The organism is Sphingomonas sp. 37zxx (assembly GCF_000786205.1).
Lineage (GTDB): Bacteria > Pseudomonadota > Alphaproteobacteria > Sphingomonadales > Sphingomonadaceae > Sphingomonas.
Genome location: NZ_JROH01000018.1, coordinates 1 through 55,946, shown reverse-complemented (window position 1 = coordinate 55,946; position 55,946 = coordinate 1). Strand labels below are relative to the sequence as shown.

Here is a 55,946-nt window from a genome sequence, read left to right as displayed (position 1 = left end):
ACTGCCACTTGCCTGTGCATCGGTCGGGCGGAACAGCGACAGCGGCCCGGTCGAGGGACCGACCAGGCCAAGGCTGCCCTTGCTGTCGAGGTTCGACGCCGCCGATTTCGACGCTGCCGTCCGCTCGACCAGCACGATCGTCAGCGGATCGCCCCGCCGGCGCGCACGCTGCCCTTCATACAGCGCGGCATAGCCATCGGCGGGCTGGAAAATCGAACCATTGGCCGGTTCGGCCACCGCGAGTGGCTCGGGCAACGTCGCGGTGAAGTCCTCGGGCGGTGCTTTCTGGCCAAACAGCTGCGCGTTGGCAGGCGATGCACCGATGCCGGCGATCGCGAGCATGGCAGCGCCGATCGCAAAGCGCACTCCCCTCCCGCCTGCGGGAGGGGCTGGGGGAGGGCATGTCGCCAGACCGCGACGAGTGCAGGAAATGCCCTCCCCTAGCCCCTCCCGCAAGCGGAAGGGGGACCGCGGTGCCGCCTGCATCTCAGAGGTTCTGATTGACATATTGCAGCATCTCGTCGGTGGCGCTGATCATCTTGGAATTGACCTCATAGGCGCGCTGGGTCTCGATCATGTCGACCAGCTCCTCGACCACGTTGACGTTCGATCCCTCGAGCATCCCCTGGCGGATCTGGCCGCGCCCATCCAATCCGGCGACGCCCAGATTGGCGACCCCGCTGGCGGCGGTTTCGATCAGGTAATTGTCGCCCGTCGCCTGCAACCCGGCCGAATTGGGAAAACCGGCGACCTGCAACTGGCCGATCTGGCTCGCCTCGGTCTGGCCCTGGATCGTTGCGCTGACGATGCCGTCGGCACCGATGGTCACCGACGTCGCCCCTTCGGGAATCGTGATGCCCGGCATCACCTGATAGCCTTCGCTGGTCACCAGCAAACCTTCGGGCGAGCGCGCGAAATTGCCCGCGCGGGTATAGCCAAGCTGGCCGCCCGGCAGCGTGATCTGGAAAAACCCGTCGCCGTCGAGCGCCACGTCGAGCGAATTGCCCGTCGTCTGCAACGATCCTTGCGTGTTGATCCGCGCGGTGCCCTGCACCCGCACGCCGGTGCCCACCGCCAGCCCGGTGGCGTAATTGGTTTCCGCCGTGCTCGCCGAGCCGGCGGCGGTCACCACCTGATAGGCAAGCGTTTCGAACGCCGCGCGATCGCGCTTGAACCCGGTGGTGTTGACGTTGGCCAGGTTGTTCGAAATCACCCGCATCCGCGTATCCTGGGCGTCGAGCCCGGTCCGCGCGATATGCATTGCCGCACTGCCCATGATATTGCTCCCTTAACCCTGAATTCGCATCAACGATGCGCTCGATTCGTCCATTTTCTTGGCCTCCTTCAACAGGTTGGCCTGCACTTCATAGGATCGCTGCAGCTCGATCATGTCGACCAGCGCCTCGGTCAGATTGACGTTCGACTGTTCGAGCGATCCGCCCACCACCTTGGCTTCCATGTCTTGCGGCAGCACGCCGCCGCCTTTGACATGCAGCAGATTGTCCAGGCCTTTCACCGTTTGAGACCCCTGGGTGCTCACCAGCTTCAGCCGGTCGATCACCTGCGGCGCGCTGCCGGGTTCGGCCCCGCGCGGGGTGATCGACACCGAACCATCGTCGGCGATCATGATCCGGTCGTGCGGCGGCACCGTGATCGGCGTGCCGCCCGCGCCCAGCACCGGAAAGCCGTCGCCCGTCTCAAGCAGCCCCGACGGCGCGACATTCAGGTCGCCGCGCCGGGTATAAGCCTCGCTGCCGTCGGTGGCCTGCACCCCGATCCAGGCATCGGTGGTCACCGCCACGTCGAGCGGTCGTCCGGTCGAAATGATCGTGCCCGCCCGCCGATCGGCGTCGGTGACTTCCTCGGCAGAGGGCTGGCGCGAATCGAACCCGCCATCGCCCTTCAGCATCAGCCGCTCGAACGTCACCCGGTCCTGGCGATAGCCGATGGTCGACGCATTCGCGATATTGTTCGCGATCGATGCTTGCGCCGACATCTGGCTCTTGAGCCCCGACATCGCGGTGTAGACCAGACGATCCATCGGCTAGCGACCTCAGCTACGGATATTGACGATGGTCTGCGAAATCTGGCTCGATGTATCGAGCGCCTTCGCATTCGCCTGGAAATTGCGCTGTGCCGCGATCAGCGCGACCAGTTCTTCGGTGATGTCGACATTCGATCCTTCGATGATGCCCGACATCAGCCCGCCCAGGCCGTTTTGATTGGCCTCGCCCAGCACCAGATCGCCCGCCATGCCGGTCGTGGCCCAGGTGCCGTTGCCAAGCTGGCGCAAGCCCGATGGGTTCGCGAAATTGGCGATGGCCACTTTGCCCAGCGCCTTGTTGTCACCGTTCGAGAAGGTGGCGAACACCATGCCCTCGGCATCGACCGCGACCGATTCGAGCTGGCCGATCGCCGCGCCGTCCTGGCTGCGGCTTTCCACCACGAACGGCGCGGCGGTCAGCTTGGTGCCGGCTCCGAAACCAAGCGCGATCTGCTGTTCCGACGTGCCGCCCGATGGGGTGAAGGCATCGAACATCGTCGGCGCGGTCGGCGTCGTCAGCGCGCCGGCACTGTCGAACGTCAGCGTCACCGCATCGGCACCGCCGGCGGTCAGCAATTGATCCCCGACAAAGCTGTAGACCGCCCATTCGGACGTCGGGTCGGCGACCGTCGGCGCGGTCTGGCGCACCATATAGCTGGTCATCGTCAGCGGCGCGCCATTGCCGTCATACACCGTCGTCTGGGTCGACTGGTTGTAGCTTGCCGGGTTGAAGCGATCGAAAGTCGTAACCGATGGGATGTTCGCCCCCGAATTGAGGTTCACGGTCAGCGCCACATTGCCCGTCGGCGTCGGGGTGCCGCTGGTCTGCGGCAGGCGCAGGCTGATCAGGCTGTCGATCCCGGCGGCCACCACCGCGCCCGATCCGTCGACCGGATAGACCTGAAGCTTGCTGCCGTTCGAATCGACGACGTAGCGTTCGCGGTCGATCAACATGCCGCCGTTACGGGTGAAGTTCACCTTCGACCCATCGGCATCGGGCTTCACCGCGAAGAAACCGTCACCCGAAATCGCCAGGTCGAGCGTCGATCCGGTCTGCACCAGCGTACCCTGGCCGAATTGCTGGCGGATCGCCTTGGTGACGACGCCCGATCCCACCACGCTGGTCGGGTTCGCCGACACGCTCGAGGCAATGACATCGGCGAATTCGGTACGGCTTTTCTTGAAACCGTCGGTCGCGACGTTCGCCAGATTGTGCGAAATCGTCGACATTTCCTTTTGGCTGGCCTGCAGCCCGCTCAGCGATGTGTAAAAGGACATGGAAATTGCTCCTGTGCTTGGATTTCAGCCGATCGAACGGATGGCGGAGGATTTGACCTGGCCGATGCCCGGCAGCGAGAGGACCGGCTCGCCATCGACCAGGCTGACCGAGCTGACCGGTGCCCAGACCAGCGTTTTGGTGCTCACGATCGTGTCGCCGTTGCGCGCGGTGGGGACGATGGTGAACGGCCCGTCCCCGGCGGCAGCACCGGTTTCGGTCTTGCCGTCCCAGTCGAAGGTGACCGTGCCCGCTTTTTGCGCACCCAGGTCTAGCGTGCGAAGCGTGGTGCCATCGGCGGCCTTGATCGAAACCGACAATTCGCTGGTGTCGCCTGCCAGCTCGATCCCGCCCTGCAATCCGCCGGTGGTGCGGGCATAGGCGACATTCCCCTCGGCCAGCACGGTGCGGCCCACCAGCGCGGCGGCCTCGGTCATCCCCGATGCGCCCAGCTTGTCGGCAATCGACTGCAACGTCGACGACATTTCGGTGATCCCCGCCAGCGACGAGAATTGCGCCATCTGCGCGACCATCGCGGTGTTATCGACCGGCTCGAACGGGTCCTGATTCTTGAGCTGCGCGGTCATCAGCGTCAGGAAATCATTCTGGTCGAGCGTCTGCTGCTCGGCGCGCGTGGTCAGTTTCGGCTCGGTCGCGCCGCCGCTGCGCTTGATGCCCAGACCGGCGAGCGTTGCGTCAAAGCTGCTGGCCATGATCAGCGCCCCAGCCGCAGTGTTTCGGTGATCAGCGACTTGGCGGTCTGCATCACCTCGACATTGTTCTGGTACGTGCGCGCCGCCTCCATCATGTCGACCAGCTCGCGCGTTTCCTGGACCGCGCTTTCATAGACATTGCCCTGCGCATCGGCGAGCGGATTGCCCGGATCATAGCGCTTGATCGGCTCCTCACCGGCGGTGACGACGCTTTCGACATCGACCGTCGCCAGGTTCGACGCGGTGTCGAAATGGGTGCGGAACACCGGCTTCATCGTGCGATACGCCGCCTCGGGCGTGGTCGCGACCGCGCCGGCATTGGCAAGGTTCGATGCGGTGGTGTTCATCCGCACCAACTGCGCCGACATCGCGCGCCCGCTGACTTGAAAGATGTTCATCGGATTGGAACCGGTCATGCTCATTCGCCCTTCAGCGCGCGGGTGATGGTGGAGATGCGCCCGTTCAGGAACGCCAGCGTCGTCTGATAGGCGACGGCGTTTTCGGCAAAGGCGGTCTGCTCGGTCGAAAGCTCGACGGTGTTGCCATCCATCGAAGGCTGACTGGGCACGCGATATTTGGTCGCCGCGCCGATCGCCCGCTCGGTCGATCCGCCGGGCATCGCAATGCCTTTCAGTGCCGCCTGGAAATCAATGTCCTTGGCCTTGAACCCGGGGGTCGAGGCGTTGGCGATGTTCGACGCCAGAATGCCCATGCGCTGCGACCGCACCGACAATGCCCGTCCGTGTACGCCGAAGAGCCCTTCATTCGCCATCTGCCGGTTCCTTGTCCCAGGTCATGCGGACGGATAGCAGCAAGGGGCGTGCCAGTTTTTGCATCAACCCCCCGTGCCGAGCCGGTCGAGGCCAAGGCGGGCAAAGCGCAGCGCGAAGGGTGCTCCAGCAACCGGCAAAGCCTTGCCGCCCCCGGCAACACGCTGCCCGCACCGGCAAACGCCGATTTCGGCACGGTCCTTGCTGTACCCGGCGCATGACCGACGCCCTCACCCCCTTCCTCGACCCGCTCGCCGCCGGCATCGTCGTCGGCGGGACGCTGGCCGCCTGCATCCTGCGCTTTTCGCTCGCCAATCTGGCGCGCGCGGTCGCCGCGCTGCGGGCATTGCCGCGCGCCGAACATGACGCCGCGCCAGAGCTGGCGCAGGTCGCCGCGCTTGGCCGGATCGCGCGCAAACACGGGGTGATGGCGCTCGATCGTTCGGTGATCGACGATCCCGATGTCGCGATGGCGATCGCCCGCATCGTCGATGGTGCCGGCCCCGATGACGTCGCCGCCGCGATCGTCTACGCCCGCGAAGCGCGGATCGAACGACACCTGACCGCAGCGCAAGTCTGGGCGAGCATCGCCGAAGCCGCGCCCGCCTGTGGCCTGGTCGGCACGCTGATCGGGCTGGTGCAGATGTTCAGCGCGATGCAGGATCCGGCAACGATCGGCCAGGCGATGGCGGTGGCGCTGCTGGCGACGCTTTATGGCGCGCTGATCGCCAATCTGGTCGCCGCGCCGATTGCCGGACGGCTGCGCCGGCTCGCACGCGCCGAGGCCTTTCAGCGCGCGCGCCTCGAAGCGCCGCTGGTGGCGCTGGCGACCCGCGAAATGCCCCGCCATCGGGAAATAGCCGCGTGAGTAGCGGCACCGCCCGGTTCGATGCGATGACGGCGGATCGCCCGCTGTGGCTGATTACCCTGGCGGATCTGTCGCTGTTGCTGGTCGGGTTTTTCGTCCTGCTACAAACCGACATGATCGATCGCCAGGCACTGGCCACCGCGATCCGTGCGGGGTTTGACGCGCCCGATGCAATGCCGGCACCGATTGCGCTCGACCGCGCGGTCGTGCGCGGATTTGCCGTCGGGCAGGCCGCGCTGCCCGCCACGATCGCCCCCGCGCTTCGCTGGGCCGCCAGCGCCGCGCGCGATCCGCGTACCCGCCTGCTGGTGACCGGCCATGTCGATGGATCGCGCGCCGATCGTGATCCCTTGGCCGACAATGCCGCCTTGCTGGCCAGCGATCGCGCGCGCGCGGTGGCGGCGGCATTGGTGCGCGCCGGTGTCGTCGGCCGCGACCGTATCATGATCTCGACCGATCCTGCCGCCAGCGGTCGCCAGGTAACGCTGGCGGTCGGCTTTGCCGGCAACGCAGACGCCGACCGGCAAAATAATGCCGCCCGGCAACCCATGCTTGCCGCCCCTTCGAACCGGAGCCAGCAATGATCCGCCTGCTTATCCCCGCGCTGCTGATCGCAGCACCAGCCACAGCGCAGCAGCGCAGCTTCCAAAGCACCGCGCTGCTCGACAAGGCGGTCGAACAATTCACCGGCACCGCGACCGGCAGCAAAGGCGGCGCGGTGGCGGCGATCGACCAGCGGCTGAAGCTTGCGCCCTGTGCCTTGCCGCAATTCGAATGGCGAAGCCCCGCGCGCGACGCCGTCGTCATCCGCTGCATGGCCCCCGTCTGGCGCATCTTCGTGCCCGTGCTCGCCGAGCCAAAGGCCGTCGCCCCGATCGCCGCCACCGCGCGCGCCGCGGTCGCCCCCGCGCCCAAGCCCGAGATCATCGTCAAACGCGGCGATCCGGTGATGGTCGAGGCCGGCTCCCCCGGTTTTTCGATCACCCGCGACGGCATCGCGATGGGCGATGCTTCGGCGGGCAGCCGGCTGATGGTGAAGGTCGATCCCAAAAAGCCGCCGATCCAGGCGGTAGCGGTCGAGGCGGGCCGAGTGACGCTCCCCGGCTGGGCGGAATAATTTTTTCTAAAGCTTTTCGCGAAGGCGTCGTTACTTCCCATGTCGGCTGCAATCAGGATGTGCGGACATGGTGGACTCAATCGGCCCAAAGCCAATCGCAACGAACGACGTGCAGCGCATCGCTGCGGTCGGCGCGGCGGCGCGCGCCAACGATGTACAGACCGGCCCCGACCCCAAACCGGCGGACGCCCAGGCGGGATCGCTGTCGGCAACGATCAGCGACCTTGCGAGCAAGCCGCCGATCGACGCCGAACGGATCGCCCGCATCCGCCGCGCGGTGAAGGACGGCACCTTCCCGATTTCACCTGCCACGATCGCCGACCGCATGCTGGCCCTGAAGCTGAACTGGAAGCCCAATGACCCGGCATGACGCATTGGTGCAGGTGATCGAATGCCTGCACGCCGAAATCACCGCGCTCAAGGCGAACGACACCGCCGGCCTCGAACGCGCAACCGCCGAGAAGCTCGCCGCGATCGAAGCGGTGGCGTGCCGCCAGGACGAGGCGATGACGCCCGAGCTTCGCGCACTGGCCGAAGAAGCGCATCGGCTGAACGAAGCCGCGCGAATCTATGTCAATCTGATGGCGGCAAATGTCCGCCGGCAATTGCAGGTTCTTGCCGGCAATGGCACCGCGCCCTATCGCGCAGCGCCGACGCTTGCCTATGGCTAAAGCGCGCGGAAACCGGCGCGGCTTGGGCTAACACGCACCCTTGCTTCACCTTCTGGCACGCTCTTTGCTGATCACCCCCGTAAACCGGGGGCATCACCAGACCAATGCGCGCACCACCTGCCGTTCCTACCGTCACCGCAGCAACCGGCACGCATGGCGCGATCGCCAAGGCGAGTGCCAAGACCGGCGTTGATTTCAACTATCTGCTGGGTCAGGCGCAGGTCGAAAGCGGCATGCGGACCAACGCCCGCGCCCGCACCTCCAGCGCGACCGGCCTGTATCAGTTCATCGAACAAAGCTGGCTGGGCGTGGTCAAGCGCCACGGTGCCGAACACGGCATGGGCTGGGCGGCAAACAGCATCGAGCAGACCGCCGGCGGCCGCTATGTCGTCAGCGACACCGCGACTCGAAGTGCCATCCTGTCGCTGCGAACCGACGCCAACGCCGCATCGCTGATGGCCGCCGAACACGCATCGGATAACAAGGCGGCGATCGAGGGCAGCCTTGGCCGCGAAGCCAATGGCACCGACCTGTACATGGCGCATTTCCTGGGGCTGGGCGGCGCCAAGAAGTTCCTCGCCGCAATGGAGGCAGTGCCCGATCGCGGCGCGGCGGCCATGTTCCCGGCGGCGGCGCGCGCGAACCGCTCGATCTTCTATGCGCCCGATGGCAGCCAACGCTCGCTCGGCGACATTTATCAGCGGTTCGCGGGCAAGCTCGATCGCGGCGCGCAGGTGGCGGGCGCGACCGGCACCGCATCGGGCAATTTCTTCGCGGATGCACAAGCGCCCGCCTTTCCCGCCCCCTTTGCCGGCATCGACGTGATCCTGGGCAATGAGGCAAGTGGCGGCGACGATCGCTGGCTGCAGACGACGATGGCCAATCTTAACGTCGTGCGCGCCGCCGACCGCGCCGATCCGGCCCGCGCGGCAACGCTGCGACCCACCCCCGAAACCGCGCGGCTCGCCTATCTGATGCTCGCGAATCTGGGGGCATGATGAACGCAAGCATGTTCTCGGCGGCCAATCTCGGCTCGCTCACCCGATCGACCGCGCTGCCCGGCGCGATCCTGCTGCTCGTCGTGCTGATGGTGGTGCCGATCCCGGCCTTCCTGCTCGATGTGTTCTTCATCCTCAACATCATGATCAGCCTTGCGGTGCTGATGGTCGCGCTCAACGCGCAAAAGCCGCTCGATTTCTCGGCCTTCCCCACGGTGCTGCTGTTCGCCACGCTGTTCCGCCTCGGCCTCAACGTCGCCTCGACCCGCGTGGTGCTGGTGCACGGGCATGAGGGCGAGGCAGCGGCTGGCCATGTGATCGAGGCGTTCGGCAGCTTCCTGATCGGCGGCGATTATGTCGTCGGGCTGTTGGTGTTTTCGATCCTGCTGATCATCAACATGATCGTCGTGACCAAGGGCGCTGGCCGCGTCTCCGAGGTATCGGCGCGCTTCACCCTAGATGCCCTGCCCGGCAAGCAGATGGCGATCGACGCCGATCTGAACGCCGGGCTGATCACCCCCGACGAAGCCCGTGCGCGCCGGATCGAAGTGTCGACCGAGGCCGATTTCTATGGCGCGATGGATGGTTCGTCGAAATTCGTGAAGGGCGATGCGGTCGCGGGGCTGTTGATCCTGGCGATCAACATCGTCGGCGGGCTGATCCTGGGCATGGTCAGCCATAATATGGCGGTGGGCGAAGCGGCGCAGACCTATATCCTGCTGGCGATCGGCGACGCGCTGGTGGCGCAGGTGCCAGCACTGATGCTGTCGATCGCCGCCGCCGCGATCGTCACCCGCGTTAAATCGAGCCAGGATCTGTCGGGCCAGATCGGCGCGCAGTTCGCGTCACACCGCACCTGGACCCCGGTGGCGGGCATCCTGGGGCTGCTCGCCTTCCTGCCCGGCATGCCGACGCTGCTGATCCTCGCTGCCGCCGGCGCTGCGGGCTATGGCGCGTATCGCCTGCGCGCGATCGCCAACCGCCCGCCGCCAGCCGAACCGCTGCCGCCGCCCGCCGACCTGTCGCGCATCGGCTGGGACGAAGTGACCGAGAATATGCAGGTGATGCTCGACATCGGCTATGGGCTGGTGCCGCTGGTCGACGAGCGCAAGGGCGCGCCGTTGATGAGCCGGATCACCGGGGTGCGCCGCCAGCTTTCCAAGGATCTGGGCTTCGTCGTGCCGCAAGTGCGCGTGCGCGACGACATCAACCTTGCGCCCTTCACCTATCGCATCGTCATCGGCGGCGTGATCGTCGGCGAAGACAGCGTGTCGCCCGACGAGATGCTGGCGCTCAACACCGGCCAGGGCTTTGGCCGACTGACCGGCAAGGCGGCGAAAGACCCCACCTTCGGCCTCGACGCCACCTGGATCGCGCCGGGCGACGCCGATGCCGCCACCGGTGCCGGCTATCTGGTGGTCGATCCGGGCACGGTGATGGCGACGCACCTCAACCATCTGCTGTTGCAGAACGCCACCGACCTGCTGGGGCCGGATGAAGTGCAGTCGTTGCTCGACGGGCTGAAGGACAAGGCCGGCGCATTGGTCGCCGCGCTGTGCCCCGCGCCGTTGCCGCTCACCACGCTGACGCAGATCCTGCGCGGGCTGCTGGCGGAAAACATCCCGCTCAAGGAATTCCGCCGAATCGCCGCCGCCATCGCGGTCGCGGCGCAGCGCACACACGACGCCGACGAGCTGATCGAGGCGATCCGCCCCGAGCTGGGCGCGCTCATCATCCAGAAACTATGCGGCGTGCGCGAACCGCTGCGCGTCATGACGCTGGAGGGTCATTTGGAAGCATTGCTTGGCCAGGCGGTCCGCTCGGACCCGTCGCGCCGCCACACGATCGAACCCGATCTTGGCCGCCGTATCGTCGATGCACTGCAACAGGCGGCGCAACCGTTGCTGAACGAGGCAAAGCCGTTTGCATTGGTGGTCCAGCCCTCGATCCGGATCGCGGTTCGCAAACTGGTGAAGACCTGCCTGCCCGACACCCCGGTAATGAGCTTCTTTGAAGTGCCCGAGGACAAATCGGTCGAAGTCGTCGCGGTGATCGGCGCCCCCGAGGCGCTGGCGGCATGAAGCTGATGGCGCAACCATTGGTCTATACCCCCACCACCCCCGCGCGCGATGTCGAGGCGCTGGTGCGCGAACATCTGCCGCTGGTGCGGCGGCTTGCCTGGCATGTTCATGGCAGCATGTCGGCGCTGGTCGAGGTCGAGGATCTGATCCAGGTCGGCATGGTCGCATTGGTCGAGGCGGCGAACAGCTTCGAGGATCGCGGCGCGGTCACCTTCCGCCAATATGCCATCACTCGCCTGCGCGGCAGCATGATCGACGAACTGCGCCGCCAGGCAACGCTGACGCGCGGGGCGATGAAGCGCCGCCGCGCCTATACCGATGCGCTGGCCGCGCTAACGCACGAGCTTGGCCACCGCCCCGACGATCTGCTGATCGCGCAGCGGCTGGGCGTGAGCGTGGAAAAGCTTCGCCTCGAATATTCCGCCGCCGAACCGCTTCGGTTCGATTCGATCGACGATGTGTATACCGACGAGGGGCCGTGGTTCATGGACGATGGCCCCGACGCTTTCGCGCAACTGGCCGAAGGCGATCTGCGCGCGGCGCTGGTGGCGGCGATCGCCGCGCTGCCGGTGCGCGAGGCGCAGGTGGTGCAGCTTTATTATGTCGAGGAACTCAACCTCGAAGAGATCGGCCAGGTAATGGGCGTCGGCGCGGCGCGCATCTGCCAGATCAAGGCCAGCGCCCATGCGCGGCTGAAGAAGGCGCTGGCGAACGCGGTCTGAACCGCGACGATTTTACGCTGGACCACCCTTTTTTCGTCATTCCCGCGCAGGCGGGAATCCAGAACCACCGCACTGGCATATGGGTTCCCGCCTTCGCGGGAATGACGACAAGCAAGGCGTCCTAACACGCTAGATTTTCGCGTCCCCCCCCCCCTGGCCCGACCGGGAACATCCCAAAACATGAAAAACCCCGGTGACGGCGGAACCGTCACCGGGGTTTCGCGCGCACGCTCCGCTGGGAGGTAGAGCGGCTGCCCCGACACTGCCTTAACTGGGGGGTGGCAGTGCCGGGGTTTCCTGATGCAATCGCTTACCGCAGCAGCGACAGGACGCCTTCCTGGCTCTGATTGGCCTGCGCCAGCATCGCGGTCGACGCCTGGCTCAGGATCTGCGCCTTGGCGAGCGCGGTCGTTTCGGCCGAGAAATCGGCGTCTTCGATTCGGCTGCGTGCGTCGGTCAGGTTGGTCATGTTGGTGGTCAGCGTGTTGACCACCGATTCGAGCCGGCTCTGGCCTGCGCCGAGCGATGCGCGAGTCTCGTTGACTGCCTGCAACGCGGTATCGAGCGTTTCCAGCGCGGCCTGGGCGCTCGCGGCATCGCTGACGTCCACACCGCCGGTAACGACCGTCGCGCTGCTTTCGGGAACATAAAAGGTGTCGCCGACTGCCAGTGTCTTTTCGGTGCCGATGTCGGCGGTGGTGACGGCTGCACCTTCCATCTCTGCGGCATAGGCAACATCTTCGGCGGTGACCCGGCGGGTCGTGCCGATCAATGCGTCGCCAGCGACCAGCGCGGTCGAAAGACCCGCAGCTGCCGAAGCTGATGCCTCGGTGCCGCTGACCGTGACCAGGTTCAGTGCGCTGATGCTCAGCGTGATCTGGTCGTTTCTGCCGGCACCGACCTGGATTTCGATGTTGTTGTCGGCGGTCGCGCTGAACAGTTCGACGCCGTTGAATTCCGATGCCGAAATGTTGATCAGCTGCTTCTTCAGCTCGTTGACTTCGATCTGCATATTGTCGCGATCGCCGTCCTGATAGGTGCCAGATGCCGACTGGACTGCCAGCTCGCGTACCCGCTGCAGAATGTTCGATGCTTCGTTCAGCGCACCGTCGGCGGTCTGGGCCAGCGCCATGCCGTCATTGGCGTTGCGCACCGCCTGGTTCATGCCGCGGATCTGCGAGGTCATCGACGTTGCGATGGCGAGGCCGGCGGCGTCGTCCTTGGCCGAGTTGATTCGCTTGCCGGTCGACAGGCGCTCCATGCTCGCGGTCAGCGAGGTATTGGCAGTCCGCGAGGCATTGGCGGCGCGCAGGGCGCCGATATTGGTTCCGATAACCGTCATGTCCGTGTCTCCATTTCCCGTACCGCCCACCTATCCCCCCACAAGCGGGAGCCGAGCAGTCACAGCAAGAAACGGCTGCCGATGGCCGGGCTTAAGGGAAAAAAATGCCCCGCACTTGCCGATCGGCCTTCTACGCGCGCGCGTGTAGTTGCTCGCGCGGCCACACGGGCAAAAGAAGCGGAAAAATCTTGCCGCGGCGGCAATATTTTACGCGGCGTTAACCAGCGTGTGTGTACGTATGATTCTCAGAACGGGGGATTTTTATGCGTTCGATCTATCCTTCAGCCGCAGCGATGCGGCTGCACTATCCACTCGTCTCGACCTTGCGGGCTCAGGGTCTCGCAGTAGCTACCACCGAACGCGAACGCCCCCTCCCGGGTGACCATTTTGTGATCCTGGCCGATGAGGCAGCGCCGGTCGCTGCCCGCACCCTGATCCTGGGCGGCAAGCCCGGCACGATCACCCCCTTTATCGACGGTCACTCGGCGCGGATCGGCTTCGATCCCGACGATGCGGCGATCGCGGCAGGCTTTGCCAGCGCGCTGCTTCGCGGTCCCGAAGCACCCGTCGCCGCCGATCCCGAGAGCCTGGCGTTGCTGACGCTGGCGCAGCGAGTCGCCAAATCGGACATTACCGTGCTCATCAACGGCCCCACCGGCACCGGCAAGGAAGTGCTTGCGCGCACCATCCATCGCGCCTCGCCGCGCGCATCGGGGCCGTTCATCGCGATCAACTGCGCCGCACTCCCTGAATCGATGCTCGAAGCGATGCTCTTTGGTCACCAAAAGGGTTCGTTCACCGGTGCGTCATCGGGCGGCCAGGGTTTCTTTCGCGCCGCCAATGGCGGCACGCTGCTGCTCGACGAAGTCGCCGAAATGCCGATCGGGCTGCAAGCCAAATTGCTGCGGGCATTACAGGAGCGCGAAGTGGTGCCGATCGGCGCGACCCAAGCCGAGCCGATCGACGTGCGGATCATCGCCTGCGCCAACCGTGATCTGCACGCCGAAGTACAGGCGGGCCGTTTTCGCGCCGATCTTTACTACCGGCTCAGCGTCTTTCCGCTCACCACCCGCGCGCTGGCGCAGCGGCCCGACGATGTGCCGGCGCTTGCGACCGCGATGATCGTCCGCCATGCCGCCGGTCACAGCAGCATGCCCTGGCTGTCGCGCGATGCGCTGGCGATGCTCGAGGCGCATGACTGGCCGGGCAATGTCCGCGAGCTGGAAAATGTGATCCAGCGCGCATTGCTGTTGTGCCACGGCAAGACGATCACGCCCGCCGACATCATCTTCGACCGGCCAACGCAGCAACGCGCATCGAACGACAGCCCCGCGCGGCTCAGCAACATCGTCCAGATGAGCGAGTTCCAGGCGATCCGCGACACGCTGGCGGCGTGCAACGGCAGCCGGATCGAAACCGCGCGCCGGCTTGGCATTTCCGAACGCACGCTTCGCTATCGCCTGGCCAAGGCGCGCGAACAGGGTGACGATATCGGTCGTCACCAGGATTGGAAGGCGACCGCATGAGCGTCAACGGCATCGGCGGCAGCGGCAGCGGCGCGATGAGTGTCGACCGGATCATGGCGATGCGTGCCCAAATCCTGGAGAAAAACCAGGCGCTGTCACGCGCCAATCAGGAGGTTGCGGTCCCCGCGACCGAACCGCCCAAACCCACCGGCTTCAGCTCGACGCTCGAAGACATGCTGGGGCAGGTCAATCAGGCGCAATCACAGGCGGGGAAATTGTCCGCCGCCTATGAACGCGGCGAAACCGTCGACATCGCCAAGGTCATGCTGGCGCGCCAGCAAGCCTCGGTCGGGTTCGAGGCAACGCTGCAGGTCCGCAACAAATTGCTGTCCGCGTACAAGGACATCATGAGCATGCCGGTGTAATCGCAGATGGAAAACGCCCTTACCCCGCTCGCCCCCGCCCGCCTCGCCGCGCCGCTCGCCCAGGCGCGAGGATTCCTCGCCCAACCCGCGATCCGCAAAAGCCTGCCGCTGGTGTTGCTGATCGGCCTGATCGCCTCGGCGGCGCTTGCCTGGATGATGCTGGCGACACCGCCGCAGCGGGTGTTGTTCACCCAGCTTGCCGACAACGACAAATCGGCGGTCAGTGACGCACTCGCCGCCGCCAGCATCCGCACCCGTTTCGACCAATCGGGCGCGCTGACGGTGGGCGAGGATGATTATCACCGTGCACGCATGCTGCTGGCAGGACAGGACCTGCCAAAGGCAGCTCCCGGCGGCTATGCCATCCTCGACGAACTGCCGATGGGCGTCAGCCGCGCGGTAGAGGGCGAACGCCTGCGTCAGGCGCGCGAAAGCGAGCTGGCGCGCTCGATCGGCGAGATTGATGCGGTCGCCGATGCCCGCGTCCATCTGGCGATGCCCGAATCCTCGGTCTTCGTGCGAGACAATGCCCAGCCTTCGGCATCGGTGATCGTCCGGCTCGAACCCGGTCGCACATTGTCTGACGCGCAGGTGCGCTCGATCGTCAACCTGGTCGCCTCGTCGGTCGGCGGGATGAAGCCCGACAGCGTCACGATCGTCGATCAAATGGGTGCCTTGCTCAGCCGCGACGATGACGAACGCGGCACCAGCGTCGGCGATGCGCGGATCGATTATCAGCGCCGAGTCGAGGACAAGTTCCGCCTCCAGCTCAACAAGCTGCTGACCCCGCTGGTGGGGGCGGGCAATTTCAGCGCCGAAGTCCAGGCCGATGTCGATCTCGACGAAGCGCAGGCAACGCGCGAACGCTATGACAAGGAAGGCGTGATCCGCGCCGAACAGGGCAATTGGGTTGGGCCGAACGGCACCCCCGGCGCGCCCGGCGGCATCCCCGGGGCGCTGTCGAACACCCCGCCCGCCGCTGCATCGCTTACCAACCCCAATGATCCCGCGACTCAGCCGGGTGCCGCCAACACCACCGCACCCGCCAAGGCGAGCGAAGAGTTCGCGCGCACCTATGACCTGGGCAAGGAAGTGTCGGTCACCCGCACCGCGCCCGGCGGGATCAAGCGGCTGTCGGTCGCGGTGCTGCTGCGCGATCCCGAAGGCAAGGCACGCACCCCGGCGGAAATCCGTCAGATCACCGATCTGGTTCGCGCCGCAGTCGGCTACAACGCCGAGCGCGCCGATCAGGTGACGGTGGTCAGCCGCGCCTTTTCGCCCGCGGTCACCGATGCGGCCCCGGTCGCCTGGTATGACGCGGCATGGGTGCCGATGGTCGCGCGCAACGCCACCGCATTAGTGATCGCTTTGCTGGTGCTGTTCGTCGGCGTCCGCCCGCTGGTGAAATCACTGGCCAAGAAGCGCGAGGAAGCTCCCGCGACCGAACGATCGCCGCTGCCCCTGCCCAGCGCCGGCGGTTCGGCGGTCGAACAGGTGACCGAGGGTCAAACCCCGGTCAGCATCGACATGCTTCAGAATGCGCGCGGCTATGACGACCGGGTCGGTCTGGTGCGCGGCTTCACCCGCGACAATCCGGCGCGCGCGGCACTGGCGGTGCGCGACATGATCCGGGCCGACCCATCGTGATCGAACCCGCCGTTCGCCACTATAGCGGGGTCGAGCGCGCCGCCGTGCTGATGATGCTGGTGGGCGAGGAAGAGGCCGCCGCGATCCTGCAAAAGCTCGATCCCGAGGAAGTCCGCCAATTGGGCAAGGCGATGTTCGCGGTCGCCGATGTCAGCGAGATCGAGGTCGAGCATGTCCTCGACGATTTCATCGATCGCGCCCGTGAACGCACCGCGATCGGCTTCGACCCGCGCCCACGTATCGAGGGCATGATGAATCGGGCGCTCGGCCCCGACAAGGCCGATAGCGTGCTCGCGCGGATCACCCCGCCCGAGGCGGCTTGCGCGATCGACCTGCTCGACTGGCTCGACGCGGGCGAAATCGCGGCGCTGATCGAAAGCGAACATCCGCAGATCGCCGCCGTGCTGATCGCCAATCTTGATCCGCTGGTCGCGGCGCAGGTGCTCGAACTGCTGCCCGAGGCGATTCAGCCGCAGATCCTGCACCGGGTCGCGCGGCTGGGACCGATCACGCCCGAAGCGATCGAAACGCTCAAGGCGGCGCTATCGTCGCGGATCGGCCAGTCGTCGTCCACCGCCGGGCTGCAACTGGGCGGCACCAAGGACGCGGCCAAGATCCTGTCGAGCGGGCGCAAGACCACCGAAACCCGCGTTATGCCGAAGATTGCCAAGATCGACCGCGAAACCGCGCGCGCGATCGAAGAGGCGATGTTCGTCTTCGACAATCTGCTCGACCTCGACGACAAGAATCTGGGCATCCTGATCCGCAACATCGACAGCGATCTGCTGGTGCGCTCGCTCAAGGGCGTCGACGAACCCGCGCGTAACCGCTTCCTTGGCTGCATGTCGGCGCGCGCCGCCGACGGAATCCGCGACGAAATGGAAGCGCGCGGCCCGATGCGCCTTTCCGAAGTGCTCGACGCGCAAAAGGCGGTCATCGCGATCGCCCGCCAATTGGGCAAGGACGGCACGATCATGATGGGCGGGGGCGAGGACGATTATGTCTGACTTTACAGCGGGCTTTTCCAGCCGTCATGTCCATGCCGGCGAAGCGCTGCGCCGCGCCTTCGCCGCGCCTGAGGGTTTTGCCCCGGTCGATCCGGGCGCGCGGGTCGCCGACAAACCCGCGCCCAACCAGCCACGCCATTTCGAACCCGCCGATCGCGCCGCCAAGCCGACTCAGGGCTGGGACATGTTCGATCCCGAAATCGACCAGCCGATGGCCGCCCCCGCGCCGCAACCCTTTGTCGATCCGATCGCGGTGGCGCATGACAAGGGCTATGCCGAGGGGCTGGCGGCGGCGCGCGCCGAGATCGAGGCAGCCACCGCCCGCGACCGCGCCTTGGTCGATGCGCTGGGCCGCGGGCTTGCCGATGCCGCGCATTTCGATCGCGAACGCTTCGCACAGCAATTACGCCAGACGGTGCTGCACCTGGTTACCCGGCTGGTGGGAGAGATCGGCGTCTCGCCCGAGCGGCTGGCCGGGCGGATCGACGCCGCAGTCGATCTGCTGGCCGATGCCGCCGAATCCTCGCTGGTTCGGCTGCACCCCGATGATGTCCGGCTGATCGAGGGCCGATTGCCCGACATGGTGTTCGCCGCCGGCGATCCCAGCATCGCGCGCGGCAGCTTCATCATCGAATCGGCGTCCACCATCGTCGAGGATGGCCCCGAACAATGGATCGAACAGCTAACCGCCGCGATCGATCGCGTGCCGCTCCCTGCGCAATGCTGAGGCGGCCAATGCTGATCCACCCATGCTGAACACCTTCGCGCATGACTATCTCGAACGACTGGCAGCGCCCGTCTTCGTCGCCAAACCGCGCGTGTCGGGTCGGCTTGCCTCGTTCGACGGACTGTCGATGGAGGCGGTTGGCCTGTCGCTGCCGGTGGGCACCGTCTGCGCGGTCGGCACCGGCAAGGGCGCGGTCGAGGCCGAGGTAATCGGCTTTCGCAACGGGCGCACCTTGCTTATGAACCTGGGCGGGCCTGCCCCGCTGCTGCCCAACGCCCCCGTCCGCCCGATCGGCCGCCAGGAACAATCGGGCGCGGGCGAGGCCGAAGTCGGCGCGGCGCTGCTTGGCCGGGTGATCGACGGCGCGGGCAAGCCGATCGACGGGCTTGGGCCCATTCGCGGCGCGCACTACTGGCCGCTGGGCGGCAAGCTGCAAAGCCCGCTCGATCGCGGCCGGGTGCGCGAGCCGATGGACGTCGGCGTGCGCGCGATCAACGGGCTGCTCACCATCGGCCAGGGCCAGCGGGTCGGCATCATGGCGGGGTCGGGGGTCGGCAAATCGGTGCTGCTGGGCATGATCGTGCGCGCGGCGCAGGCCGATGTCGCCGTCGTCGGGCTGATCGGCGAACGCAGCCGCGAAGTATCGGACTTTCTGGAAACCAATATCCACGGGGCCGCGCGCCAGCGTTCGGTGGTGGTGGCGGTGCCCGCCAATCATTCGCCGGTGCTGCGGATCCGGGGCGCGCTGCGCGCCACCGCGATCGCCGAAGCGTTTCGCGACGAGGGCAAGCGCGTGCTGCTGATCATGGATTCGCTCACCCGCGTCGCGCATGCCGGGCGCGAAATCGGGCTGGCGCTGGGCGAGCCGGCTTCGGCGCGCGGCTATCCCCCCAGCGCGATCGCGATGCTGCCCGGCTTGATCGAGCGCGCGGGCACCTGCGTCCATTCGGGCGGGTCGATCACCGCCATCTATACCGTGCTTGCCGATGGCGATGACGGCAACGACCCCGTCGTCGATTCGGCACGCTCGATCCTCGACGGGCATATCGTGCTCAGCCGTGCGCTGGCCGAACGCGGCATCTATCCAGCGATCGACGTCGGCCCCTCGGTCAGCCGGGTGATGACCGATATCGCGGGCAAGCAGCACGTCCACGCCGCGCGGGTGCTGCGCCGGCATCTGGCGACCTATGAGGAAAATCGCGATCTGGTGCTGATGGGTGCCTATCGCGCCGGGGCCGATCCGGCGATCGACGCCGCCATCGCGGCACATGGCGCGGTGCTGGAATATATCCGCCAGGACGCCGATTCGATCGTCTCGCTTGATGCCGCGATCGAGGAGCTGGTCGGCGTGTTCGGCGATGGCTGAACGCTCGGCCAAGAAGCTCGATCGGTTGTTGCGCGTCCGCACGCTGCAATTGGGGCTGGTGCGCGCCGATGAAGCCCGCGCGGCGGAAAAGGTGGCAAGCGAAACCGCGCTGCGCGACCGGATCGAACAGCTTGCCGCCGAAGTAGCCCCCGCACCATCACCGACGCCCGCCGCCGCGCTTTCGCTGATGGCGGGCGCGCAATATCGCGATCGGCTGCACCAATCGGCCTTCACCGCCGAACGCCGCGTCAGCGTCGCGCAAGACAGCCTGGGCCAGGCGCGCGACGCCAGCCGCGAGGCGCGCCGCGACCAAAATGCAGTCGAAAAATTGATCGAGCGGGCCAATACGCTTGCGGTGCTGAAAGCCCTGCGCGCGCTCGAAACGCTGCCGGCAAGCGCGCCTCGTAAACGGCACGATCCTTGCTGATCGCGTAAGCGATGCAGCCGATGACCAACCTCCTCCATTCGAGCCTGCTGGCAGTCCTGGCCTCGCCGACGCCGCCGCGTGCCGACTCAGCGCAGCCGCTGCCCGACAGCGGCACGCGCTTTGCCGCGACGCTGGCAGGATTGCAGCCCGTCGCCGAGCTGCCCGCCCCTGAAGCCAGGCTGTCGATCGCCGCGCCGGTCGAGGCACCGATCACCCCACTCTTGCGGCCACCCTTTGCCGCCACCGGCAAAACCCTGCCGCCCGCCGCTGCCGTCGTACTTGCCGCCACCGCCCCGATCGCGCCGGCGATGCTGGTTGAAGCCGAAGCCGCCGAAGCGCCGCCAGTTCCACAGCCGGTCAAACCCACCGTAACGCCACCCCCGACGCGGCCAACGCCGATCATCGACAAGCCACTCGCCAGACGTCAGCCCGGCTCCGAGCAATCCGCATCGGAGCCAACCGATCAGCCGCCCGAAACGACCAGCGATACCGACGCAGGCGAAGCGGAGCCGACCGCCCCCGCCCCCGCCCCAATCGACACCACAGTCGCGCCAATCCAGCTCGCCCCCACCGACAATCCCTTGCCGCTGCCCACTTCCCCCCCGCCCACGTTGTCCGGGCCTTTGCTCGTTGCTTCGCCGGCAACGTCCGAACCCAACCCAGCGCAGCCCATCATCGCAGCCGCACCGGCTCAGCCCCGACGCATGCCGCAACAAGCTGTCGCCGCGCCCGCCGCCGATCCGCCAGCCATGCCTCGCGCTCCGGAGCCTCCTTTCGAGCAGCCCGTGCTCCCCGCCCGCCAACAGGCCGCACCCACCCCCGCCGCAGGCACGGCTGACACGCCGCATCTCGCCAGCCAGCCCATCGACACCACCCAAGTCCTGCGCGCCCGCAGCAATGTCGCGTTTCCGGCAAGCCAGGCTACCCCGACCGCCGAAACCCCCGATCGGGCACTACCGGCGATCGAGCCCGCACCGCTTGGCACCGCACCGATCGAGCGTAGCGCCGCACTGGAGGCGCCGGCTCCCCTCGCACCCGTCGCCACCAATGATCCAGCATGGATGGACGCGATGATCGAGCGGATCGAGACGCTGCGCGACACCGCCGGCGCGCGCGAAACCCGCATCCGCCTCACCCCCGACGCGCTCGGCACCGTCGAGGTGACGATTCGCGAAACCGCCGATGGCGTGCAGGTGCAGCTTACCGCCGACACCCCCGCCGCGCGCACGCTGCTGGCCGAAGCTGCGCCGCGCCTGACCGAAATGGCCGACGCGCGCGGGCTAAAGCTTGGCCAGCTCGACGCCGGCACCGGCCAGTCGGGCGACCAGCGCGCCCCGCCCGAGCCCCAGCGCGCCCGCCCCAATCGCACCGCCAGTAGCGAGCAAGCCGCTGAAGCCGATGAACGAATAGCATGAGCAGGAATATTGGATCATGAGCGACAAGACAGACGAAGCGCCAGCCAAGAAGAAAGGCGGCATCGGCAAGTTGATCGGCATCGGCGTCGCCCTGGTGGCGCTGGTCGGCGGCGGCGTCGGCGCGGGGCTATATGCCAGCGCCTCTGGCATGCTGGGCGGCGGTGAGCCCAAGGCCGAAGGGCCGCGCCTGGTTCCCAAGGACGAAGAGAAGCGCGCGCAGAAGAAGGAAGGCGAAGGCGCGGCGGGCGGCGAGGCCCCGCCCAAGGGCGAAGGCGGCGATCGCTATGCGTCGAACTATTACGCGCTCGAAAAGGAGTTCACCTCGAACCTGTCGGGCAGCGTCCATTTCGTCCAGATCGGGCTCGCCGTGTCCACGCCCTATGACGACAGCGTCATCGAAGCGCTCAAGACGCACGAAATCGCGGTGCGATCGGCGGTCCTGATGGCGCTGGGAGAAACCGACGAGGAGCAGGTCTTCACGACCGAAGGCAAGCGCGCGCTGCAAAAGCGTCTGGCCAAGGCGATCAACGCCACCTTGCAGGAAAAAGAAGGCTTTGGCGGCATCGGTAACGTCTACTTTACCAATTTCGTTGTTCAGTGAGACATGGTTAACGGCCCATCAGGAAATGCAGCGTCCGACCGGCGCGAACGTCCCCGGCAGGATGCGGCGCACACCGCCGCGCTGGGGATCGCAAACCTGAATCCGTTCGGCGACCTGCACACGCTCCAGCATCTGTCGGCGCGAATGGCGCGCAGCATGCGTGGGGTGTTCGAGCCGGTGCTTCGCCGCGCGATCCGCACCTGGGCCGAGCCATTGTCGGTCGAACGCTTCGCCGATTATTGCGCCGAACGGCCCAAGGGGCTCACCGTCTGGCTGCCGATGGCGATCCAGTCGCCCACTGCCAAGCCTGCCGCCGGGCAGGCGCTGATGGTGATGGACGCCAAATTCGCGCTGGAGCTGCTCGATCTGTTCTTTGGCGGGTCGGGCGATGCGCCGCATCCGATGCCAAGCGAATTGTCCCCCGCTGCCGAAGCGATGATCACGCGGATCGGCACCCTGATCGCCGAACCGCTCGCCGCCGCGTGGGAGCCGGTGGCGCGCCTTTCGTTCGCGCCGGGACATCCTGAAACCAGCTGTGCGATGCTCGCCAATCTCGACGATGACGACGCGATGATCGTCACCCGCTTCGGCATCGCTGCGGGCAATGACAAGCCGGTGTTCGTCGATCTGGTCTATCCGGTCGCCGCGCTCAAGCCGATCGGCCCCTCGCTCAATGCCAAGGTGCATGGCCGCACCGCCGAGCCCGAACCGGAATGGCGCAACGGCCTCACCCGCGCGGCGATGGCGGTGAAGTTTCCCGTCCGTTCGGTGCTGGCCGAACCCACCATCTCGCTTGGCCGGCTGCTCGAACTAAAGGAAGGCGATGTCATCCCGATCAGCTTTGGCCAGCATGTGCCGGTGATGATCGGCACGCATCGCCTGGGCACCGGCATCGTCGGATCGGCCAATGGCCATGCCGCGATTTGCCTGCACGCGATCGAACGACTCGATGAAGAGGATTATCCATGAACGACATGACCGGCGCATTCCCGGTCGACTCCGCAGTCGCCGCCAATTTCCGGCTGCTGCAGGACGTCGACGTGAAGCTGACCGTCGAGATCGGCTCGACCAACCTGACGCTGCGCGAATTGCTGGCGCTGGGCGAATCGAGCGTGATCGAGCTTGATCGCCAGTCGAACGAATTGCTCGACGTGTTCGTCAACGGCACGCTGATCGGCCGCGGCGAAGTGGTGACGGTGGGCGAACGCTTCGGCGTGCGGATGACCGAACTGGTGAGCCCCGAGAAGCGCGTCCGCTGAGATGATGTGGTCCTATATCCTCAAGCTGGCGGTACTGCTGCCCTTGGTATGCGGGCTGCTGATCGGGTGCCTGTTCCTGTGGCGCCGGCTCGAAGCGCGGCTGCCGGGCAACCAGGGCGACCGGCTGCTGAAGGTGCGTGAGACGATGATGCTGTCGCCGGGGCTCAAGCTGGCGGTGATTGATTTTGAAGGCCGGCGACTGTTGGTATCCGTGGGTCGCGGCGGGGTGACCTTGCTCGACAAGGCAGCCGAATGATGCGCGCATCGATGCGGCTACCTGCCCTCACCCCGTTCGCACTGCGCTTGTCGAAGCACGGCTCTTCTTTCGCCGGTCGAGAAGAAAAACGGCACTTCGACAAGCGCAGTGCGAACGGAGTGAGGGTCGTATGCCAAATACTGGCGGTAGTTGCGCTGGTGTTGCTGGTGTTGCTCCTCGCCGATCCGGCAATCGCGCAGACCGTCGCCCCGCCCGGCGCGCCTGCCGTCCCGAATGCCGGCGATGCCATCGACCGCGCGCTGGGCGACCTTGGCGGAGGGGGCGAGGCACCGCTGGCGCTGTCGCTGCAAGTCCTCATCATCATGGGGCTGTTGTCGATCCTGCCCAGCATCCTGCTGATGATGACCAGCTTCACCCGGATCATCATCGTGCTCGCGGTGTTGCGTCAGGCGCTGGGGCTGCAACAGACGCCGCCCAATCAGGTGCTCATCGGCCTGAGCCTGTTCCTCAGCTTCTTCATCATGGCCCCGACGATCAGCCAGATTAATACCCAGGCGATTCAGCCCTATGCCGCCGGGCAAATCGGCGCGACGCAAGTGATCGAGATCGGCGGACAGTCGCTCCACGCCTTCATGCTCAAACAGACGCGCAAGAAGGACATCACGATGTTCTCCGACATCGCCAAGACCGGCCCCTATGCCACGCCGCAGGACGTACCCTTTTCGGTGCTGCTCCCCGCCTTCGTCACCAGCGAGCTCAAGACCGCGTTCCAGATCGGCTTCCTGATCTTCCTGCCGTTCATCATCATCGATCTGGTGGTGGCGACGGTGCTGATGAGCCTTGGCATGATGATGCTGTCGCCGACGATCATCTCGCTGCCGTTCAAGCTGCTGTTGTTCGTGCTGGTCGATGGCTGGGCGCTGACGATGGGATCGCTCGCCAATAGTTTCGTGAGTTAGGGGGGTGCGCGCCTGATGGACGCCGATTATTTCCTCACCGTCGCGCGCCAGGCGATGTGGATCCTCGCGCTGGCGTCGGCCCCGATCCTGTTGCCCGCGTTGCTGTCGGGCCTGATCCTGGGGATGATCCAGGCCGCGACGTCGATCCAGGAACAGACCTTGTCATTCGTGCCCAAGCTGATCGTCGTGGCGATCAGCCTGGTGATCTTCGGCGGCATGATCCTGACGTTGATCGGTGATTTCACGATCAGTATTTTCGAGCGGATCCCGGATCTGGTGCGGTGAGGGGTGCTTTTTCTTGCTCCCCTCCCGCTCGCGGGAGGGGCTGGGGGAGGGCCTGTTCGAACAGAAGCCGAACCTTTGTCGACACACCCTCCCCTAACCCCTCCCGCACGCGGGAGGGGGACTTTTTGCCATGCTAGGACTCGGCCTCTCGATCGAACCCGCATTGTGGACGCTCATCTTCACGATGGTGCGCGTCGGCGCGGCATTTGTCGCCGCGCCAGTGTTCAGCGCGGTTTCGGTGCCGGTGACGGTGCGGATCACGCTGGCGGGCGCGATCGGCATCCTGGCGATGAACACCAATGCGATCATCGCGCCCGAACAAGTCTTTGCGTTCGAAACCTTCCTGTCGATCGCCGCCGAAGCGCTGGTCGGCCTCGCGCTTGGCTTCATCCTGCAAATCGCCTTCGCCGCGCCATTGCTGGCGAGCGAGGTCATCGGCACGTCGATGGGGATCGGCTTTGCCGCTGCGATCAATCCGCAATCGGGCACCTCGACCCCGGCGCTGGGCAATTTCCTGTCGATCCTGCTGACCTTGCTGTTCCTGTCGGTCGACGGGCATCTCGTGCTGGTCGAGCTGGTGGTGCGAAGCTACGAAGTGCTGCCGCCGGGCGCGGCATGGCTCAGCGTCGCGGCGCTTCGCAACATCGCGTTTTTCGGCGGCTATGCGTTTCTGGCCGGGTTCCTGCTGGCGTTGCCCGTCGGCTTCCTGCTGCTGTGCCTCAATCTGATCGTCGGCATGCTGTCGCGCTCGTCGCCCTCGCTCAACCTGTTCGCGGTCGGGCTGCCCGCCAGCCTGCTCGCGGGCGTCATCGCGCTGTTCGTCGCGATGCCGGCGATGGGCGATTACATGCTGGTGATCATTGACGAAGCGCTGACCGCCGCCCGCACGCTGGTGCTGGGCTGATGGCGGAGAATGGCGGCGAAAAGACCGAAGCACCAACCCAGAAGCGCAAGCAAAAGGCGATCGACGACGGCGACATCCTCAAATCGCGCGAGTTCGGTACTGCTATCGTCGTGCTGCTGGGGTGTAGCTGGCTGGTGCTGCTGGGGCCGGCGGTGCTGGGTGCATGCCGCGAAGTGATGGCGGCGGGCTTCCGCTTCGGGCGCGCCGATGTCGAGGATTTCCAGCCCTTCCGCCCGATCGGCGAAGCGCTGTGGACGCTGGCCCCCAGTGTCGGCGGGCTGCTGATGCTCACCTTCGTCGCGTCGATCCTCAGCCAGGCGGGGCTGGGCTCGATCGCCTTCAACGGCAAATTGCTCGCGCCCAAGGGATCGCGGATCAATCCGGGTGCGGGCCTGAAGCGCATCTTTGGCGCACAGGGCTGGATCGAGCTTGGCAAGTCGCTGCTCAAGGTCGTGCTGCTCGGCAGCATCGGCTGGTGGCTGCTCGCCGGCACCGCTGAATCGACGCTCGGCTATGTCTCGTCAGACCTGCAACAGGCGCTGGGCGGTCTTGGCGAACAGCTCACCTTGCTGCTGCTGTGGATGTCGGCAGGGCTGGTCGCGATCGCGGGCATCGACGTGCCGATCGTCGCGTTTCGCCGCATGCAAAAGCTGAAGATGAGCAAGCAGGAGGTGAAGGACGAGCATAAGGAAACCGAAGGCTCGCCCGAGGCCAAGGGCGCGCAGCGGCAGCGGCAGCGCGAAATGGCCAAGCGCGGCTTCCGCAAGGCGATGGGCGAGGCGCATGTCGTGCTGACCAACCCCACCCATTTCGCGGTCGCGCTGCGCTATGAACAGGGGCGCGATCAGGTGCCGGTGGTGGTGGCCAAGGGGCGCGGCGCGACCGCGCTGGCGATCCGCGAGCTGGCGGGCGACATGGCGGTGCCGGTGCTCGAATATCCGACCCTCGCGCGCGCCGTTTATTACACCAGCCGCGAGGGGCAGGAGGTGCGCGACGATCTGTATCTCGCGATCGCGACCGTCCTTGCCTTCGTCTTTGGGGTGAACGCCAAGGCGGGCGGCATCCAGCCGCCGGTGATGGTGCCGCCGGGCGCGCGCTTCGACGAAAACGGCAACGCTTCGCCGCAATCGGCTTAAGAAAGGCCGCGCGCGGTCGATCCTGATCAAGACAACCGCCGGGGAATAGTTGCGCGATGGCCATCGAATCGATTGCAAAGACACTCGGCACCGGATCGGGCATCGACATCGGCGCGCTGGTCACCAGCCTGGTCGACGCGCAATTCGCCAACAAGACCGCGACGCTCGACCAGCGCGACAAGGCATTGGCAGCTCAGGTCTCAGCGGCAGCCGAACTGAAAAGCGCGATTTCGGGCTTTTCCTCGGCACTCGCCACCCTGTCGCGTAGCGGCACCCTGTCGACCCAGCCGTCAAGCTCGGACACCTCGGTGCTTCGGGCATCGGCGCTTTCGGGGGCGACGCCCACCAATATCGACACCGCGATCGAGGTGCGCCAGATCGCCTCGGCACAGGCATCGAACAGCGCACCCCAACCCGACCGCACCGCCGCGATCGGCACCGGCACGCTGACCCTTACCTTCGGCAGCGCAACCGTCGCCGATGGCGCTATGACCAGCTTTACCCCAGGTGCCGGCGCGGCCATCGCCATCACGATCGATGCCGCCAATTCAAGCCTCGACGGTATCGCCGCCGCGATCAACGCCAGCAATGCCGGCGTCACCGCCAGCATCCTGAGCGACAGCGCGGGATCGCGGCTGATCCTGAAAGGTGCGACCGGCGATAGCCAGGCATTCACCCTGACCGCCGACACCCCCGAACTGGCGGCCCTCGATGTCGGTATGGGCAAGACCGGCACCGCGATCGGCACTGCCGCGCGCGACGCCATCGTCGCGGTCGATGGCGTAACGCTGCGCCGCGCCAGCAATTCGATCAGCAACATCATTCCGGGGGTTCGGCTCGATCTCGTTTCGGCAAGGCCCGGCGCGGCGGTCACGCTGGGCAGCACCCCGCCCACCGCCGCGCTGACCCAGGCGGTCGAGGATTTCGTCGCGACCTATAACGAGCTGCAAAACATCCTGCGCAGCGCGACCGACCCGATGGGCGGGCCGCTGCGATCGGATAATGCGGCCACGGCGCTGCAACGCTCGCTGCGTGAATTGGTGACGGCCCCCTTGGTGACCGGCGGTCCCGCCGGATCGCCGACCACCTTGGCGCAGATCGGCGTCGCCACCCAGCGCGACGGCAGCCTGCGGATCGATGCCGCCACCCTCGCTCGCACGATGACGAGCGACCCGGCAGCGATCGAGGCGGTGTTCGCCAGCGGCAAGGGGCTGCCCGCCGCATTGGCGGCGGTCGCCACCACCGCGACCAATCGCACCACCGGCCTGGGGGCCAGCGAAAGCCGCTATTCGGCACAACAGGCCGATCTTGCCGACCAGCGGGTCGACATCGCCGATGCCAGCGAACAGCTCCGCACCCGGATGACCCAGCAATTCGCCAGCATGGATTCAAAGGTGGCGGCATATAAATCGCAGCAGGATTTCCTGACCCAGCAGATCGACGCCTGGAACGCGCAGCGTTCGTAATGGCCCGCTACGCAACCGCCTTCGCCGGCGATCCCGCCGCGACCTATCGCACGATCGATCTGGCCAGCCGCACCGGCGGGGCCGATCCGCATCAACTGGTCGAATTACTCTACGAAGAACTGGTGCGCTCGCTCAATATCGCCGCCTGGGCAACCGAACGCTGTGATTTCAAGCTGAAGGGCGATCGGGTGACTCGCGCCACCGCGATCCTGTTCGCGCTGGAAAACGGCCTTGATTTCGAGCGCGGCGGCGATGTGTCGCGAACGCTGGCGACGCTGTATCGCGGCATCCGCCAACAGGTGGTCAACGCCAGCATCGGCGATGACCCCGCCCCTTTCCGCACCGCCGCCGGCGATCTCGCCGAAATTGCCGGTGCCTGGCGAAGCCTGCGCGCCGGCTGATCGACTTGGTGCAGCAAGCGAAACGTCGGCATGGCGCAGGCGCGCCGCATGCGGTAGCGGGTGAGTGATGCAGCCGTTCCACATCGTCGCCATCGGCGGCACTCTCCGCGCCGAATCGGGCACCAGCCGCGCACTAGCCGCCGCACTCGCACATGCCGAGCGCGCGGGCGCACGCACGACGTTGCTGACGGGTGCCGCGATCGACTTCCCCAATTTCGATCCCGATCAGGCGCTCTCCAACGACGCGATCGTCCGGTTTCTCGACGTGGTGCGAACCGCCGATGCGCTGGTGATCGGGTCGCCTGGCTATCACGGATCGCTGTCGGGGCTGGTGAAGAACGCGCTCGATCATATCGAGCTGCTGCGCGGCGATTCGCGCGTCTATCTCGATTCGATGCCGGTCGGGATCGTCGCGGTGGCGGCGGGATGGCAGGCGGCGGTATCGACGCTGCAGACGCTGCGGACGATCATCCACGCCTTGCGGGGTTGGCCGACGCCGATGGGGGTCGCAATCAATTCGGCAGCGCCCGGCAATCCGCTTGCCGATGCCGATTCGCAGCTTGCGGTGATGATGCAGCAGATCGACACGTTCCTGCGGCGGTGAGCCGGGGCGGGTCGTAGGGTAGCTTACCGCCCGCGCATCGCCAGATCGACCGACAGTCCCTCGCTCGGATCGACGGGCGGCGCGGCACACGCGATGCGGATCGCATCGGCGCGCGCGCGATCGAGGATCGCTGGCGGCACGCCGGGGCGGTGATAGACCCGATCGGCCTGCGCCAGCATCCGCGCCGCGCGCAGCGTCAGCGCGTCGGGCTCGGCTGACACCAGATCGATCCGCACCAGCCTTGGCAAGCGGGCACCGCGCTCGTTCGCCAGCCAGCGATTGACGCTGCCGCTATCGATCTGGCCAAAGGGATCGAGCGCCCCGCCCTCGCCCAGCGCGTCCGAAATCGCGTTGCGGCGGGCGCGGCCATCGGGGAAGCGTTCGCGCATCGCCCCGCGCGCGGCGGCAAGCGCGCTCGCCAGCGGGCCGAGCGCTTGCGGCAACAACCCCTCCAGCCGCTGGCGCAGCGCCGCCGCCAGCCCAGCCGACGCGCCGCCGGTCGCCACCGCGATCAATACCGGCGAACGATCGACGATCGCGGGCAGCGTGAAATCGCACAGTTCAGGCCGGTCGACGACATTGACCAGCTTGCCCGCCGCCTTGAGTTCGGCGGCGATCCGCGCGGCTTCATCACCATCGTCGAGCGCGACGATCGCAAGGCGCGCGGTGTCGCTTTCAGGCACGGGAACAGCGCCCGCACGTTCGAGCAGGCGGCGCTTGGCATCGGCAGCCTCGCCCTCGCCGATCAGGATGACAGGCTTACCGTCGAGGCGGACGATGATCGGCAGGCCGGTTTCGCGCATGGCTTAACCGCGTGCCCCCTGCCCCGTCACAGCCACTCGGGAATCCGCTCGGCCGCCAGGATCGCCTGCGGCGTCACCCGCTCCGAAACCACGGCAAAGCGCGCGCCGTCGACCAGCACTTCGGGCACTTTCGCCCGGCTGTTATAAGTGCTCGCCATCGTCGCGCCATAGGCACCAGCGGTGCGGAACACCGCCAGATCGCCGCCCGCAACGGTTTCGATGTCGCGCCCCATCGCAAAGGTGTCGCCGCTTTCGCACACCGGCCCGGCGATGTTGGCGGTCATGCGCCCGCCGGTCGGGCGCACCGCGACGAAATCATGATAGGCGTCGTATAATGCGGGGCGCGCGAGATCGTTCATTGCGGCATCGACGATGACATAAGGATGGCCGCTCGACGGCTTCACCCATATGACGCGCGTCAGCAGCACCCCGGCATTGCCGGTGATCACCCGGCCCGGCTCGAACATCAAGGTGACGTCCCAGCCGGCGGTGGCACGCGCCACCATCGCGCCGAACGCCGCCGGCTCGGGCAGCGTCTCGCCGGGGCGATAGGGCACGCCAAGGCCGCCGCCCAGATCGACATGGCTGATCGCATGGCCCGCCGCGCGCAGTTCGGCCACCAACTCCCCGACCCGGTTGAATGCCCGTTCCAGCGGCGCGAGATCGGCAAGCTGGCTGCCGATATGCACCGCAACGCCGCGCAGGTTGAGGCCCGGCTCCTTGGCCAGCCGATCGAACATCGCCGGTGCCTGGTCGATCGCCACGCCGAACTTGTTCTCGGCGCGCCCGGTCGAAATCTTGGCGTGAGTCCCGGCATCGACATCGGGATTGACCCGCAATGTCGCCGGTGCCCGCTGCCCGCGCGCGGCGGCAAGGCCCCCGAGTACGCGGCCTTCTTCCTCCAGCTCCAGATTGAACTGGCCGATGCCGGCATCCAGCCCGGCGACCAGCTCGTCGCGAGTCTTGCCCACGCCCGAAAACACGATGTCGCCCGGCGCGATGCCCGCCGCCAGCGCCCGCGCCATCTCGCCGCCCGAGACCACATCGGCACCATAGCCCTGCGCCGCCAATATCTTCAGCACCGCCAGATTGGGGTTGGCCTTCACCGCAAAGGCGACATGCGTCCGCCCCGCCGGCGCAACCGCGTCGCGAAACACCTGGGCATGCCGCTCGAGCGTGGCGCGCGAATAGATATAGACGGGCGTGCCGACCGCTTCGGCGATCGCCTCGACGCTGACGTCCTCGACGTGCAGCACACCTTGCTTATGCGTGAAATGGTCCATCGGTTCAGCGCGGGGGCAGCGCGAAGGGATCGTTCGGCCGCTCTTGAGAAGTGGTGAGAAGCTCGTCGCTGCGCGCGGGGCGTTGCTGCGAGGTCGAGGTCACAAGTTGTTCGGCGGTCGGCTGCGATTGCGCGCCATAGGGCGCAACCGGCAGCGTCTTGCCCGGCGCGGGTTCAAGCCGCCCGCGCGCGCCGCATGCCGACAATGCCAGCAGCGCGACGGGGATCAAAAGGAAGCGGATCATGCTCGCTTCTCGCGCAACGCCCGGCCTGCGGCAATGGCTTCGCGCACGCGATCCGGCGCGGTGCCGCCAAAACTGCGACGGCTGGCGACCGAGGCGTCGATGCTCAGCACGTCGAACACGCGCGCGTCGACCCGCTGGTCGATCGCGGTCAGCTCGGCCAGCGGCATCGCCTCCAGCTTGCAGCCAAGCGCCTCGGCACGCGCCACCGCGCGGCCGGTGACGTGATGCGCCTCGCGGAACGGCAACCCCGCCTCGCGCACCAGCCAGTCGGCAAGATCGGTGGCGGTGGCAAAGCCGGCATCGGCAACCGCGCGCATGCGATCGGTGCAGAAGGTCGCGCTTTCGATCATCCCGGTCATCGCCGCGATCGACAGGCCCAGCAGGTCGTGCGCCTCGAACACCGGCGGCTTGTCGTCCTGCATGTCCTTTGAATAGGCCAGCGGCAGCCCCTTCATCGTCACCATCAGCGCCATCTGACAGCCCAGGATCCGCCCCGAATGGCCGCGCACCAGCTCGGCGGCATCGGGGTTGCGTTTTTGCGGCATGATCGAGCTGCCGGTCGACCATTGGTCCGACAGCGCGACGAAACCGAATGGCTGCGACGCCCACAGCACGAATTCCTCGGCCAGCCGGCTGAGGTGCAGCGCGCATTGCGCCGCGCTCGCCAGATAATCGATCGCGAAATCGCGGTCGCTGACCGAATCGAGCGAATTGTCAGTGGGGCCGTCGAAGCCAAGCGCAGCGGCGGTGGCGTCGCGATCGATCGGGAAGCCGGTCCCGGCCAGCGCCGCCGCACCCAGGGGGCAGCGGTTCATCCGCGCGCGCGCATCGGCAAAGCGGCTGGCATCGCGCGCGATCATCGCGTGATACGCCATCAGGTGATGGCCAAGCGTCACCGGCTGCGCCGATTGCAAATGGGTGAAGCCCGGCATCACATCGCCGGCATGTTCCTCGGCACGGGCAAGCAATGCGTCCTGCATCGCGCTCAATGCGCCCAGCACCTCGTCGATCGAATCGCGCACCCACAGCCGGAAATCGGTCGCGACCTGATCGTTGCGGCTGCGCGCAGTGTGCAGCCGTCCGGCGGCGGCACCGATCTTGTCGGTCAGCCGCGCTTCGGTCTGCATATGAATGTCTTCGAGCACCAGATCGTCGGCGGGACCGTCCTGCTCATAATCGGCGGCTACCGAATCGAGCCCGGCAAGGATCGCGGCGACATCATCGGCGGCGACGATGCCCTGCGCGCCCAGCATCGCGGCATGCGCTTTCGACGCAGCGATGTCCTGACGCCACATTCGCTTGTCGAACGGGATCGAAGCGTTAATCTCACGCATCACCGCTGACGGGCCTTCGGCAAAGCGCCCGCCCCACATCTGATTGGAACTGTCCGTGCGTCCAACTATCGCGCTTCTCCTTGGCCTGGGCCTGCTCGCTGGCGGCTGCGATAGGCAAGACGGCGAAGCGGAGCAAGCAAACAGCGCCGCTGCCGCCAACACCGTCGCCGCCGCTCCTGCCGCCGCCCCTGCGATGGCGGGTGCCGACGAAGCGATCGGCATGCTCGATCGCAGCCACAAGGGCGAAGCAGCGCCCGATTTCGCCTTTGCCGATGCCAAGGGGGTCAAGACCACGCTTGCCGCGTTCGCGGGGAAACCCGTGCTGCTGAACCTGTGGGCGACCTGGTGTGCCCCTTGCGTCAAGGAAATGCCGACGCTCGACGCGCTGGCGCAGCGCGAGGGCGATGCGCTGAAGGTGCTGACGATCAGCCAGGATCTCGACGGGCCGACCAAGGTGGTGCCCTATTTCGAAAAGGCCGGATTCAAGGCGATCGAGGCCTGGACCGACCCCGATCTTCGCTTCTCGGTCGGGCTGGGTGCCAATTTGCCTACGACGATCCTCTATGATGCGGCGGGCAAGGAAGTGTGGCGGATGACCGGCAGCATGGACTGGTCGAACAGCGCCGTGAAACAACTGATTGCGGAAGCTGGCGCGGCCTAAGACACCGTGGCGGCAACAGCCGGCACCGCCGATCGCATGAGCGACACGCTGGCCGTATTGCGCGACGCAGCAAAAAGCGTAACAAAGGATCGAAATCGGAACGTTACCGTAAAATAATTGGTTGTTTGGCTGATTTATCGCGGCTTCATCCTCGCCAGGCGGGGGCGAGGCAGTCACCCTTTCCTTTCGTGCGAGACCTGCCGTTGCATCGTAAAATCGCATGCCTCGTTCCCGTGCTTTGCCTGCTTGCCGCCTGCGGGGGCGGTGCCGACGATGCCGCCGCAAAGGCCAAGGGCAAGGGCACGCCCGAAGTCGGCGTGGTCACATTGCAGGCCGAACAGGTGCCGCTGACCACCGAACTCGCCGGTCGTGCCGCCGCGTTCGAGACTTCGGACGTTCGCCCTCAGGTTTCTGGGGTGATCAAGGCGCGATTGTTCACCGAAGGCAGCATCGTCCGCCAGGGGCAGACGCTCTACCGGGTCGATCCCAGCATCTATCAGGCGGCGGTGGCCGAGGCCGAGGCGAACCTTGCCAGCGCCCAGGCCAATCTGACCGCGCAATCGGCACGCGCCGACCGCTTCCGCCCGCTCGCCGAGATCGAAGCGGTGTCGAAACAGGAATATACCGACGCACAGGCCGCCGCGCGGCAGGCAGCGGCAGTGGTGCAGCAACAGCGCGCCTTGCTCGAAACCGCCCGGATCAACCTGCGCTTCACCGATGTGCCGGCACCGATCACCGGCCGGATCGGCCGCAGCATCGCCACCACCGGCGCGCTGGTGACCGCCAACCAGGCCGAGGCGCTGACGATGATTCAGCGGCTCGATCCGATCTTCGTCGATATTCAGCAATCGAGCGCCGACCTGCTCGCGCTTCGCCGCGCGCTGGCGACCGACAACACCATTCCCTCGACCGCCGAAGTCCGCCTCCGGCTCGAGGACGGCAGCGATTATGGCCAGGTCGGCACGCTGCAATTCGCCGAGGCGATGGTCGATCCCGAAACCGGCGCGGTGACGCTGCGCGCGCGCTTCCCCAATCCGCAAGGGTTGCTGCTGCCGGGCATGTATGTCCGCGCGCGCTTCAGCCAGGCTACCGCGCGGCGCGCGATCCTGGTGCCACAGGCGGGCATTTCGCGCGATGCGCGCGGCAATGCGACGGTGATGGTGGTAGGTGCCGATAACAAGGCCGAGCGGCGCAACGTTCGCGCCGAACAGACGGTGGGCGACAAATGGCTGGTCACCGCCGGGGTGGAGGTTGGCGACCGGGTGATCGTCGAAGGGCTGGGCCGAGCGCAGGCTGGCCAGCCGGTACGCCCGGTGCCGGCAGGTTCGCCCGCACAGGTTGGTCCGCAGGGCACAGGCGCCGCCAAGGCCGGGAACTGAACGCGCCATGATCTCGCGGATTTTCATCGATCGCCCGATCTTCGCCTGGGTGATCTCGATCGTCATCATGCTCGCCGGGCTCGGCGGCATCCTGTCGCTGCCGATCGAACAATATCCCGACATCGCCCCGCCCGAGGTGAACATCCGCGCCAATTATCCCGGCGCATCGGCGGAAATCCTCGAATCCTCGGTCACCCAGGTGATCGAACAGCAGATGACCGGCATTGACGGGCTGATCTATTTCTCGTCGCAATCGAGTTCGGCGGGATCGGTCACCGTCACCGTCACCTTCGAAAAGGGCATCGACCCCGACATCGCCCAGGTGCAGGTGCAGAACAAGGTGCAGCAGGCACTACCCCGGCTGCCGCAACAGGTGCAGCAACAGGGCCTGACCGTCACCAAATCGAACGCCGATTTCCTGCTGGTCGTCTCGGTCTATGACGAAACGAACCGCACCACCAACATCGACGTGTCGGACTTTCTGGTGTCCAATCTTCAGGACCGGATCGGCCGCGTTCCGGGCGTCGGCGACGTCAACGTCTTTGGCACCCAATATGCGATGCGGATCTGGCTGAACCCGTTCAGCCTGTCGGGGTTCAACCTGGTTCCAGCCGACGTGATCGCAGCGATCGAGGCCCAGAACACCCAGGTTGCCGCCGGCCAGATCGGCGCGCTGCCGTCGCTGCCCGGGCAAATGCTCAACGCCACCGTCACCGCCAAATCGCGGCTGACATCGCCCGACCAATTCGAACAGATCATCGTCAAGACCCAGACCGACGGGTCCAAAGTGCTGCTGAAGGATGTCGCGCGGGTCGAGCTGGGGTCGGAGAATTACAACACGATCAGCCGGCTGAACGGTCATCCGGGTGCCGGTATCGCGGTGCAGCTGGCCCCCGGTGCCGATGCGCTCGAAACCGCCGAACTGGTGAAGGCAGAGGTCGAACGCCAGTCGGCGAGCTTCCCCGATGGGTATAAATACGCCTATCCCAATGACTCGACGACCTTCATCAAATTGTCGGTCGAAGAGGTGGTCAAGACACTGATCGAGGCGATCGTCCTCGTCGTCATCGTCATGTTCGTGTTCCTGCAAAGTTGGCGCGCGACGCTGATCCCCGCCATCGCGGTGCCGGTGGTGTTGCTCGGCACCTTTGGCGTGCTGGCGATCTTTGGCTTCACCATCAACACGCTCACCCTGTTCGGCCTCGTCCTGTCGATCGGCCTGCTGGTCGACGATGCGATCGTGGTGGTCGAGAATGTCGAGCGCGTGATGGAGGAAAACCCCGAGCTTTCCCCGCGCCAGGCGACGATCCAGTCGATGAGCGAGATTCAGACCGCATTGATCGCAATCGGGCTGGTGCTGTCGGCGGTGTTCGCGCCGATGGCGTTCTTCGGCGGGTCGGTCGGCGAGATTTATCGCCAGTTCTCGATCACCGTCATTTCCTCGATGCTGCTGTCGGTGGTGGTGGCGCTGGTCCTCACCCCCGCGCTGACCTCAACCTTGCTGAAACGCCCAAGCGACCACCACCAGCCCAAGACGCGCATTGGCCGCTTCGGGCGGCGCATGGGCGACAAGTTCAATCGCGGCTTCGACCGGGCATCGGACAAATATCGCAACGGCGTGCGCTGGGTGCTTGGACGCCGGATCATGGCGCTGGTGGTCTATGCCGGCCTTTGCGTCGCGCTGGCGCTGCTGTTCGTCGGTTTGCCCACCAGCTTCCTGCCGACCGAGGATCAGGGCCGCGCGCAGATCCAATATACCCTGCCCCCCGGCGCCACCAGCGAGCGGACGCTGGCGGCGGCGCTGGAGATCGAGAAATATTTCCTCGGGCCGGCGGGGGCCAATGTCGATGTGGTATATACCATCGTCGGATCGGGACCGGGCGGCGCGGGCCAGAATGTCGGGCGCGGTTTCGTCAGCCTTGCCCCCTGGAGCGAGCGCAAGGGCGCCGAAAACGCCGCAGCCGCGATCACCCGGCGCGCGACCCAGGATTTGTCCACCCTGCGTGATGTCGAATTCTTTGCCACCAACCCGCCCCCGGTGCGCGGTCTGGGTCAGGCGGGCGGATTCACGATGCAATTGCTCAACACCGGCGGGCTGGACCGCGAAACCTTCCGCGCGCGCCGTGACGCGCTGCTGACGGCGGCACGCAATGATCCGTTGCTGACGGCAATCCGCCAGAACGAACTCGCCGATGTCCCGACGTTGGAAGTGGTGATCGACCAGGCACGCGCCGGCGCGCTGGGGCTGAACCCCGGCCAAGTCGATGCGACGCTGTCGGCGGCCTGGGGCGGCGTCTATGTCAATGATTTCGTCGATCGCGGGCGGGTGAAGCGCGTATTCGTGCAGGGCGACGCCCCCTATCGCGCGCGGCCCGAGGATCTCACCAACTGGTTCGTTCGCGGGGCCAATAACCAGATGGCCCCCTTCTCGTCCTTCGCCGAAACCCGCTGGTCGACCGCGCCCACCACGCTCGGTCGCTTCCAGGGCCAGCCAAGCTACCAGATCCAGGGCGAGCCCGCTCCCGGCGAAAGCTCGGGCGCGGCGATGGAGCGGATGATGGAGTTTGCCGCCGAGCTGCCCGGCGTCTCGGTCGAATGGTCGGGCCTGTCGTATCAGGAACGGATTTCGGGCGGCCAGGCGCCGCTGTTGTACGGGCTGTCGCTGCTGGTCGTGTTTCTGTGCCTGGCGGCGCTGTACGAAAGCTGGTCGGTGCCGTTTTCGGTGATGCTGGTCATTCCGCTGGGGCTACTGGGGGCGGCGCTGGCGGTGTGGCTGCGCGGGCTGGAAAATGACGTGTATTTCCAGGTCGGCCTGCTCACCACCATGGGGCTGTCGGCCAAGAACGCGATCCTGATCGTCGAATTCGCCGAACAGGCCGAACGCGAGGGGGCATCGCCCGTCGAAGCATCGCTGCAAGCCGCCAAGCTTCGCCTTCGCCCGATCCTGATGACCAGCTTCGCCTTCATCTTCGGCGTGGTGCCGCTGGCGATCTCGACCGGGGCGGGTGCCGCCAGCCGAGTCGCGATCGGTACCGCGGTGATCGGCGGCATGATCGCGGCGACCGTGCTCGCGATCTTCTTCGTGCCGCTATTCTACGTCATGGTGCGAAAGCTGTTCGGCGGCAAAGTGCATGGCCATCCCGAAAGCGTCAGCGAAAAGCACAAGGCCGAAACCCTGAAAACGCCCGAAGGCGACGACGGTCGGGGGCCGGTGACCGCATGAAAACCCGCCTGATCCTGGCTGCGATGCTGTTGCCGGTCGCCGGATGCAGCCTAGAGCCACGCTACGAACGGCCAAGCCCCACCGTGCCGGGTCAATTCCCGGTGGGCGGCCCCTATCCCGCGCTGCCGCCAAGCGGCGCGCAGCCGGTGCGCTACACCGACATCTTCCGCGATCCCCGATTGCAGACGATCATCGGCCGCGCGCTGGCGAACAACCAGAATTTGCAGGTGGCGCTGGCCAATGTCCGCTCGGCACGCGGCCAGTTGCGCATCGGTCGCGTCAATCTGTTGCCTTCGCTCGACGGATCGGGCGGAGCGTCGCTGGCGCGAAACCGGGGCGCGGCGCAGGGCTTTGGCGGCGGCGGCAGCATTACCGAAATCTACAACGCGCAGGTTGGCCTGACCGCGTTCGAGATCGACCTGTTCGGGCGGGTCCGATCGACCGCCAATGCCGCACTCAACGAATATCTCGCGACCGAAGCGGGCGTGCGCGCGGCGCGGCTGACCTTGGTCGCCGAAACCGCCAGCGCCTATTATACGCTCGCCACCGATCGCAGCCTGCTCGCCATCGCCGAGGAAACATTGGTCAGCGCCCAGCGCTCGGTCGACCTCACGCGCGCGCGGCTGCAAGGCGGCATCATCGCGCGCACCGATTTGCGTCAGGCCGAAACCATTCTGCAACAGGCGCGCGCCGATCGCGCCGATCTGACCGCAGTGGTGGCGCAGGATCGCAACGCGCTGCAATTGCTGGTCGGCGCACCGGTGACCGACGCCGAGCTGCCGCAATCGATCGAAACCGCCGACAGCCTGCTCGCCGAACTGCCGGTGGACGTCGATTCGCGCATATTGCTGGCCCGCCCCGATGTGGTGCGCGCCGAATATGTGCTGCGCGCGGCCAATGCCCGGATCGGCGTCGCCCGCGCCCAGTTTTTCCCGGCGATCAGCCTGACCGGCGTAACCGGCTTTGCCAGCAACGCGCTTGGGTCGCTGTTCACCAATCGCGCCTTTACCTATAATGGCGGTGCCGATCTGAACGTGCCGCTGTTCGATGGCGGCTTCAACCGGGGCAATCTCGAAACGACGCAGGCGCAGCGCGACATCGCGATCGCGCAATATCGCCTGGCGATCCAGACCGCGTTTCGCGAAGTGTCCGACGCGCTGGCGCGGCGCGGCGTGGTGGCTGAACAATATGCCGCGCAACTGGCGTTGCAGGAAGCAGCCGCCGACACCTTCCGCCTGTCCGACGCCCGCTATCGCGAGGGGATAGACGGCTTCCTCACCACGCTCGACGCGCAGCGCACGCTATACACCGCGCGCCGCTCGCTCGCCCTCACCCGGCTGGTACGCGCCGACAATCTGGTGACGCTATACCGCACCCTGGGCGGCGCAGACCTGGTGCCAGAGGCATCGATCGCGCCACCCGAACCCCCACGCGGCAGTGAAGCGTTGCGCGGGGCACGCTGACGAGGTCAGGTCGGGTCGCTAGCCCGCGTCCGGATGGTGTCGATCAGCCAGCGCAGGCCGGGATCGTTGGCGCGGGTGACATGATATTGCGCCATCTCGACCAGTTTCGGGATCGCGACCGGCGGCGGCGCGGCGGCGATGGCGAAACTGCGCGCCATCAGCGTGAACAGCCGCCCCTGCATCAGCGTCAGCCAGTTGGTTTCCTGCAACAGCCAGGGCAGCATCGCAAAGCTCGGCACCGTCATCGCCACCCGTCTTTGGATGCCGATCCGGTCGAGATAGGCGTCGCCGAAGCTCGGCAACCGCTCCTCGCCGATCGCGACCAGCACATGATCGTGCGCCAGCATCACCTCGCGCGACGCACCCGCCGCCAATGCCGGGTGCCCGATCCGCCCGACCAGCCGATACTCATCTTCCAGCAGAATGTCCGAAGGCAACGCCTGCGTGGCATAGGGCTCGAGCGTGATGAGCAGGTCGATGCCGCCACTGTCGAGCAATTCGATCCGCCGCTGGCTGGGCAGCAACAATTCGATCCGCACCCCCGGCGCGACTTCGGCCAGGCGGGTGATGATCGGGAACAGCACCGCGGTGGCGATGTAATCGGATGCCATCACGCGGAACGTGCGGCTCGACGTGGCGGGATCGAAATGGCGCGACGTCGCGACCACGCCCTCCATCGTCGCCAGCGCCGCCTGCACTTGCGGCAACAGCGTTTCAGCGAACGGCGTCGGATACATCCGCTTGTTATGCGCGATCAGCAATTCGTCGCCGAAAAAGCTGCGCAACCGCGCCAGCGCATTGCTCATCGCCGGCTGGCTAAGGTTCACCCGCTCGGCCGCGCGCGACACGCTGCGGCTTTCCATGATCGCCTCGAACGCGACCAGCAGGTTCAGGTCGAGGCCTTTGAAACGCACGCGCGGCTCCATTCACATGATGGATCGATATACATCCAATCAATCACTTTTTCAACGCCGCGCACAGGCTCTAGACGCAGCCCCATAGGGTCGGTGCACAGCCGGCATTCATTCAGGGAGCAGGACCGCCATGAGCCGCGTCACCGAAATCCGCTATGTCGGCTATGCCGTCGCCGATCTCGAAGCCGAACAGACATTCTACCGCGACGTTTGGGGGCTCAAGCAAGTCGCCGACCAGGACGGCATGCTCTATTTCGCCGCCGAGGGGCATGCCGAACATCACGTCGTTCGCCTCCGCCAGGCCGAGCAAAAGCGCATCGACGTCATCGCCCTCGCCACCGACAGCCGCAGCGACGTCGAGGCGCTGCACGACAAGGTTGTGGCGGCGGGCTGCACGATCATTTTCGCGCCGCGCGACCTGGCGACGCCGGGCGGCGGCTATGGCTTCCGCTTCTTCTCGAAAGACGGGCTGCCGTTCGAGATTTCGAGCGATGTCGCCCCCGGCACTGCGCGCCAAATGGTGCGCTGGGACGCGGTGCCGCAAAAGATCAGCCACATCGTGCTGCATTCGCCCGACCACAAGGCGATGGTACAGTTCTTCGTCGATGTGCTGGGCCTGCGCGTCAGCGACTGGCTGGGCGACTTCATGTGCTTCCTGCGGTGCAATTCGGCACACCATCGGCTGGCGCTGTTGCCGGGGCCGGCGTGTCTCAACCACGTCGCCTATGACATGCTGACGCTCGACGACATGATGCGCGGGATCAGCCGCCTGCGGAAGATGGGGACCAACATCCTGTGGGGTCCGGGTCGCCACACCGCCGGCGACAATACGTTCAGCTATTTCACCACGCCCAACGGCTTCGCGGTCGAATACACTTCCGAACTCGAACATGTCGATTTCGAAAGCCATGTCGACAAGGTCCATGTGCCCGGCCCCACCGTGATGGACCAATGGGGCATCGGCGTCGGCGGCCCGCAGACGATGCCGCATCCACAGGCCGATGCCGGCCTGTTCACGCCGGTGGAGGCATAAATCATGGCGTTGTTCGAATATTTCCCCAATTACATCTGGAACCTGTCGGTCGCGATCGCGCTCGAAAGCGGCGGAAAGATCGGCGAGATCGTCGATATGTGCCAGCCGATCCGCGATGCCGCCGCGAACGGTGCCGATGCCGGCACGCCGCAGTTCATGGCGCAATGGGTGGCGATGGCCGATCGCCTGATCGACCTGGCGAACGAGGATGACTCAGCCGGCCGCAGCTTTTCCGCGTCGGACAAGCTCGAACGGGCGGCCCTCTATCTGTTCATCGCCGAACGGATGCAGGGGCATGGCCATCCCGGTCGCCACGAAACCTATGCCAAGGCGCGCGCCGCGTTCGACCGTTCGACCGGTCTTGGCGCGATCAACCGCGAGCGGGTCGAAATCCCGCTCGCAACCGGCACGATGCCCGCCCTTTTCACGCGGGCAAAGGGTCCGGGGCAGCACCCGGTGGTCGTCTATTGCAACGGCCTCGATAGCTGCAAGGAGCTGCTCTACTGGTCGCGCCTGCCCGAGGCGCTGGCACGGCGCGGCGTATCGACCCTCAGCGTCGACCAGCCCGGCAGCGGCGAGGCGCTGCGGCTGCAGCACCTGCCCGTCGATCCCCACAGCGAAAGCTGGGCGGGCAAGGCGATCGACTGGCTGGAGACTCAGCCCGATGTCGATCGCACGCGGATCGGCATGACGGGTATCTCGCTCGGCGGCCATTTCGCGCCGCGCGCGGTCGCCTATGAACCCCGCTTCGCCAGCGGTGCCTGCTGGGGTGCCAACCACAATTGGGCCGAGGTGCAGCAAAAGCGGCTGAAACGCGAAGGCGAAAATCCGGTGCCGCATTATTGGGCGCATGTGATGTGGGCGTTCGGTGCCACCGACATGGACGATTTCCTGGCCAAGGCGAACGACATGAACCTGAACGGCCATATGGACGGCGTGAAGGTGCCGTTCCTGGTCACGCATGGTGCCAGGGATCGCCAGATCAGCGTCGATTACGCGCATGATTGCTACGACCAGCTGGTCAATTCGCCGCGCCGCGAGCTGAAGCTGTTCACCGATCGCGAAGGCGGCGTCGAGCATGTCGGGGCCGACAATATGAGCTTTGGCTGCGATTACATCGCCGACTGGTTCGCCGACACGCTGGGCGGGCGTACCGCGTGATGCGGCTGGCGACGCTGAAGCGTGGCGGGCGGGACGGCACGCTGGTTGCGGTCGACGCCGATGGCACGCGGGTCGCGCCGGTCACGGGCTATCCGACGCTACAATCCGCGCTCGACGATTGGGACGCGGCGCAGCCTGCCCTGCGCGCCGCGGTCGCGGCGGCTTCGTCGGGTGAGCGCGTGGCGGCGGACGCCTTCGCCGCGCCGCTGCCGCGCGCGTGGCAGTGGCTCGACGGATCGGCCTTTCCCAATCACGGCGCATTGATGCAGCGGGCGTTCAACCACGCCCCGATCGAAACCACCCTGCCACTGATGTACCAGGGGATGAGCCACCAGTTCATCTCCCCCACCGACGATGTGCCGATGCCGAGCGAAGCCGACGGGATCGATTTCGAGGGCGAGTTCGGCATCATCACCGGCGACGTGCCGATGGGCTGCCCGGCGGATCAGGCGCTGGCGCATATCCGCCTGATCGTGCTGATCAACGACTGGTCGCTTCGCGCGATCGCGCCGGTCGAGATGAAGACCGGGTTCGGCTGGGTCCAGGCCAAGCCCGCATGCAGCGCCGCACCGTTTGCGGTGACGCCCGAAACGCTGGGCGGGGCATGGCGCAATGGCCGTGTCTGCCTGCCGCTGACGGTCGAGGTCGACGGCACCTGGTTCGGCCATCCCAATGGCGCGGCGATGGAATATGGCTTCCACGATCTGATCGCACACGCCGCCCGGTCACGCTCGCTGCCCGCGGGCACGATCATCGGGTCGGGGACGGTGTCCAATCCCGAGCACGACACGGTCGGATCGACCTGCCTGTCCGAACGCCGCGCGATCGAGATGATCGCCGGCGGCACGCCGAAAACCCCGTTCCTGTCGTTCGGTGCCCGAGTCACGATGCGCGCAGGCGAAGGGGATTCGCCGTTCGGGGTGATCGATCAGCGGGTCGTGGCGGGTTAATTCCCGTCCGACACCGTCGTCCCGCCATCGACGACGATCGTCTGCCCCGTCGTGAACCCGCCGGCATCGCTGGCAAGGTATAGCGCGGTGGCGGCGACCTCTTGCGGGGTGCCGGCACGGCGCAGCGGGGTCAGCCCCAGCCGCCGGTCGGCACGCTCGGGGCTCGACAGGATCGCCTCGGCCCAGTCGGTGGCGATCAGCCCCGGCGCGATGGCGTTCGCGCGGACCCCCGATGGTCCCCATTCGACGCTAAGGTTGCGCGCCAACTGCGCGATCCCCGCCTTGGTGATACCATAATGCCCCAGCCGCGCATTGCCGCGCAGCCCGGCGATGCTCGACAACAGCACGATGCTGCCCCGCCCGCGCGCCGCCATGCGCGGGGCGATCGCTGCGGTCAGCCGGATCGGGTGGAGCAGGTTGATCGCGTATAGTTGCTCGCGCTCGGCTTCGCTCACCGCGTGCATCGCTGCGACCGGCCCCGCGATACCCGCGTTACAGACCAGGATGTCGATCCCCCCGCTTCGCTCCTCCGCCGCATCGGCCAGCCGCGCCAGGGCGGCTGCATCGGCCACGTCGGTCGGCAGCGAGATCGCGCCGAGCGAGGCGGCGAGCGCGTCGCATTCGGCGGCGTCGCGATCCGCCAGCACCAGCCGCGCGCCAGCCCCGGCGAACAATCGGGCGATCGCCAGGCCGATCCCGTGCACCGGCCCGGTGACGAGCGCGGTCCGACCGTCGAGCCGAAACCCCGCGAGCGGGTCAGATGTCGGCAAGGGCGGTCTCGACCAGTTGCGCCAGCGTGCCGTCATGCGCAAACCCCAGCGCGTCGGCGCGCGGCGTGGCGAGCGGCGGATAGCTGCCGAACATCCGGCGGGTGGCGGCGTCCTCGGCATGATCGATGCCGCCCACATCGCCATGCCGCGCGAGTTCGGCGATGAGGTCGCCGATCCGCACCCGCAAAGCCGGCAGCGTCACCGCCGCCTGTGCGCTATCGGGGCCAAGCGCCGCAGCGACGAGGTTCGCGGCGCAGGTGCGCGCCGACATCAGCCAGCTGGTCGCGTCGGCGGCGGCCGGCAGGGTGTAGCGCCGCCCCTGGCGCGCGGCATGGAATACGTCGCTCAGGAACGCCGAGCCAAAGCCGTTCCCAGCCGCCGGGCGAGCGACGATGCCCGGCAGCCGCAGCACCATTCCCGCAACCGCCGCGCGCCGAACTGCATCGGCAAAGGCAAGCTCGACCATCGCCTTGTGCGTGCCATAGACGCTCGCCGGACGAACCGGCGTCATGTCGTCGACCGGCTCGGCCAGGGCGTGGCCGAACACCGCGATCGAGCCAGCGATCACCAGCCGCCGCCCCGCCATCCCGTCGATCAGCGCCAGCGGCACGTCTAGGTTGATCGCGCGCGATGCCGCGGCATCCTGCTCCGCCGCGCCACCGGGCAGCGCCGCCAGATGAATGACGACGTCGCTTCGGTCACAGATCGCGCGCAGGAATCCCGCGTCGGTCAGGTCGCCGGTCAGCGTCGGTGCCACTCCTGCCCGGTCGAACGCGCGATCGACCAGCAACAGTGCAACCTCGGGATGCTGGGTCGCCAGCCGCGCCGCCACCGCGCGACCGACAAAGCCCGCCGCGCCGGTGATCGCGACCCGCATCAGCGCTGGAGTTCGGGCTCGAACGCGCCGTCGATCAGGATGAAGGCGATCCGGCAATTGCGGTCGGAGCGGTTCGACCAGCCATGATTGGTGCCGCGCTGGATCACGATGTCGCCGGCGCGAACGGTCGTCTCGCCCTCGTCCATGATCAGCACCAACTCGCCCTCCAGCACAATGCCATAATCGATCGTTTCGGTACGGTGCATCAGCGCGTGGCGCGTGCCGCTGCCGGTGTGCGCCGACGCATCGCCCGCGCCGATCTCGGCGAAATGCAGCCGTGCCTCTTCGGGAGACATGGTGCGGATCTCATCGCTTTCGGGCGGGATGTCGAGCACGCGGATTCGCGTGCCGCCCTTGGGCGGGGCAAGCTTGATGCCGTCCTCATGCGGCTCGCCCGATGCCGCGTCGATCGACACCGGCGTGGCCTGGGTGTTCCAGATTTCGTGGAACATCGGACCCGACGGGCCGCCCACCTGCTGCACGCGCGGTGCCGCGCCATCGTCCTGGATGATCGCCAGGCCGGCGGCGTTATGGCCGGTGACTACGCGGCGGACTGGCTTGGTCATGAACGAACTCCTTGGGGATAGGGGGTGGCGCGCGCCGGGCGCAGCAAGGCGACCCCGGCGGCCAGGGCCGCAGCGGCGGCGAAGAAGATGAAGGTGCCGCTCAACCCGCCGAGCAGCCCGGCCAGCGCGGCGGCGGTGATCGGGGCGACGAATTGCGCCAGGAAGAATGCGCCGGTCCACACCCCCGTCCCGCGACCGCGCGTCTCGGGCGGCAGGCGGCGCAAGACCCAGGCGAGCATCGTCGGCAGCATGATACCATTGCCGATACAGATGACGACCGCAGCCGCGGCGGTCACGTAAAAGCTGGTCGACAGCGCGACCCCGACATAGCCGATCGCCACCAGCGGCAGTCCCAGGCCCAGCAGCCGCTGGCCGGGCCATGCCTTCAACCGCCCGAACGTCATCGACCCCAGCATCACGCCAAGGTTCGCCGCCGCTCCGGCAAGCCCGATCAGCGCGGGCGAAGTCACGCCGGTCGCCTCGATCACCGGACCGAGCTGGACGATGATCGTGTAGAACGACAGCCCGACGCCGAACGTGATCGCGACCAGCCCGGCAATCCCGCGCGTCACCGGCGCGGCGAGCGCAGCCGCCGACCTGGCCTCGATGCGCGAAGGTTCGAACAGGATGAGGGCGGCGGCGAGCGCGACCGGCAGCGCGAGCAGGTACAGCCAGAACGGCCCGCGCGATCCCAGCGCCTCGCCCAGCGCCCCCCCGGCGGCGATCAGCACGATCGCGCTGACACTGGCGGTCGCGATCTGGATCGCCACCCATTTCTCGCGTCTTTCGCCCTCGAAATAATCGCCGACCAGCGCGGTCGCGACGGTCATGATGATCGCCTCGGTCACCCCCAGCAGGATGCGCACGCCCAGGATAGCATACAGGTCCTGCAGCAACAGCGGCAGCAGGCCGAACCCGGCATAGCCGATCAGCGCGCCGATCAGCAGCCGCTTGCGCCCGACCCGGTCGGACATCCAGCCCGCCAGCGGCGAAAACAGCGCAACGCACAGCGCCGGCACGGTCAGCGCCATCGGCACCAGCACCGCCGAGCCGGGCACTGCGGCGAATTCGCGCAGCAGCAGCGGCAGGACCGGCACCAGCGCGATGATCGCCATCGTCGGCATTACGGCGGTCAGCATCAGCACGACACCGTGCCGGGTGGATGCCAGCCCGGGCGTGCAGGCGGCGGAGCGCTGGCCGGTCATATCGGCTTGGCCACCATGTCGAACATCTCGTGCGTCGCCTTGGCATTGTCGACCGGCGGCCCCTTGCCGATCTGGCCCATGCAGATCGCGATGCTCGAGTGCACAATATAGGCGCAGCGGTCGAACCGGCGGTCGCGATAGGCGGTCAGCGCGGCCTCGACGTCGTCGTGCCGGTCGAGTTCGTCGGCAAGCACCAGACTATCCTCGATCGCCATCCCGGCGCCCTGCCCCAGATGCGGGGTGGTCGCGTGGACCGCGTCGCCGAGCAGCGCCACCCGCCCGCGATGCCACGGCCCCTCGATCAGCAGCGCCTCGAGCGGGCGATAGACCACGCCGTCATCGTCGGTGACCTGCTCCGAAAGCTCGCGGATCAGCGGCGCGCAACCCGCCATCTTTTCGCGCATCTTCGCGGCCAGCCCCTCGCGCGGATAGCGCGGATTGTCGGGTTCGGGGGTGGTGACATAGATGTACATCAGCTCGGGCGAGATCGGCACCAGCCCGACGCCGGTCGGGCCGTTATACGCATGCAGCGCATCGAGGTCGGCGGGCCGTGGCAGATTGTAGCGCCACACCGCCTGGCCGGTATATGCCGGACGCGGTGCTTCGGGAAAGATCAGCTCGCGCACTTGCGAATAGACCCCGTCTGCGCCGATCACCAGGTCGAACCGCTCGCGCCGTCCGTTCGACAGCGTCACATCGACGCCGTCGCCATCATCGACGATCTGCGTCGCGGTGACGCCCAGCACCACCTCGGCACCCGCGCCGATGGTGCGATCGCCCAGCAATTTATGCAGCGCGCGGCGGCCGATGCCCATATTGGCCGGATAGCCGTCGACCAGGCGCGGGGTCGGCACGCGCGCCACCCGCATGCCATTGGGCGCATAGATTTCGACCGCGTCAAAGCCGACGCCGGTCGAGACATATTCGTCGATCAGCCCCAGTTGCGCCATCGCGCGGATGACGTTCGACTGCTGGATGATGCCGACGCCATAGACCGACCATTCGGGATCGCGTTCGATGACGGTGACGGCGAATCCGCGCGAACAAAGGCCAATAGCGGCGGTCAAACCACCAATGCCGCCGCCGATGATGAGGATGGATTGTGGACGCATCTATTGGACTTTCACAAAGTGCATGCGGCGGCAGGCCGGCATGCGCCCGGCCCGCCACCTCGCCATCAGAAGTTAAACCCGACGCGAACGCCATAGGTGCGCGGCGGACGTAGCGTGCCGACGGGGAAGTCGAGGATCGGGCGCGTGCCGGCGCGGGCCAGCACTTCCTCGTCGGTGATGTTGTTGATGAACCCGGTCAGGTTCCACCCGCCACGGCTCTCCAGCGTCAGGAACGCATCCGCCATCGCGAAGCCATCCTGCTTCTGGTCCTCGCGGTAATTGGCGTCAAGGAAGCGGCTGCTTTCGATATTACCGCGCGCGCCGGCGATCAGCGACAGGTCGCCGGTCAGTTCGAACGTCCGCTCATAGCCAAGGTTGAGCGCCCAGTTCGGCGAATTGACCGTCGGCTTGCCCGAACAGTCGATGTCGAAGAAGCGCGCGGCATTGACGCCGGGGTTGGCGGCCCGGCTGCCCAGCGTCCGGCACCCGGTGGTTACCGGCGCGCCCGTCGGCGAAAAATTCGACGTTTGCAGGCTGTCATATTTGCCGTTCAGATATTGGACGTTGAGATTGAACAGATCGCTGCGGCTGGGGGCGAACCGCGCCTCGAACTCGGCACCATAGATGCGCGACTTGCCCGCGTTGACGGTGACCGATCCCTGGCCGAACAGCCCGTTGCCGGTGGGGACGCCGCCGATATGGGTGATCTGCTGGTCGCGATAGTCCCAATAAAATGCCTCGACATTCAGCTGCAATTTGTTGCCGAAGAACCGGTTCTTCGCGCCGACGGTGTACGCGGTCAGCGTTTCGGGGTCGAAGGTGTTGTTGGGCGGCTGTGCGACGAAGAAGCCGCCCGATTTGAACCCGGTCGCGACATTGGCATAGACCAGCGACGCCGGCCCGGCATCGAGCTCGACCCCGGCCTTCCAGGTGAACTTCTCGAAGCTCAGATTGCCGGTGAACGGCGCGCTCAGCGGCGGCTCCACCGGGCGCGGCAGGCCGCCCGACGCGGTCGAGGTGAATTGCCGCTTGTCCTCGCCAGTATAGCGTCCGCCGGCGACCAGCCGCAGCGCGCTCGTCACGTCGAACGTCAACTGGCCGAACGCGGCGACGCTTTCGGTGTTGAGCCGCGGCGTGAATCGCGTCGTCGAAATAGTGCCCTGGCGGAAGAAGTTTTCGGTCGCCTGGTTTTCGCCGAAATAGAAACCACCGATGACATATCGCAGCCGCTGCCCCTCGTTCGATGCCAGCCGCACTTCGATCGACGACTGTTCGGCAAGGTCGGAAAAGTCGCCGGCAAAGCCCGGCAGATAGGTGCGGAACTTCACGTCCGAACGACGCCACGCCGGGATGACTGTCAGCGTGCCGAATCCCGTATCGCCGACCACGGTGGCGCTGACGCCGAAGAATTCATTGTCGAGGAACCCGTCGGTCCCGGCCTGCGCCACGCAGCCGCTGGTGATGAAGCCGCCAAGGCCGCCGCAGAAGGGCGGGGCGAACAAGGTGGCGGCATAACTGCTGATCGCAGCGCGCGCGCGCGGGTCGGAAACGCTGACGCGATCCTCCAGCGGCGGAACCGCGAAACTGGCGTTGGGCAGCAGCACCGCGCCGGCACCCTTGCCATGCTGGCGATAATAATCGGCGACCAGCGTGGCCGACCACATCGCCGATGGCTCGATCAACAGCGATGCACGCACCGCCTCGCCCTTGTCGTCGTCATAGCCGTCGGAGATATAGCCATCGCGATCGACGACCTGCGCGGCGACCCGCAGCGCAACGACGTTGCCGATCGGCACGTTCAGCGCCAGGAAACCCTTCTTGCTGTCGTAATTGCCATATTCGAACAGCCCCTCGCCGCTGAATTCGCCCAGGATCGGGGCTTTCGGCAGGACGTTGATCGCGCCGCCGGTGGCGTTGCGGCCATATAAAGTGCCCTGCGGCCCCTTGACCACTTCGACGCGCTGAAGGTCGTAGAACGCCCCCGCCGGCGCGGTCGGCCGGCCGACATAGACACCGTTGAAATTATACGCGACGGCGTTTTCCGAAAAGCTGTTCTGCGAATTGGTACCGACGCCGCGCAGGAAAAAGCTGGTGGTCCCGCCGGTTGGCTGCACCACCAGCGATGGCACCAGCTTGCCGAGATTGGCGGTTTCGGTGATGCCCGACCGGGCCAGATCGTCGCCGGTTACCGCCGATACCGCGACCGCCGCGCGCTGCAGCGATTCCGATCGGCGCTGTGCCGTCACGATGATGTCGGCAAGGCCCGTTTCGGCCTCCGCCTGCTCGCCCGCCTGCGATGAATCTTCTTGCGGGGCTGTGGATGCCTCCTGGGCATGGGCAGTCTGTCCGCCCAAAGCCAAGATTGCGGTGGCCCCCGCCAATAACGCTCGTTTCATGCTTTCCTCCCCATAAACCGCTTCTCCGAGCGCTCTGTGTTATGGAGAGTGACAATTCCTCGACCATAGGCATAACGATTTGTTTTGATGCAAAACCACAAATGGAATTGATGGAATGCGGCTGGATCAGTTTGATTTGAACTTGCTCGTTGCCTTCGACATGCTGCTCGAGGAACGGAGCGTGACGCGGGCGGCGGAGCGGTTGCACCTGACTCAATCGGCGATGAGCGCCGCGCTCAAGCGCCTGCGCGAAGCCTTTGCCGACGACATATTGGTGCAGCACGGCAAGCGGATGTTGCCAACGCCGGGTGCGCTGTCGCTGGCGCCCCAGGTTTCGGCGGCGGTGCTGAACCTGCGCGGTATCCTGGCCAGCGGCATGCGGTTTGACCCATCGCAATCGCGGCGCTGTTTCCGCATCGTCGCGTCGGACTATATCACGTTGGTGCTGATCAGCCCGCTGCTGCGGTCGCTGCAACGCGAAGCGCCGGGTATCCAGGTCGAGATCACCTTGCCGCGATCGGACAATCTGGAACAGTTGGACGATGGCGAGATCGACCTGATCATTTCGCCCGAGCAGTTTCTCGACCCCTACCATCCGCGCGAACTGGTGTTGGAGGAGCGGCATGTCGTCGTCGGATGCGCCACCAATCCCGCGCTGCAAAAGCCGCTGGATGCCGAAACCTTTTACAATAGCGGGCACGTCGTTGTCAGCGTCTCGCGCGATGGCACCTTCATCGATAACTTTTTGCGCGGGATGCCCGAACAGCGCCGGATCGAGGTGATCTGCGCGGCCTTCACGCAGGTGCCCTGGATGCTGCCTGGCACCACCCGCCTGGCGCTGATGCACGAACGGCTGGCCCGCGAACTCGCGCCGCAACTGTCGCTCGTGATACGCCAGCCCCCCTTCGCGTTGCCGATCATGCGCGAGATGATGCAGTTTCACAGCGCCCGCGCCGCCGACCGGGGGCTATCCTGGCTGCGCGAACGGATCATCGCGATGATGAATACCGAGCAGACGGCGCCATCAGCCTGACCGCGCTACCAGCGATTGGGCCGGCATCGAGATCGGGTGTTTTTGGAAGCCGGCAGCGGCTCATAGCTGCTCGCGCGATACGCCGGTGCTCCCTCGGTGGTGACCCAGCGTGGGGTCGGGGCGGTTGCCGCGGCGCGCAACCCCTCACGGCCCGCGACCCGCGCGATTGCGGGGCACTCGATCAAACCGGCAGCGGGATCAGTCGGTCAAGCCCAAGGTTACAGCATAATTTGCAATTTCACTAATGCGAATGAGTTGCAGTGCGAATGATTGTCATTTAGAGAGCTGCCTGAGCTGCGGATCCGTGTCCGCGGTAGCAGGGGCAACAATCTCAATGACATTTACGCCGTGCATTCGGAGGCATATCCGGTTCGGGGGCATTGCCGCCTGCGTGATAGCGCTTTCCTTGCCTTCAAGCGCATTCGCGCAAACTGAAAGTGAAAGCTCGGAGACCCCCGCCGGAGAGATAATTGTCACAGGGACAAAGCGTGGCGATTCGCTGCAGGACACCGCCCAGAGCGTGACCGTACTCCGCGCTGATGATACCACCGGATTTCTCCAAACCTTTGATGCCTTCACCCGCGTTCCAAACGTGACCATCGTGCGCGATGGTATCTTGCCCACAGTCCGAGGTCTTGACGGCAACGGAACGGCGCAAGGCGGCGGGGGCGCGGTGACAGGCTCGAACCCACGGTTCACGTCTTATATTGATGGCGTGGCGCGGACCTACAGCGCTGTGCCTGATGGTTTCGGCGGACTCTGGGACATCAGCCAGATCGAAATCCTGCGCGGCTCTCAGTCGACCACCTTTGGCCAGAACTCGCTGGCAGGGGCGCTGGTGCAGGTCACCAATGACCCGAAGTTTACTAACGAGGCTGCAATTCAGGCCGGCATTCGCAGCGGAGGGACAACCCTGAACGGCGCTGCGATGGTCAATCTTGCGCTCAGTGACAATCTGGCTGTGCGCGTAACCGGCCAGGATGTGCGCGGCAGCAGCTTTGTCGACTTCTCCACCAGTGGAGGAACTGGCCTGACTGCTGAAGACCGTGAGCAATTGTCGGACGAACGGTTCTCAAACTACCGCGCCAAGGTTCTGTTTGCGCCGACGGAACAAACGTCACTGCTCTTTGCGGCCAACCTTGAACGCAGCCGCCGCGCCTATCCCAATGATCAGGTTTCCCTGTCCAATGCGTCATTCTCCCTCAATGGCCCAATCACCTTCGTCGAGAATGAAAACTCCGTTCTTTCGCTGACTTTGAACCATGAATTCAGCCCCAAATGGTCGGTCGAGGCAGTGGTTTCGCGGCAGACGTCGATTTCCGAATTCACGCCGCCATCGGTCGGATCACCGGATCCAGCGCAGTATCTCGACTTCACGTTCGACGTTGAGCAATGGGCCTTCGAGCCCAAGCTCATCTACCGCGATCAGCAAACCCGCACCCGCTTTCTTGCAGGGGCCTATCTGCTGGATCGCCAGCGGACCGATCTGGGCGCTCCCGGCTCTTCCTTTGTGCTTGCAGCAGACGATGAGGTGCGCAGCATTTCGGTCTTTGCCGATGCCACCATCGAGCTTTCGCGCAGTTTTGATCTGTTGGTCGGGGGACGCTATATCGAAGACAGTCAGACCCGTGTTTTCTCGGGATTTGGCGGATTCTTTGGCTTTGACTTCGACCGCACCGACAGGCTGTTTCTGCCCAAACTTGGGATGACACTGCATGTTTCGGACGACGCATCACTCAGCCTGACCGGTTATCGCGGCTACACGGCAGGCGGCGGCGGTGTGAGCTTTGTGACCCGCACACCCTACAGCTTCGATCGCGAAATCTCGGACACAATTGAATTTGCTGCCCGCACTTCCTGGCTGGATGGGCGGCTGATCATCAACGCCAACGCATTCTACAGTGAGTTGGAAGATCAGCAGAACTTTGCGACCGGCCCCGCCGGCCCTAACGATTCGATCATTCTCAATCTCGCGCGTTCTCAATCGGCCGGTCTTGAATTTGATGTCAGTTACGCACTGGCTGACACGGGCCGGATCGGCGCTGCCATCGGTTTGCTTGAGACCGAGATCACCGACTTTGGCAGTGCCGCCAATGATACATTCAATGGAAATGACTTTGCCCAGGCTCCCGGCATGACTGCGAATGTCTATGGCAATATTGAAGTATTGGACGAGTTGACGCTGGGCGGAAATGTCGAATATTCAGCTGCCCGGTTCTCGGCATTCGATAATTTGCCCGAAGATAGGCTTGGCAGCTTCGTGCTGGCAAATGTCAATGCGCGCTATCGCATCAGAGGTATCACGATCGAGGGCTACGTAAACAATCTGTTCGACCGGGTTGTTGATAGCCAGCGTTCCTTCAGCTTTGGTGTACGCAATGTTCGTCGCCCACGTACATTTGGGTTGAACGTGACAGCAGGGTTTTAATCCGATGTTCCCAGAAGGTCGCATAGTGGTGTCGCCGCGCACGGCATTGATCATGCGCTGGATCATGGCAGGCCCGCTGACCCTGATCGCAGCCACCGTGACAATGGCTGCAACCCCGCTGTGGTGGCCCAAAGGCGCTGCTGGGATCGATAATCTGGTGTTCGCGATCCTATTGTTCCCGGCGTTTTGGGGGCTCTATGTGTTCTATTCGCTCATTGACGCCAAAGTGGTTCGAGCACTGATCGTCATTATGGCCGCTATCGCAATCAATATCAGCCTGATCTATCTTAATTTCTGAAGAGGAGGCACGCGATGAGCATGGTTGATAAGGCGACATCCAAACGCTTGCTCTCAGTGCACGGATGGTCCGGCGTTATCCTCGGCCTCTTTCTATATGTGGTGGTGATTACAGGAACCGTGGCGGTGTTGGCGCATGAAATCGGTAGCTGGTCAGTCAGTCGCACCAACGACGCTGCATTCAGCCAACCACTCGATTCCCGCGTCAAGGCCCTCGCCGCTGAAGTTGATCCAAAGTTCCGTGAGGATCTTGCAATCTATCCCAACGCAGCCGGCTCCATGGCGGTGTTCTTCCATACGCACGGAACTAATGCGGCAGGTGAACCTGATGATTTGGGGGTACGGTTCTTGCTGGAGCCCGGGACGTTGCGAGTGCTGCAGCGCGACGAAGGTTACGGGACGGAAATGCCGGGTGACCGGCAAGGCGCGCTCGAAGACTTCATCTCCACCCTGCATATCAGCTTGCATGCGCCCAATCCGATCGGCCTATACCTCACTGGCATCGCTGGGTTTGTGATGTTGTTTGCTGTGGTTTCTGGTCTGATTTTGCACCGGCACCTGATAAAGGATTTGTTTGTCGCGCCGCGCCGTTCAAGTCGCCTGCTCAATCATCGCGACCGTCATATACTCGCCGGGAGCTGGACCCTGCCATTCGGCTTTCTGCTCGCCTTTACCGGGACGTTTTTCAGTTTTGCCGGAGCGATTGGCTTGCCTATCGTAGCGATGGTCGCATTCGGCGGCGATCAGGTAAAGATGATCGAGACACTCGTGGGCGCACCGCCTCCCACTAGCTCTGCCGCAGCCCCCATGGCGAGCCTAGATACGATTTTGGCCGATTCGCGCGCCCGCTTCGGCACTGATCCTGATTTCATCAATGTCGCACATTGGGGGAAATCGGACGCGGTAGCTCAAGTGACTCATGGGCCTATTGGCTCCTCAATTAAACCTACCAACCTGATCTATGACCTGTCCACCGGCGCTTTCGTTAAAGAGAAGCCGGATATCGGTACACGCCCGTCTCTCGGAAGTGCCGTATTTGCTTGGATGGGACCGTTGCACTTCGGCCATTTTGCTGGACTTCTATCTAAAGCTATCTGGATCGCACTGGGTCTAGCCACGTGCTATGTTAGCCTGACGGGTCTGCGCCTTTGGGTCGAGCGCCGCTCCGGCTCCAGCACTTGGCGTTGGCTTCGTGATGTTATTTCTTTGGTCGCATACGGAGTTCCCGTTGCACTCGTGGGCTCAGCGGCAGGGTTCTTGTTGACGTATCCTTTGGGCGACACTGTGAGCGCAACCGCTCGGGGCTTTGTGTCTGGCCTCGTGATCGCAATGATCGTCGGCGCAGTTCAGTTGTGGTGCAACCGAGCTGGTCTTGACATGGCACTCAAATTACTACTCGGGCTCGGGCTCGCCAGCCTGCCACTACTGCGAATAGGTCTTGGTGGAGTGGGCTGGGCTGGCTTGCTCGGCACCGGCGTTGCCATCCCTTTGGTGATCGATCTGGCAATGCTAACCGCTGGAGGCCTTTTTCTCGTGCAACTAGTAATCGGCACTCGGTCATATTTGATGGGCGAGCTAAACACGGAGACCGATGCCGAACTTGAGGCGGCGGAATGACGACCTTGTTCGCATTCGCAATAACCTTTGGGATCAGTATTTCAGGTCTCGTTTATCTAATCGCCATCGATCCAAAGCGCAGGCGTGTTTTTGCTATCAATAGGGCATTGCGCATACCTCCAAGCAAACGTGTTGGATGGCTAGTCGTCATACTCCCGGCTGTAGTGCTCGCTTTGTCGGGTCAAATCAGTGCAATGTTGGCGTGGTTTGGGGCTGTAACAGTGGGTGCCTGGCTGCTTGCGAGCCGTTATCCGCGCTAGTGGTCCGATTCTGACATTTGCTA

Annotated in this window: 58 protein-coding genes (1 of these 58 running past the window's edge); 39 read left to right on the top strand and 19 right to left on the bottom strand. The window is 65.6% G+C overall.

What is annotated here, in order from left to right; translation table 11 throughout:
- The 7 genes from QU44_RS09710 to flgB form a co-directional block, all read right to left on the bottom strand.
- A protein-coding gene (locus tag QU44_RS09710; RefSeq protein ID WP_033921906.1) for a flagellar basal body L-ring protein FlgH crosses the window boundary here: on the bottom strand, positions 1-342 show its 5' portion. The gene continues 312 nt to the left of window position 1, outside the view; 342 of the gene's 654 nt are visible here — the first part of the coding sequence; the start codon lies at positions 340-342; its stop codon lies beyond the left edge, outside the window.
- Positions 343-487: 145 nt separating this feature from the next.
- Positions 488-1,276: a flagellar basal-body rod protein FlgG gene (gene flgG, locus QU44_RS09705; protein ID WP_033921874.1), complete on the bottom strand. Its 789-nt coding sequence runs from the start codon at positions 1,274-1,276 to the stop codon at positions 488-490.
- Between the two features lie 12 nt (positions 1,277-1,288).
- Positions 1,289-2,041, bottom strand: a complete 753-nt coding sequence (flgF, locus tag QU44_RS09700; RefSeq protein ID WP_033921873.1) for a flagellar basal-body rod protein FlgF — start codon at positions 2,039-2,041, stop codon at positions 1,289-1,291.
- A 12-nt stretch (positions 2,042-2,053) separates the two neighbouring features.
- Positions 2,054-3,322, bottom strand: a complete 1,269-nt coding sequence (locus QU44_RS09695; protein ID WP_033921872.1) for a flagellar hook protein FlgE — start codon at positions 3,320-3,322, stop codon at positions 2,054-2,056.
- A 24-nt stretch (positions 3,323-3,346) separates the two neighbouring features.
- Positions 3,347-4,033: a flagellar hook assembly protein FlgD gene (locus tag QU44_RS09690; protein ID WP_033921870.1), complete on the bottom strand. Its 687-nt coding sequence runs from the start codon at positions 4,031-4,033 to the stop codon at positions 3,347-3,349.
- Positions 4,034-4,035: 2 nt separating this feature from the next.
- Complete coding sequence (flgC, locus tag QU44_RS09685; protein WP_033921868.1) at positions 4,036-4,449, bottom strand: flagellar basal body rod protein FlgC; 414 nt, start codon at positions 4,447-4,449, stop codon at positions 4,036-4,038.
- 2 nt (positions 4,450-4,451) lie between these two features.
- Positions 4,452-4,805 (bottom strand): flagellar basal body rod protein FlgB, encoded by a 354-nt coding sequence (flgB, locus tag QU44_RS09680; protein WP_033921867.1) that lies wholly within the window; start codon positions 4,803-4,805, stop codon positions 4,452-4,454.
- A gap of 48 nt (positions 4,806-4,853) precedes the next feature.
- Between flgB and QU44_RS18225 the strand changes: the two genes are divergently transcribed.
- The 9 genes from QU44_RS18225 (at position 4,854) to QU44_RS09640 (ending at position 11,260) form a co-directional block, all read left to right on the top strand.
- Positions 4,854-5,024: a hypothetical protein gene (locus QU44_RS18225; protein ID WP_156141064.1), complete on the top strand. Its 171-nt coding sequence runs from the start codon at positions 4,854-4,856 to the stop codon at positions 5,022-5,024.
- Positions 5,021-5,671: a motility protein A gene (locus tag QU44_RS09675; RefSeq protein ID WP_033921865.1), complete on the top strand. Its 651-nt coding sequence runs from the start codon at positions 5,021-5,023 to the stop codon at positions 5,669-5,671. The genes QU44_RS18225 and QU44_RS09675 overlap by 4 nt, the downstream gene beginning before the upstream one ends.
- A complete protein-coding gene (locus QU44_RS09670) occupies positions 5,668-6,255 on the top strand; it encodes an OmpA family protein (protein ID WP_231621687.1) in 588 nt (195 codons plus the stop codon). Before QU44_RS09675 ends, QU44_RS09670 begins: the two co-directional genes overlap by 4 nt.
- The gene (locus QU44_RS09665; RefSeq protein ID WP_033921864.1) at positions 6,252-6,788 is read left to right on the top strand and encodes a flagella basal body P-ring formation protein FlgA; all 537 of its coding nucleotides are present in this window, start codon (positions 6,252-6,254) and stop codon (positions 6,786-6,788) included. The genes QU44_RS09670 and QU44_RS09665 overlap by 4 nt, the downstream gene beginning before the upstream one ends.
- Before the next feature lie 109 nt (positions 6,789-6,897).
- Positions 6,898-7,158 carry a flagellar biosynthesis anti-sigma factor FlgM gene (gene flgM / locus QU44_RS09660; RefSeq protein WP_197054287.1) on the top strand — a complete coding sequence of 87 codons (261 nt, stop codon included), beginning with the start codon at positions 6,898-6,900 and terminating at the stop codon, positions 7,156-7,158.
- Entirely contained in the window at positions 7,145-7,459 is a 315-nt protein-coding gene (locus QU44_RS09655) for a hypothetical protein (protein ID WP_033921860.1), read from the top strand. The genes flgM and QU44_RS09655 overlap by 14 nt, the downstream gene beginning before the upstream one ends.
- A gap of 104 nt (positions 7,460-7,563) precedes the next feature.
- Positions 7,564-8,457, top strand: coding sequence for a flagellar biosynthesis protein FlgJ (locus tag QU44_RS09650; protein ID WP_052134589.1), 894 nt, complete (start codon positions 7,564-7,566; stop codon positions 8,455-8,457).
- Positions 8,457-10,538 (top strand): flagellar biosynthesis protein FlhA, encoded by a 2,082-nt coding sequence (flhA, locus tag QU44_RS09645; RefSeq protein ID WP_052134586.1) that lies wholly within the window; start codon positions 8,457-8,459, stop codon positions 10,536-10,538. The genes QU44_RS09650 and flhA overlap by 1 nt, the downstream gene beginning before the upstream one ends.
- Positions 10,535-11,260 (top strand): FliA/WhiG family RNA polymerase sigma factor, encoded by a 726-nt coding sequence (locus tag QU44_RS09640; protein WP_033921858.1) that lies wholly within the window; start codon positions 10,535-10,537, stop codon positions 11,258-11,260. Before flhA ends, QU44_RS09640 begins: the two co-directional genes overlap by 4 nt.
- A 310-nt stretch (positions 11,261-11,570) precedes the next feature.
- Here QU44_RS09640 and QU44_RS09635 read toward each other — a convergent pair whose 3' ends face one another.
- Positions 11,571-12,602 (bottom strand): flagellin N-terminal helical domain-containing protein, encoded by a 1,032-nt coding sequence (locus QU44_RS09635; protein WP_033921856.1) that lies wholly within the window; start codon positions 12,600-12,602, stop codon positions 11,571-11,573.
- A 263-nt stretch (positions 12,603-12,865) separates the two neighbouring features.
- Between QU44_RS09635 and QU44_RS09630 the strand changes: the two genes are divergently transcribed.
- From QU44_RS09630 to QU44_RS09540, 19 genes are all read left to right on the top strand, one after another.
- Positions 12,866-14,128 carry a sigma-54 interaction domain-containing protein gene (locus QU44_RS09630; RefSeq protein WP_033921854.1) on the top strand — a complete coding sequence of 421 codons (1,263 nt, stop codon included), beginning with the start codon at positions 12,866-12,868 and terminating at the stop codon, positions 14,126-14,128.
- Positions 14,125-14,493: a flagellar hook-basal body complex protein FliE gene (fliE, locus tag QU44_RS09625; RefSeq protein WP_052134584.1), complete on the top strand. Its 369-nt coding sequence runs from the start codon at positions 14,125-14,127 to the stop codon at positions 14,491-14,493. Before QU44_RS09630 ends, fliE begins: the two co-directional genes overlap by 4 nt.
- A 6-nt stretch (positions 14,494-14,499) precedes the next feature.
- Positions 14,500-16,140: a flagellar basal-body MS-ring/collar protein FliF gene (fliF, locus tag QU44_RS09620; RefSeq protein WP_033921853.1), complete on the top strand. Its 1,641-nt coding sequence runs from the start codon at positions 14,500-14,502 to the stop codon at positions 16,138-16,140.
- Positions 16,140-17,147 (top strand): flagellar motor switch protein FliG, encoded by a 1,008-nt coding sequence (gene fliG, locus QU44_RS09615; protein WP_033921896.1) that lies wholly within the window; start codon positions 16,140-16,142, stop codon positions 17,145-17,147. Before fliF ends, fliG begins: the two co-directional genes overlap by 1 nt.
- Positions 17,140-17,874 (top strand): FliH/SctL family protein, encoded by a 735-nt coding sequence (locus QU44_RS09610; RefSeq protein WP_033921851.1) that lies wholly within the window; start codon positions 17,140-17,142, stop codon positions 17,872-17,874. Before fliG ends, QU44_RS09610 begins: the two co-directional genes overlap by 8 nt.
- Before the next feature lie 22 nt (positions 17,875-17,896).
- Positions 17,897-19,240: a FliI/YscN family ATPase gene (locus QU44_RS09605; protein ID WP_033921850.1), complete on the top strand. Its 1,344-nt coding sequence runs from the start codon at positions 17,897-17,899 to the stop codon at positions 19,238-19,240.
- Complete coding sequence (locus QU44_RS09600; RefSeq protein WP_033921849.1) at positions 19,233-19,667, top strand: hypothetical protein; 435 nt, start codon at positions 19,233-19,235, stop codon at positions 19,665-19,667. The genes QU44_RS09605 and QU44_RS09600 overlap by 8 nt, the downstream gene beginning before the upstream one ends.
- Positions 19,668-19,687: 20 nt before the next feature.
- Complete coding sequence (locus tag QU44_RS09595) at positions 19,688-21,082, top strand: flagellar hook-length control protein FliK (protein ID WP_197054286.1); 1,395 nt, start codon at positions 19,688-19,690, stop codon at positions 21,080-21,082.
- Positions 21,083-21,098: 16 nt separating this feature from the next.
- Positions 21,099-21,683, top strand: coding sequence for a flagellar basal body-associated FliL family protein (locus QU44_RS09590; protein WP_033921846.1), 585 nt, complete (start codon positions 21,099-21,101; stop codon positions 21,681-21,683).
- A 3-nt stretch (positions 21,684-21,686) separates the two neighbouring features.
- Complete coding sequence (locus QU44_RS09585) at positions 21,687-22,652, top strand: flagellar motor switch protein FliM (protein WP_033921845.1); 966 nt, start codon at positions 21,687-21,689, stop codon at positions 22,650-22,652.
- Positions 22,649-22,942 (top strand): flagellar motor switch protein FliN, encoded by a 294-nt coding sequence (gene fliN, locus QU44_RS09580; protein ID WP_033921843.1) that lies wholly within the window; start codon positions 22,649-22,651, stop codon positions 22,940-22,942. Before QU44_RS09585 ends, fliN begins: the two co-directional genes overlap by 4 nt.
- Position 22,943: 1 nt before the next feature.
- Positions 22,944-23,198, top strand: a complete 255-nt coding sequence (locus tag QU44_RS09575; RefSeq protein WP_033921841.1) for a flagellar biosynthetic protein FliO — start codon at positions 22,944-22,946, stop codon at positions 23,196-23,198.
- A gap of 119 nt (positions 23,199-23,317) precedes the next feature.
- Entirely contained in the window at positions 23,318-24,118 is an 801-nt protein-coding gene (gene fliP / locus QU44_RS09570) for a flagellar type III secretion system pore protein FliP (RefSeq protein WP_033921894.1), read from the top strand.
- Positions 24,119-24,133: 15 nt separating this feature from the next.
- Positions 24,134-24,403: a flagellar biosynthesis protein FliQ gene (gene fliQ, locus QU44_RS09565; protein ID WP_033921840.1), complete on the top strand. Its 270-nt coding sequence runs from the start codon at positions 24,134-24,136 to the stop codon at positions 24,401-24,403.
- A gap of 130 nt (positions 24,404-24,533) precedes the next feature.
- Positions 24,534-25,307 (top strand): flagellar biosynthetic protein FliR, encoded by a 774-nt coding sequence (gene fliR / locus QU44_RS09560; RefSeq protein WP_033921838.1) that lies wholly within the window; start codon positions 24,534-24,536, stop codon positions 25,305-25,307.
- Positions 25,307-26,443, top strand: coding sequence for an EscU/YscU/HrcU family type III secretion system export apparatus switch protein (locus QU44_RS09555; protein ID WP_033921836.1), 1,137 nt, complete (start codon positions 25,307-25,309; stop codon positions 26,441-26,443). Before fliR ends, QU44_RS09555 begins: the two co-directional genes overlap by 1 nt.
- 56 nt (positions 26,444-26,499) lie before the next feature.
- Positions 26,500-27,909, top strand: coding sequence for a flagellar filament capping protein FliD (gene fliD, locus QU44_RS09550; protein ID WP_033921835.1), 1,410 nt, complete (start codon positions 26,500-26,502; stop codon positions 27,907-27,909).
- A complete protein-coding gene (locus QU44_RS09545) occupies positions 27,909-28,310 on the top strand; it encodes a flagellar export chaperone FliS (protein ID WP_033921833.1) in 402 nt (133 codons plus the stop codon). Before fliD ends, QU44_RS09545 begins: the two co-directional genes overlap by 1 nt.
- Positions 28,311-28,377: 67 nt before the next feature.
- Positions 28,378-28,914, top strand: coding sequence for an NADPH-dependent FMN reductase (locus QU44_RS09540; protein WP_033921832.1), 537 nt, complete (start codon positions 28,378-28,380; stop codon positions 28,912-28,914).
- A gap of 23 nt (positions 28,915-28,937) precedes the next feature.
- Here QU44_RS09540 and QU44_RS09535 read toward each other — a convergent pair whose 3' ends face one another.
- From QU44_RS09535 to argH, 4 genes are read right to left on the bottom strand one after another with little or no spacing between them, the layout of a single operon-like run.
- Positions 28,938-29,717 (bottom strand): precorrin-2 dehydrogenase/sirohydrochlorin ferrochelatase family protein, encoded by a 780-nt coding sequence (locus QU44_RS09535; RefSeq protein WP_033921829.1) that lies wholly within the window; start codon positions 29,715-29,717, stop codon positions 28,938-28,940.
- A gap of 26 nt (positions 29,718-29,743) precedes the next feature.
- Positions 29,744-31,000: a diaminopimelate decarboxylase gene (lysA, locus tag QU44_RS09530; RefSeq protein WP_033921828.1), complete on the bottom strand. Its 1,257-nt coding sequence runs from the start codon at positions 30,998-31,000 to the stop codon at positions 29,744-29,746.
- A 4-nt stretch (positions 31,001-31,004) separates the two neighbouring features.
- On the bottom strand, positions 31,005-31,244 hold the full coding sequence (locus QU44_RS09525; protein WP_033921826.1) for a hypothetical protein: 240 nt from the start codon (positions 31,242-31,244) through the stop codon (positions 31,005-31,007).
- The gene (argH, locus tag QU44_RS09520; protein WP_033921824.1) at positions 31,241-32,617 is read right to left on the bottom strand and encodes an argininosuccinate lyase; all 1,377 of its coding nucleotides are present in this window, start codon (positions 32,615-32,617) and stop codon (positions 31,241-31,243) included. The genes QU44_RS09525 and argH overlap by 4 nt, the downstream gene beginning before the upstream one ends.
- 16 nt (positions 32,618-32,633) lie before the next feature.
- On the opposite strand from argH, the gene QU44_RS09515 reads away from it, so the two are divergent.
- The 4 genes from QU44_RS09515 to QU44_RS09500 all read left to right on the top strand — a co-directional run bounded on the left by QU44_RS09515 (position 32,634) and on the right by QU44_RS09500 (position 39,304).
- Complete coding sequence (locus QU44_RS09515; RefSeq protein WP_331377451.1) at positions 32,634-33,239, top strand: TlpA family protein disulfide reductase; 606 nt, start codon at positions 32,634-32,636, stop codon at positions 33,237-33,239.
- Positions 33,240-33,472: 233 nt separating this feature from the next.
- Positions 33,473-34,618, top strand: coding sequence for an efflux RND transporter periplasmic adaptor subunit (locus tag QU44_RS09510; RefSeq protein WP_443018084.1), 1,146 nt, complete (start codon positions 33,473-33,475; stop codon positions 34,616-34,618).
- A gap of 7 nt (positions 34,619-34,625) precedes the next feature.
- Entirely contained in the window at positions 34,626-37,841 is a 3,216-nt protein-coding gene (locus QU44_RS09505) for an efflux RND transporter permease subunit (RefSeq protein WP_033921822.1), read from the top strand.
- Positions 37,838-39,304 carry an efflux transporter outer membrane subunit gene (locus tag QU44_RS09500; protein WP_033921821.1) on the top strand — a complete coding sequence of 489 codons (1,467 nt, stop codon included), beginning with the start codon at positions 37,838-37,840 and terminating at the stop codon, positions 39,302-39,304. Before QU44_RS09505 ends, QU44_RS09500 begins: the two co-directional genes overlap by 4 nt.
- A 5-nt stretch (positions 39,305-39,309) precedes the next feature.
- On the opposite strand, the gene QU44_RS09495 is transcribed toward QU44_RS09500, so the two are convergent.
- On the bottom strand, positions 39,310-40,218 hold the full coding sequence (locus tag QU44_RS09495; RefSeq protein ID WP_033921888.1) for a LysR family transcriptional regulator: 909 nt from the start codon (positions 40,216-40,218) through the stop codon (positions 39,310-39,312).
- A 130-nt stretch (positions 40,219-40,348) separates the two neighbouring features.
- Here QU44_RS09495 and QU44_RS09490 point away from each other — a divergent pair, with 130 nt between their 5' ends.
- From QU44_RS09490 to QU44_RS09480, 3 genes are read left to right on the top strand one after another with little or no spacing between them, the layout of a single operon-like run.
- Positions 40,349-41,251 (top strand): VOC family protein, encoded by a 903-nt coding sequence (locus QU44_RS09490; RefSeq protein WP_033921819.1) that lies wholly within the window; start codon positions 40,349-40,351, stop codon positions 41,249-41,251.
- Positions 41,252-41,254: 3 nt separating this feature from the next.
- Positions 41,255-42,412 carry an alpha/beta hydrolase family protein gene (locus QU44_RS09485; RefSeq protein WP_033921818.1) on the top strand — a complete coding sequence of 386 codons (1,158 nt, stop codon included), beginning with the start codon at positions 41,255-41,257 and terminating at the stop codon, positions 42,410-42,412.
- Positions 42,412-43,362 (top strand): fumarylacetoacetate hydrolase family protein, encoded by a 951-nt coding sequence (locus QU44_RS09480; protein WP_033921816.1) that lies wholly within the window; start codon positions 42,412-42,414, stop codon positions 43,360-43,362. Before QU44_RS09485 ends, QU44_RS09480 begins: the two co-directional genes overlap by 1 nt.
- Here the strand turns inward: QU44_RS09480 and QU44_RS09475 are convergent.
- The 6 genes from QU44_RS09475 to QU44_RS09450 form a co-directional block, all read right to left on the bottom strand.
- Positions 43,359-44,132 (bottom strand): SDR family NAD(P)-dependent oxidoreductase, encoded by a 774-nt coding sequence (locus QU44_RS09475; RefSeq protein WP_033921886.1) that lies wholly within the window; start codon positions 44,130-44,132, stop codon positions 43,359-43,361. The two genes, QU44_RS09480 and QU44_RS09475, sit on opposite strands and share 4 nt — an antisense overlap.
- A complete protein-coding gene (locus QU44_RS09470; RefSeq protein WP_033921815.1) occupies positions 44,119-45,009 on the bottom strand; it encodes an NAD-dependent epimerase/dehydratase family protein in 891 nt (296 codons plus the stop codon). The genes QU44_RS09475 and QU44_RS09470 overlap by 14 nt, the downstream gene beginning before the upstream one ends.
- Complete coding sequence (locus tag QU44_RS09465) at positions 45,009-45,575, bottom strand: cupin domain-containing protein (protein WP_033921813.1); 567 nt, start codon at positions 45,573-45,575, stop codon at positions 45,009-45,011. The genes QU44_RS09470 and QU44_RS09465 overlap by 1 nt, the downstream gene beginning before the upstream one ends.
- Positions 45,572-46,780 carry an MFS transporter gene (locus tag QU44_RS09460; RefSeq protein ID WP_052134581.1) on the bottom strand — a complete coding sequence of 403 codons (1,209 nt, stop codon included), beginning with the start codon at positions 46,778-46,780 and terminating at the stop codon, positions 45,572-45,574. Before QU44_RS09460 ends, QU44_RS09465 begins: the two co-directional genes overlap by 4 nt.
- Positions 46,777-47,892, bottom strand: a complete 1,116-nt coding sequence (locus tag QU44_RS09455) for an FAD-dependent oxidoreductase (protein WP_033921812.1) — start codon at positions 47,890-47,892, stop codon at positions 46,777-46,779. Before QU44_RS09455 ends, QU44_RS09460 begins: the two co-directional genes overlap by 4 nt.
- 65 nt (positions 47,893-47,957) lie before the next feature.
- Positions 47,958-50,288 carry a TonB-dependent receptor gene (locus tag QU44_RS09450; protein WP_033921811.1) on the bottom strand — a complete coding sequence of 777 codons (2,331 nt, stop codon included), beginning with the start codon at positions 50,286-50,288 and terminating at the stop codon, positions 47,958-47,960.
- Positions 50,289-50,403: 115 nt separating this feature from the next.
- Between QU44_RS09450 and QU44_RS09445 the strand changes: the two genes are divergently transcribed.
- The 4 genes from QU44_RS09445 to QU44_RS09430 all read left to right on the top strand — a co-directional run bounded on the left by QU44_RS09445 (position 50,404) and on the right by QU44_RS09430 (position 55,663).
- Positions 50,404-51,321 carry a LysR family transcriptional regulator gene (locus QU44_RS09445; RefSeq protein ID WP_033921810.1) on the top strand — a complete coding sequence of 306 codons (918 nt, stop codon included), beginning with the start codon at positions 50,404-50,406 and terminating at the stop codon, positions 51,319-51,321.
- A 391-nt stretch (positions 51,322-51,712) separates the two neighbouring features.
- Positions 51,713-53,749 (top strand): TonB-dependent receptor, encoded by a 2,037-nt coding sequence (locus QU44_RS09440; RefSeq protein WP_197054285.1) that lies wholly within the window; start codon positions 51,713-51,715, stop codon positions 53,747-53,749.
- Positions 53,750-53,801: 52 nt separating this feature from the next.
- Complete coding sequence (locus QU44_RS09435; RefSeq protein WP_033921882.1) at positions 53,802-54,047, top strand: hypothetical protein; 246 nt, start codon at positions 53,802-53,804, stop codon at positions 54,045-54,047.
- A 14-nt stretch (positions 54,048-54,061) separates the two neighbouring features.
- Positions 54,062-55,663 carry a PepSY-associated TM helix domain-containing protein gene (locus QU44_RS09430; RefSeq protein ID WP_033921808.1) on the top strand — a complete coding sequence of 534 codons (1,602 nt, stop codon included), beginning with the start codon at positions 54,062-54,064 and terminating at the stop codon, positions 55,661-55,663.
- Positions 55,664-55,946: the final 283 nt, after the last annotated feature.

What these genes read in the sequence shown, in the direction of transcription:
- flgG (WP_033921874.1), bottom strand. Translation starts at nt 1,276, where the DNA reads ATGGGCAGTGCGGCAATGCATATCGCGCGGACCGGGCTCGACGCCCAG.
- flgF (WP_033921873.1), bottom strand. Translation starts at nt 2,041, where the DNA reads ATGGATCGTCTGGTCTACACCGCGATGTCGGGGCTCAAGAGCCAGATG.
- QU44_RS09695 (WP_033921872.1), bottom strand. Translation starts at nt 3,322, where the DNA reads ATGTCCTTTTACACATCGCTGAGCGGGCTGCAGGCCAGCCAAAAGGAA.
- QU44_RS09690 (WP_033921870.1), bottom strand. Translation starts at nt 4,033, where the DNA reads ATGGCCAGCAGCTTTGACGCAACGCTCGCCGGTCTGGGCATCAAGCGC.
- flgC (WP_033921868.1), bottom strand. Translation starts at nt 4,449, where the DNA reads ATGACCGGTTCCAATCCGATGAACATCTTTCAAGTCAGCGGGCGCGCG.
- flgB (WP_033921867.1), bottom strand. Translation starts at nt 4,805, where the DNA reads ATGGCGAATGAAGGGCTCTTCGGCGTACACGGACGGGCATTGTCGGTG.
- QU44_RS09675 (WP_033921865.1), top strand. Translation starts at nt 5,021, where the DNA reads ATGACCGACGCCCTCACCCCCTTCCTCGACCCGCTCGCCGCCGGCATC.
- QU44_RS09665 (WP_033921864.1), top strand. Translation starts at nt 6,252, where the DNA reads ATGATCCGCCTGCTTATCCCCGCGCTGCTGATCGCAGCACCAGCCACA.
- QU44_RS09655 (WP_033921860.1), top strand. Translation starts at nt 7,145, where the DNA reads ATGACCCGGCATGACGCATTGGTGCAGGTGATCGAATGCCTGCACGCC.
- QU44_RS09650 (WP_052134589.1), top strand. Translation starts at nt 7,564, where the DNA reads ATGCGCGCACCACCTGCCGTTCCTACCGTCACCGCAGCAACCGGCACG.
- flhA (WP_052134586.1), top strand. Translation starts at nt 8,457, where the DNA reads ATGAACGCAAGCATGTTCTCGGCGGCCAATCTCGGCTCGCTCACCCGA.
- QU44_RS09640 (WP_033921858.1), top strand. Translation starts at nt 10,535, where the DNA reads ATGAAGCTGATGGCGCAACCATTGGTCTATACCCCCACCACCCCCGCG.
- QU44_RS09635 (WP_033921856.1), bottom strand. Translation starts at nt 12,602, where the DNA reads ATGACGGTTATCGGAACCAATATCGGCGCCCTGCGCGCCGCCAATGCC.
- QU44_RS09630 (WP_033921854.1), top strand. Translation starts at nt 12,866, where the DNA reads ATGCGTTCGATCTATCCTTCAGCCGCAGCGATGCGGCTGCACTATCCA.
- fliE (WP_052134584.1), top strand. Translation starts at nt 14,125, where the DNA reads ATGAGCGTCAACGGCATCGGCGGCAGCGGCAGCGGCGCGATGAGTGTC.
- fliF (WP_033921853.1), top strand. Translation starts at nt 14,500, where the DNA reads ATGGAAAACGCCCTTACCCCGCTCGCCCCCGCCCGCCTCGCCGCGCCG.
- QU44_RS09610 (WP_033921851.1), top strand. Translation starts at nt 17,140, where the DNA reads ATGTCTGACTTTACAGCGGGCTTTTCCAGCCGTCATGTCCATGCCGGC.
- QU44_RS09605 (WP_033921850.1), top strand. Translation starts at nt 17,897, where the DNA reads ATGCTGAACACCTTCGCGCATGACTATCTCGAACGACTGGCAGCGCCC.
- QU44_RS09600 (WP_033921849.1), top strand. Translation starts at nt 19,233, where the DNA reads ATGGCTGAACGCTCGGCCAAGAAGCTCGATCGGTTGTTGCGCGTCCGC.
- QU44_RS09595 (WP_197054286.1), top strand. Translation starts at nt 19,688, where the DNA reads ATGACCAACCTCCTCCATTCGAGCCTGCTGGCAGTCCTGGCCTCGCCG.
- QU44_RS09590 (WP_033921846.1), top strand. Translation starts at nt 21,099, where the DNA reads ATGAGCGACAAGACAGACGAAGCGCCAGCCAAGAAGAAAGGCGGCATC.
- QU44_RS09585 (WP_033921845.1), top strand. Translation starts at nt 21,687, where the DNA reads ATGGTTAACGGCCCATCAGGAAATGCAGCGTCCGACCGGCGCGAACGT.
- fliN (WP_033921843.1), top strand. Translation starts at nt 22,649, where the DNA reads ATGAACGACATGACCGGCGCATTCCCGGTCGACTCCGCAGTCGCCGCC.
- QU44_RS09575 (WP_033921841.1), top strand. Translation starts at nt 22,944, where the DNA reads ATGATGTGGTCCTATATCCTCAAGCTGGCGGTACTGCTGCCCTTGGTA.
- fliQ (WP_033921840.1), top strand. Translation starts at nt 24,134, where the DNA reads ATGGACGCCGATTATTTCCTCACCGTCGCGCGCCAGGCGATGTGGATC.
- fliR (WP_033921838.1), top strand. Translation starts at nt 24,534, where the DNA reads ATGCTAGGACTCGGCCTCTCGATCGAACCCGCATTGTGGACGCTCATC.
- QU44_RS09555 (WP_033921836.1), top strand. Translation starts at nt 25,307, where the DNA reads ATGGCGGAGAATGGCGGCGAAAAGACCGAAGCACCAACCCAGAAGCGC.
- fliD (WP_033921835.1), top strand. Translation starts at nt 26,500, where the DNA reads ATGGCCATCGAATCGATTGCAAAGACACTCGGCACCGGATCGGGCATC.
- QU44_RS09545 (WP_033921833.1), top strand. Translation starts at nt 27,909, where the DNA reads ATGGCCCGCTACGCAACCGCCTTCGCCGGCGATCCCGCCGCGACCTAT.
- QU44_RS09540 (WP_033921832.1), top strand. Translation starts at nt 28,378, where the DNA reads ATGCAGCCGTTCCACATCGTCGCCATCGGCGGCACTCTCCGCGCCGAA.
- QU44_RS09535 (WP_033921829.1), bottom strand. Translation starts at nt 29,717, where the DNA reads ATGCGCGAAACCGGCCTGCCGATCATCGTCCGCCTCGACGGTAAGCCT.
- lysA (WP_033921828.1), bottom strand. Translation starts at nt 31,000, where the DNA reads ATGGACCATTTCACGCATAAGCAAGGTGTGCTGCACGTCGAGGACGTC.
- QU44_RS09525 (WP_033921826.1), bottom strand. Translation starts at nt 31,244, where the DNA reads ATGATCCGCTTCCTTTTGATCCCCGTCGCGCTGCTGGCATTGTCGGCA.
- argH (WP_033921824.1), bottom strand. Translation starts at nt 32,617, where the DNA reads ATGTGGGGCGGGCGCTTTGCCGAAGGCCCGTCAGCGGTGATGCGTGAG.
- QU44_RS09505 (WP_033921822.1), top strand. Translation starts at nt 34,626, where the DNA reads ATGATCTCGCGGATTTTCATCGATCGCCCGATCTTCGCCTGGGTGATC.
- QU44_RS09500 (WP_033921821.1), top strand. Translation starts at nt 37,838, where the DNA reads ATGAAAACCCGCCTGATCCTGGCTGCGATGCTGTTGCCGGTCGCCGGA.
- QU44_RS09490 (WP_033921819.1), top strand. Translation starts at nt 40,349, where the DNA reads ATGAGCCGCGTCACCGAAATCCGCTATGTCGGCTATGCCGTCGCCGAT.
- QU44_RS09485 (WP_033921818.1), top strand. Translation starts at nt 41,255, where the DNA reads ATGGCGTTGTTCGAATATTTCCCCAATTACATCTGGAACCTGTCGGTC.
- QU44_RS09480 (WP_033921816.1), top strand. Translation starts at nt 42,412, where the DNA reads ATGCGGCTGGCGACGCTGAAGCGTGGCGGGCGGGACGGCACGCTGGTT.
- QU44_RS09470 (WP_033921815.1), bottom strand. Translation starts at nt 45,009, where the DNA reads ATGCGGGTCGCGATCACCGGCGCGGCGGGCTTTGTCGGTCGCGCGGTG.
- QU44_RS09465 (WP_033921813.1), bottom strand. Translation starts at nt 45,575, where the DNA reads ATGACCAAGCCAGTCCGCCGCGTAGTCACCGGCCATAACGCCGCCGGC.
- QU44_RS09460 (WP_052134581.1), bottom strand. Translation starts at nt 46,780, where the DNA reads ATGACCGGCCAGCGCTCCGCCGCCTGCACGCCCGGGCTGGCATCCACC.
- QU44_RS09455 (WP_033921812.1), bottom strand. Translation starts at nt 47,892, where the DNA reads ATGCGTCCACAATCCATCCTCATCATCGGCGGCGGCATTGGTGGTTTG.
- QU44_RS09450 (WP_033921811.1), bottom strand. Translation starts at nt 50,288, where the DNA reads ATGAAACGAGCGTTATTGGCGGGGGCCACCGCAATCTTGGCTTTGGGC.
- QU44_RS09445 (WP_033921810.1), top strand. Translation starts at nt 50,404, where the DNA reads ATGCGGCTGGATCAGTTTGATTTGAACTTGCTCGTTGCCTTCGACATG.
- QU44_RS09435 (WP_033921882.1), top strand. Translation starts at nt 53,802, where the DNA reads ATGCGCTGGATCATGGCAGGCCCGCTGACCCTGATCGCAGCCACCGTG.
- QU44_RS09430 (WP_033921808.1), top strand. Translation starts at nt 54,062, where the DNA reads ATGAGCATGGTTGATAAGGCGACATCCAAACGCTTGCTCTCAGTGCAC.